The organism is Pedobacter sp. N36a (assembly GCF_014472395.1).
GTDB lineage: Bacteria > Bacteroidota > Bacteroidia > Sphingobacteriales > Sphingobacteriaceae > Pedobacter.
This window is the reverse complement of sequence record NZ_JACSZW010000010.1, coordinates 57,672-115,342: the sequence shown is the minus strand read 5'-3', so window position 1 is coordinate 115,342 and position 57,671 is coordinate 57,672. Positions and strand designations below refer to the sequence as shown.

At 38.8% G+C, this 57,671-nt stretch carries 47 protein-coding genes, 3 tRNA genes and 2 pseudogenes (2 of these 52 cut by a window edge); 27 read left to right on the top strand and 25 right to left on the bottom strand.

Annotated elements, in window-relative coordinates:
- The 9 genes from H9X96_RS18535 to H9X96_RS18495 all read right to left on the bottom strand — a co-directional run.
- Positions 1-282, bottom strand: the start of a protein-coding gene (locus H9X96_RS18535) for a DUF1365 domain-containing protein (RefSeq protein ID WP_187667708.1). It extends 558 nt beyond the left edge of the window; the window shows 282 of its 840 coding nt (coding positions 1-282); it begins with the start codon at positions 280-282; its stop codon lies off the left edge, out of view.
- 9 nt (positions 283-291) lie between these two features.
- Positions 292-1,536, bottom strand: a complete 1,245-nt coding sequence (locus H9X96_RS18530) for an NAD(P)/FAD-dependent oxidoreductase (RefSeq protein WP_187667707.1) — start codon at positions 1,534-1,536, stop codon at positions 292-294.
- Positions 1,536-2,567, bottom strand: coding sequence for a cyclopropane-fatty-acyl-phospholipid synthase family protein (locus H9X96_RS18525; RefSeq protein ID WP_187667706.1), 1,032 nt, complete (start codon positions 2,565-2,567; stop codon positions 1,536-1,538). The genes H9X96_RS18530 and H9X96_RS18525 overlap by 1 nt, the downstream gene beginning before the upstream one ends.
- A 63-nt stretch (positions 2,568-2,630) precedes the next feature.
- On the bottom strand, positions 2,631-3,431 hold the full coding sequence (locus H9X96_RS18520; protein WP_187667705.1) for a DUF1295 domain-containing protein: 801 nt from the start codon (positions 3,429-3,431) through the stop codon (positions 2,631-2,633).
- Positions 3,432-3,442: 11 nt separating this feature from the next.
- Positions 3,443-4,171 carry an acyl-CoA desaturase gene (locus H9X96_RS18515; protein WP_187667704.1) on the bottom strand — a complete coding sequence of 243 codons (729 nt, stop codon included), beginning with the start codon at positions 4,169-4,171 and terminating at the stop codon, positions 3,443-3,445.
- A gap of 117 nt (positions 4,172-4,288) precedes the next feature.
- Entirely contained in the window at positions 4,289-4,786 is a 498-nt protein-coding gene (locus H9X96_RS18510; protein WP_187667703.1) for a phosphoheptose isomerase, read from the bottom strand.
- Between the two features lie 437 nt (positions 4,787-5,223).
- The gene (locus H9X96_RS18505) at positions 5,224-5,586 is read right to left on the bottom strand and encodes a response regulator transcription factor (protein ID WP_187667702.1); all 363 of its coding nucleotides are present in this window, start codon (positions 5,584-5,586) and stop codon (positions 5,224-5,226) included.
- Between the two features lie 106 nt (positions 5,587-5,692).
- The gene (locus H9X96_RS18500; RefSeq protein ID WP_187667701.1) at positions 5,693-6,877 is read right to left on the bottom strand and encodes a PAS domain S-box protein; all 1,185 of its coding nucleotides are present in this window, start codon (positions 6,875-6,877) and stop codon (positions 5,693-5,695) included.
- Positions 6,878-6,892: 15 nt separating this feature from the next.
- Complete coding sequence (locus H9X96_RS18495) at positions 6,893-7,114, bottom strand: helix-turn-helix transcriptional regulator (RefSeq protein ID WP_187667700.1); 222 nt, start codon at positions 7,112-7,114, stop codon at positions 6,893-6,895.
- A 144-nt stretch (positions 7,115-7,258) separates the two neighbouring features.
- Here H9X96_RS18495 and H9X96_RS18490 point away from each other — a divergent pair, with 144 nt between their 5' ends.
- From H9X96_RS18490 to H9X96_RS18480, 3 genes are all read left to right on the top strand, one after another.
- Positions 7,259-7,921, top strand: coding sequence for a hypothetical protein (locus tag H9X96_RS18490; RefSeq protein ID WP_187667699.1), 663 nt, complete (start codon positions 7,259-7,261; stop codon positions 7,919-7,921).
- Between the two features lie 69 nt (positions 7,922-7,990).
- Positions 7,991-8,734 (top strand): hypothetical protein, encoded by a 744-nt coding sequence (locus H9X96_RS18485; RefSeq protein WP_187667698.1) that lies wholly within the window; start codon positions 7,991-7,993, stop codon positions 8,732-8,734.
- A 22-nt stretch (positions 8,735-8,756) separates the two neighbouring features.
- A complete protein-coding gene (locus tag H9X96_RS18480; protein ID WP_187667697.1) occupies positions 8,757-9,113 on the top strand; it encodes a hypothetical protein in 357 nt (118 codons plus the stop codon).
- Between the two features lie 12 nt (positions 9,114-9,125).
- Here the strand turns inward: H9X96_RS18480 and H9X96_RS18475 are convergent, their stop codons facing one another.
- The 8 genes from H9X96_RS18475 to H9X96_RS18440 all read right to left on the bottom strand — a co-directional run bounded on the left by H9X96_RS18475 (position 9,126) and on the right by H9X96_RS18440 (position 25,120).
- Positions 9,126-10,442: an alpha/beta fold hydrolase gene (locus H9X96_RS18475; RefSeq protein WP_187667696.1), complete on the bottom strand. Its 1,317-nt coding sequence runs from the start codon at positions 10,440-10,442 to the stop codon at positions 9,126-9,128.
- Between the two features lie 140 nt (positions 10,443-10,582).
- Positions 10,583-12,289: a RagB/SusD family nutrient uptake outer membrane protein gene (locus H9X96_RS18470; RefSeq protein ID WP_187667695.1), complete on the bottom strand. Its 1,707-nt coding sequence runs from the start codon at positions 12,287-12,289 to the stop codon at positions 10,583-10,585.
- Between the two features lie 17 nt (positions 12,290-12,306).
- Positions 12,307-15,540, bottom strand: coding sequence for a TonB-dependent receptor (locus tag H9X96_RS18465; protein WP_187667694.1), 3,234 nt, complete (start codon positions 15,538-15,540; stop codon positions 12,307-12,309).
- 523 nt (positions 15,541-16,063) lie between these two features.
- Complete coding sequence (locus H9X96_RS18460; RefSeq protein WP_187667693.1) at positions 16,064-16,870, bottom strand: glutaminyl-peptide cyclotransferase; 807 nt, start codon at positions 16,868-16,870, stop codon at positions 16,064-16,066.
- A gap of 284 nt (positions 16,871-17,154) precedes the next feature.
- Positions 17,155-18,969 (bottom strand): aryl-sulfate sulfotransferase, encoded by a 1,815-nt coding sequence (locus tag H9X96_RS18455; RefSeq protein ID WP_187667692.1) that lies wholly within the window; start codon positions 18,967-18,969, stop codon positions 17,155-17,157.
- Between the two features lie 72 nt (positions 18,970-19,041).
- Complete coding sequence (locus tag H9X96_RS18450) at positions 19,042-20,670, bottom strand: RagB/SusD family nutrient uptake outer membrane protein (RefSeq protein ID WP_187667691.1); 1,629 nt, start codon at positions 20,668-20,670, stop codon at positions 19,042-19,044.
- Positions 20,671-20,686: 16 nt separating this feature from the next.
- Complete coding sequence (locus H9X96_RS18445; protein ID WP_187667690.1) at positions 20,687-23,707, bottom strand: TonB-dependent receptor; 3,021 nt, start codon at positions 23,705-23,707, stop codon at positions 20,687-20,689.
- A 537-nt stretch (positions 23,708-24,244) separates the two neighbouring features.
- On the bottom strand, positions 24,245-25,120 hold the full coding sequence (locus tag H9X96_RS18440; protein WP_255431171.1) for a helix-turn-helix domain-containing protein: 876 nt from the start codon (positions 25,118-25,120) through the stop codon (positions 24,245-24,247).
- 227 nt (positions 25,121-25,347) lie between these two features.
- On the opposite strand from H9X96_RS18440, the gene H9X96_RS18435 reads away from it, so the two are divergent.
- From H9X96_RS18435 to H9X96_RS18355, 18 genes and pseudogenes are all read left to right on the top strand, one after another.
- Positions 25,348-25,421 (top strand) — tRNA-Ala (locus tag H9X96_RS18435).
- A 93-nt stretch (positions 25,422-25,514) separates the two neighbouring features.
- Positions 25,515-25,597: transfer RNA gene (locus H9X96_RS18430), tRNA-Tyr, on the top strand.
- A 118-nt stretch (positions 25,598-25,715) separates the two neighbouring features.
- Entirely contained in the window at positions 25,716-26,930 is a 1,215-nt protein-coding gene (locus H9X96_RS18425; RefSeq protein WP_187667689.1) for a site-specific integrase, read from the top strand.
- An 86-nt stretch (positions 26,931-27,016) separates the two neighbouring features.
- Entirely contained in the window at positions 27,017-28,117 is a 1,101-nt protein-coding gene (locus H9X96_RS18420; RefSeq protein WP_187667688.1) for a hypothetical protein, read from the top strand.
- A 140-nt stretch (positions 28,118-28,257) separates the two neighbouring features.
- A complete protein-coding gene (locus tag H9X96_RS18415; RefSeq protein ID WP_187667687.1) occupies positions 28,258-28,653 on the top strand; it encodes a hypothetical protein in 396 nt (131 codons plus the stop codon).
- Between the two features lie 113 nt (positions 28,654-28,766).
- Positions 28,767-29,378 (top strand): hypothetical protein, encoded by a 612-nt coding sequence (locus H9X96_RS18410; RefSeq protein WP_187667686.1) that lies wholly within the window; start codon positions 28,767-28,769, stop codon positions 29,376-29,378.
- Positions 29,379-29,485: 107 nt separating this feature from the next.
- Complete coding sequence (locus H9X96_RS18405; protein WP_187667685.1) at positions 29,486-31,294, top strand: DEAD/DEAH box helicase family protein; 1,809 nt, start codon at positions 29,486-29,488, stop codon at positions 31,292-31,294.
- 57 nt (positions 31,295-31,351) lie between these two features.
- A complete protein-coding gene (locus H9X96_RS18400) occupies positions 31,352-31,684 on the top strand; it encodes a hypothetical protein (protein ID WP_187667684.1) in 333 nt (110 codons plus the stop codon).
- Positions 31,685-32,106: 422 nt separating this feature from the next.
- A complete protein-coding gene (locus H9X96_RS18395; protein WP_187667683.1) occupies positions 32,107-32,643 on the top strand; it encodes a hypothetical protein in 537 nt (178 codons plus the stop codon).
- 1,234 nt (positions 32,644-33,877) lie between these two features.
- Positions 33,878-34,636, top strand: a complete 759-nt coding sequence (locus H9X96_RS18390) for a hypothetical protein (RefSeq protein WP_187667682.1) — start codon at positions 33,878-33,880, stop codon at positions 34,634-34,636.
- A 727-nt stretch (positions 34,637-35,363) separates the two neighbouring features.
- Positions 35,364-36,179: a Dam family site-specific DNA-(adenine-N6)-methyltransferase gene (locus H9X96_RS18385; RefSeq protein ID WP_187667681.1), complete on the top strand. Its 816-nt coding sequence runs from the start codon at positions 35,364-35,366 to the stop codon at positions 36,177-36,179.
- Positions 36,180-36,647: a hypothetical protein gene (locus H9X96_RS18380; RefSeq protein WP_187667680.1), complete on the top strand. Its 468-nt coding sequence runs from the start codon at positions 36,180-36,182 to the stop codon at positions 36,645-36,647.
- 4 nt (positions 36,648-36,651) lie between these two features.
- Positions 36,652-37,812, top strand: a complete 1,161-nt coding sequence (locus tag H9X96_RS18375; protein ID WP_187667679.1) for a DGQHR domain-containing protein — start codon at positions 36,652-36,654, stop codon at positions 37,810-37,812.
- A 47-nt stretch (positions 37,813-37,859) separates the two neighbouring features.
- Complete coding sequence (locus H9X96_RS18370) at positions 37,860-38,867, top strand: hypothetical protein (RefSeq protein WP_187667678.1); 1,008 nt, start codon at positions 37,860-37,862, stop codon at positions 38,865-38,867.
- Between the two features lie 199 nt (positions 38,868-39,066).
- Positions 39,067-39,525: a RadC family protein gene (locus H9X96_RS18365; RefSeq protein WP_187667677.1), complete on the top strand. Its 459-nt coding sequence runs from the start codon at positions 39,067-39,069 to the stop codon at positions 39,523-39,525.
- Positions 39,526-39,779: 254 nt separating this feature from the next.
- Positions 39,780-39,862, top strand: a tRNA-Tyr gene (locus H9X96_RS18360).
- A gap of 169 nt (positions 39,863-40,031) precedes the next feature.
- Positions 40,032-40,190: pseudogene (locus H9X96_RS23135) on the top strand (hypothetical protein); the annotation flags it as partial.
- A gap of 12 nt (positions 40,191-40,202) precedes the next feature.
- Positions 40,203-40,637: a phage integrase SAM-like domain-containing protein gene (locus H9X96_RS18355; RefSeq protein WP_187667676.1), complete on the top strand. Its 435-nt coding sequence runs from the start codon at positions 40,203-40,205 to the stop codon at positions 40,635-40,637.
- Here H9X96_RS18355 and H9X96_RS18350 read toward each other — a convergent pair.
- A complete protein-coding gene (locus H9X96_RS18350; protein WP_187667675.1) occupies positions 40,610-41,209 on the bottom strand; it encodes a DUF6624 domain-containing protein in 600 nt (199 codons plus the stop codon). The genes H9X96_RS18355 and H9X96_RS18350 overlap by 28 nt on opposite strands.
- 410 nt (positions 41,210-41,619) lie before the next feature.
- Between H9X96_RS18350 and H9X96_RS18345 the strand changes: the two are divergent.
- From H9X96_RS18345 to H9X96_RS18325, 5 genes and pseudogenes are all read left to right on the top strand, one after another.
- Positions 41,620-41,727: pseudogene (locus H9X96_RS18345) on the top strand (JAB domain-containing protein); the annotation flags it as partial.
- 76 nt (positions 41,728-41,803) lie between these two features.
- Positions 41,804-42,322, top strand: a complete 519-nt coding sequence (locus H9X96_RS18340) for a GNAT family N-acetyltransferase (RefSeq protein ID WP_187667674.1) — start codon at positions 41,804-41,806, stop codon at positions 42,320-42,322.
- A 73-nt stretch (positions 42,323-42,395) separates the two neighbouring features.
- Entirely contained in the window at positions 42,396-43,238 is an 843-nt protein-coding gene (locus H9X96_RS18335) for a helix-turn-helix domain-containing protein (protein ID WP_187667673.1), read from the top strand.
- Between the two features lie 139 nt (positions 43,239-43,377).
- The gene (locus tag H9X96_RS18330; protein ID WP_255431170.1) at positions 43,378-43,983 is read left to right on the top strand and encodes an ankyrin repeat domain-containing protein; all 606 of its coding nucleotides are present in this window, start codon (positions 43,378-43,380) and stop codon (positions 43,981-43,983) included.
- Positions 43,984-43,985: 2 nt separating this feature from the next.
- Complete coding sequence (locus tag H9X96_RS18325) at positions 43,986-45,413, top strand: amidohydrolase family protein (protein WP_187667672.1); 1,428 nt, start codon at positions 43,986-43,988, stop codon at positions 45,411-45,413.
- Between the two features lie 75 nt (positions 45,414-45,488).
- Here the strand turns inward: H9X96_RS18325 and H9X96_RS18320 are convergent, their stop codons facing one another.
- The 5 genes from H9X96_RS18320 to surE all read right to left on the bottom strand — a co-directional run bounded on the left by H9X96_RS18320 (position 45,489) and on the right by surE (position 52,939).
- Positions 45,489-47,024, bottom strand: coding sequence for a RagB/SusD family nutrient uptake outer membrane protein (locus tag H9X96_RS18320; RefSeq protein ID WP_187667671.1), 1,536 nt, complete (start codon positions 47,022-47,024; stop codon positions 45,489-45,491).
- A gap of 32 nt (positions 47,025-47,056) precedes the next feature.
- Positions 47,057-50,254, bottom strand: a complete 3,198-nt coding sequence (locus H9X96_RS18315; protein ID WP_222943931.1) for a TonB-dependent receptor — start codon at positions 50,252-50,254, stop codon at positions 47,057-47,059.
- A 540-nt stretch (positions 50,255-50,794) separates the two neighbouring features.
- Entirely contained in the window at positions 50,795-51,901 is a 1,107-nt protein-coding gene (gene lpxB / locus H9X96_RS18310) for a lipid-A-disaccharide synthase (protein WP_187667670.1), read from the bottom strand.
- The gene (locus tag H9X96_RS18305) at positions 51,901-52,167 is read right to left on the bottom strand and encodes a stationary phase survival protein SurE (protein ID WP_187667669.1); all 267 of its coding nucleotides are present in this window, start codon (positions 52,165-52,167) and stop codon (positions 51,901-51,903) included. Before H9X96_RS18305 ends, lpxB begins: the two co-directional genes overlap by 1 nt.
- Positions 52,160-52,939 carry a 5'/3'-nucleotidase SurE gene (gene surE / locus H9X96_RS18300; protein WP_187667668.1) on the bottom strand — a complete coding sequence of 260 codons (780 nt, stop codon included), beginning with the start codon at positions 52,937-52,939 and terminating at the stop codon, positions 52,160-52,162. The genes H9X96_RS18305 and surE overlap by 8 nt, the downstream gene beginning before the upstream one ends.
- 82 nt (positions 52,940-53,021) lie before the next feature.
- On the opposite strand from surE, the gene H9X96_RS18295 reads away from it, so the two are divergent.
- Positions 53,022-55,955 carry a pitrilysin family protein gene (locus H9X96_RS18295; RefSeq protein ID WP_187667667.1) on the top strand — a complete coding sequence of 978 codons (2,934 nt, stop codon included), beginning with the start codon at positions 53,022-53,024 and terminating at the stop codon, positions 55,953-55,955.
- Positions 55,956-56,069: 114 nt separating this feature from the next.
- Here H9X96_RS18295 and H9X96_RS18290 read toward each other — a convergent pair whose 3' ends face one another.
- The gene (locus H9X96_RS18290) at positions 56,070-57,155 is read right to left on the bottom strand and encodes an Ldh family oxidoreductase (RefSeq protein ID WP_187667666.1); all 1,086 of its coding nucleotides are present in this window, start codon (positions 57,153-57,155) and stop codon (positions 56,070-56,072) included.
- A gap of 3 nt (positions 57,156-57,158) precedes the next feature.
- A protein-coding gene (gene bshC / locus H9X96_RS18285; protein ID WP_187667665.1) for a bacillithiol biosynthesis cysteine-adding enzyme BshC crosses the window boundary here: on the bottom strand, positions 57,159-57,671 show its end. The gene runs 1,077 nt beyond the window's last position; 513 of the gene's 1,590 nt are visible here — the last part of the coding sequence; its start codon lies beyond the right edge, outside the window — the gene reads right to left on this strand; the stop codon is at positions 57,159-57,161.

Below are 57,671 nucleotides of genomic sequence, written 5' to 3'. Positions count from 1 at the left end.
TTTCCTAAGCTGATCCCGCAGGTTTCTATCTTGACCAGAATGTGTATGCTGGGCGGAGTCCTGGTGCTGATCTGCACTTTCTTCCGGCAAATGTAAATGATCCTTATCCCGGAAATTGAAAAAGTTAAAGCGATTGACACTTAGCCAGCGTAGTTTCTTGGCAAGCATGGGCAGCTCTTCAATATCCAGGTAAAATAGGTATACGCTATAGCCAAAGCTGTGCTTTTTAGGCGCCAGTCGATGGTGCATTACCTTACAGCTATATAAAGAAGAATTCATCATCAATGATCATTACCAATTTTCACAAAGTGCAGCCGCACTGGCATACGCATCTTCATGAAAACCATATTTAAAATAACTTCCACAATAATAAACCGGTCCATGCTGGTTAAGGATTACCAGCTCTTTTTGTGCCTGCATCGCAGGAACATCAAATAAGGGATGTTCATAATCAATTTCACGGATGATCTTTTTTGCATCAATTGCACTGGAAGGATTGATAGAAACAAAATAATCCTGATGATTCGATACCTGCTGCAAACGGTTCATCCAATAAATCGTGCTCGGTACCAAAACTTCGCCTTGCTTTTCTACCCGGTAGTTCCAGCTGCTCCAGGCTAATTCCTTTTTAGGCATTAAATTACTATCGGTATGAAGAACTGCTTTATTGGGCTGATATTTAAACTTAGAGAGCAAGCGTGCTTCATCTGGAGTTTTATCCTTTACGATCTGATGTGCCTGATCGGCATGACAAGCTAGAATCACACGGTCATATATTGCTGAACTGCCATCCGCAGCAAGGACACTGACTTTCCCATCGGCGAGTCTTGATACTTCAACCACTTTCTTCCGCAGCTGAATTCGATCTTTAAAAGGCTTGATCAATAATTCTCGATAAGATTGACTGCCATTATGAAGCGTATACCATTGATGCTGAGTATCTAACCCGAGGAAACCATGATTTTTAAAGAACCTGATCAATGATACTGCAGGGAAGTCCAGAATTTGCTCCATTGGTGTAGACCATACTGCGGAGCTCATCGGAATCAGGTATTTCCAGAGCATATCCTGACTGTATCCAAATTCGCTGATGTACCTGCCTATGGAATAATTTTCGTATTGCGGCTGATCAAGAATAGCCACGCTTTCCTTATTGAAACGATTGATCTGCATCAGCATCTTCAGAAAGGCAGGATTAAATAAGTTCCTCCGCTGTGCGAAAAGATGATTCAGACTTGAGCCACTATACTCCAGGTTATCAGGCAAGTATTGAACGCTGAAAGACATATCTGTTGCTTTTACCGGCGCATGTATTTTATCGAACAACCTGGACAGCTGGGGGTAAGTCTGCTGGTTGAATACCATAAATCCAGTATCAATATAAACCGTTTCTCCTTCTTCTTCTAGCGTAATCGTATTGGTATGTCCGCCAATATAGTCCTGTTCTTCATAAAAAGTAAGGTGGTATTTATATTGGAGCAGGTGACCGCAACCCATTCCGGCAATACCGGTACCTATAATTGCGACTTTTTCCATCAGGCTTTCTTTTTAAACAGGTAATGACATACCATCCATTCATTGCCCTCGTTATAGGCAAATAATTCTGCGCATGACAAATAGAACAACCGCCAGTAGACCCACCATTTTAAGGCTTGGTCTGCACCATAGGTTTCCCTTAAGATAGGCATAATTTCCTTTTTATGGGCATCCATATTTTTAAGCCATGCTTCGGATGTTTTGGCATAATTTGTACCATTTACCAACCAATGATTCGCTATGCTGAGGTGTTGGTTAAAGTAAAGCAGCAGGTGATTAGAGGGCATAATTCCTCCGGTAAAAAAATACTTGCTCATCCAATCGGTTTCATCATTCACTTCAAATTTATAGGCTAATTTATGATGGCTGAAAATATGGACAAATAGTCGGCCATCATCTTTCATAAAAGAAGCAATTTTGCCCATCAGCAATTCATAGTTGCGCATGTGCTCAAACATCTCTACGGAAAGAACACGATCATACTGGATAGGAGTTTTAAAAACATTGATATCCTCGGTGATAACCGTAATGTTATGCAGGTTTCTTTCTTTTGCAGTCTGGTCGATATAAGCTTTTTGAGTTGCAGAATTAGAGACTGCGGTGATGTGACTATTAGGGTATTTTTGAGCCATAAATAAAGTGAGAGATCCCCAGCCACATCCTAGTTCGAGAATATACTGACCATCTTTCAAGTCTGCGCGTTTGGTGGTCAGCGCGAGCATATCCTGCTCGGAAGTATCCAAGGAGGTCACTCCCGGATTCCAATACCCACTGGAATACTTTAAATGTTTACCCAAACAATATTGGTAAAAAGCAGTGGGCACCTCATAATGCTGTTGATTGGCATCTTCCGTATGAACGGCGATAGGTTCGGTTTTCAGTTTTGCAATCAGCTTATTTAAGCGCTGCTGCTGGGCTTCTGCATCTCCTACTATTTCGTCCTGGAGGCGTTTTTTTAGCAATCTGCGAATCCCTGCGCGTAATATAAAATCTGGTAATTTGTTCTGTTCAATTAAAGTATCGTACCACATGAATCTTCGTATTAAAGTATCGCTAATTACTTTAACTATACGTTATTTAAGTCCCTATGGTTTTTATTTAAGGACCGAAACCTTCTTTTTAAACCAAGGAATAAACACGCTGGTACTTTGCTGATATTGGCGGTACAGCTCGCCTTTGGAACGGAGTGCCTGTTCCTCTGTGGCAGGAATGCCGGTTACTGTAAATAGCAGATAGCCTATGATGAGCGGACTGCTCAGCGCAATCCATCCCCATGGGGCATGGAGGGCGAAAAGAAAATAAGCAATCCACATCAGCAGCTGGAAGAAATAATTGGGATGGCGAGAGTAATTCCATAACCCCAGCTGGCAAACCTGACCCTTATTGCAGGCCTCTTTTTTAAACTGGCTCAACTGCATATCTGCGATGGCCTCTCCGAGCACTGCAATCACCCAAAGGGCAATTCCTAAATATTCAAGGGTATGGATATGGGTATCCTGATTGCTGGCAATCAGAAAAAAAGGAATAGCGAGAATCACATTTGAGAAAGCCTGAAACTGAAAAAACCAGAAGAACTTTTTATTTTCATGGGGAGCCCATTCTTTACGGAGCTGTTGATAACGACCTTCTTCGACTTGGAGGTGACCGATCACCCTTTGCCACAGGTGTGCGCCTAGGCGAAGGCCGGCGATGACCACCATGCTGCAGATCAGCTGTTTTCTGAGTTCAAGTCCATCAGCCAGGAAAAACAGCAGCATGGCAATTAGCGGAAAGTTGAGTGCCCAAAAGACATCAACTACCCCGGCATTGTTTATTTTGACGGCCCAGCACCAAACTAGTGCCATGACCAGGCAACACGCTACTAAACAAATTAAGATAAGATAGGGTGTTGCCATATAAAATGTTTTTAGACTTTTCTTATTCGGATGATGTGCAGCCAATGCATCACCTTCATCAATGGATATGTAGGATCAAATTCAAACCAGCGTGAAGCGAAATTTGGATTATTTGGCTTTTTATGGTGATTATTTTGGAACAATTCACCCAGCATCAGAAAATCTAATGGAAGTGAATTCTTGCTGTGGTCATCATTATCATGATTCGAATAACCATATTTATGTCCGCACCAGTTGACGATAGCGCCATGAATCGGCCCCATCAAAAAGTGGATCGGCAATAAAAGGAACATCCACCAAGCTGTAGCAAAAGTTACATAAAACCAGATGTAAAAACCTATAAAGACCATTCTGGTAATCCAGGAATCTCCGATTTTGTCAATGATTGGCCATGAAGGGTATTTATCTCTAAACTGCTCTTCTGGTTCTACATTAAATTTGGAATAATTCAGGTAAATATTTTTTGTCTTGATCATCATTCCCCATACATCTTTAACGAAATGTGGGGAGTGCGGATCTTTTTCTGTATCAGAAAAAGCATGATGCATGCGGTGCAGGATCGCATAAGCTCTCGGATTTAGAAAAGAGGAGCCTTGCGACAAGAAGGTAATGGCATAAAAAAACTTCTCCCAAAAGGCGTTCATTTTAAACATTTTATGCGAGGCATAACGATGTAAAAAGAAAGTCTGTGAAAATAAGGAGAGGAACCAGTGTAAAAGAAAGAAAACTAAAATAATCATATTTGTGTATGTACGTAATACTGACCTATGGCAGATCTTGATGTTTGGCTTGCAAAATAGCAAAAAAAATCCCGTAAAAGTTTTACCAATACGGGATTAAATCATGTCTATTTGGTTTTATCTGCCAAAATCGTCTTGTACTCTTACAATATCACTTTCATCAGATGGATTTGTTGGATCTGTATGCTGCCAGATTTCGGAAACAATTCCCCAATCGTCCAAACCGATTAAACGGTGTCTTTCACCTTGTTTTAATTTGATCGTTTGACCAGGTGTTAGCTCTTTCACCTCACCTTGTTCATCTGTATCACTGGTACAAACTCCTACTGTACCATTTACCACTCTCCATATTTCGGCACGGCGGTGGTGATACTGCCATGATAAACGTGTTTTTGGGGCAACAATTAAAATTTTAGGGCTTAGTTTACCTGATATTTTCAATTCATCAACATTTAGTCCATCGAAATAAACATTGGCAAATTGTTGTGCCTGGTCCTCGTCAATTACGAAAAAACCTCCCCAAGGGCGGCTTTCATCACGATTGACCACATTAAATCCTTCAATTTTTAAGCGCTGAGCTACGCCATCAAATATTTCTTTTTTCTGATCTGACATTTTATTCTCGTATTTGTGCCAAATATAATATATATCAATGTAAAATAAGTGCTGTGTAACAGGATTAACCTAAACAACTGAAGTTCAGTACATCCGAATTAAAAATACCTATTAAAGGTGACCATTAGCTAGATTCGTCTTCAAATTATTCATTCAGGTAGCTTCGAAAGCTTAGGAGGATAACCACCGCCTATTGTCATAGAAATGTTTAATTTCAAATACTTAAAACTATCATATAATTACATCCGTTATAGTCGTAGTTTGTTTGGTTTAGGTTGGTCTGTGGTGGGCCAACTATCAATTAACAGGGATACCTCTCCAAGGTTTATCCCTGTTTCTATTTTAAGGCCTGGCCAATATTTCTTAGCCTTGCCTAAAAAAATGGCCCTGAATATATTAAATACCCAGGGCCATTTTTATATGTAGTATTCCAGGAATTAATCCAGCAATAACTTTTTAATTCTTTTCACAATATAGTCAATATCAAAGGGCTTGCTCACATAATCATCTGCACCAGCAGCAATACTCAACTCTTTATTCTGATCGTTTGCAGACATTACAATAATTGGAATGTGTTTCGTAAACATATCTGATTTTAAATCTTTACAGATTTCTGCTCCATCTCCATCAGGCAACATCACATCCAAAATGAATAAATCAGGTACTGAATCTTTCAGTTTCCCTTTTAGCTCCGAAAAAGTAGACGATAGTTGCAATTCATATCCTTCATCTTTAAGTAAAACGCCAATGATATACCTGATATCTTCATCATCTTCAAGCACATGTATTCTTTTGATCATATTAAATTGTTTTTAAATTGAACTTCGGCGAAGTACTAGCAACAATTTTGCCACATATTAAAAAACTGCAACAAAGAGGGTATAAATCTCCTATAAAATGGAAAAATTACTCTTCCTGGTCAACGATGTTCGTACTGTCATTAATTTTATTGATCATTTCATCCAATTCCAGCGCGGAACGTTCCAGCATGGTTAGTAAGGAGGCATCTGTCCCTTTTTCTTCTATTTTCATCAGGTTCAGAATTCCGATGATATTGCTGACTGGTTTCCGGAATTTATGAGAATTCTCCCAAGCAATGTTTTTAAGTATTTCATTTCTATGCAGCAGGCGCTTTTCATAATTTTTTCGGATGGTAATATCTCTCAGGGCTCCTACCATTTTTTCTGCCTGCCCCAGCGCATCCAGTAGGAGAAAAGCTTGATTAGAGACATATTTATAACTGCCATCCACACATTTCAAACGGTATTCACAACGCCAGGAATTACTCAGTTTCTCCAGACTTTCGGCCATACTTTTTTCCACATGATCCTGATCTTCGGGATGCACCTTGCTCAGTATCCATTCTTTAGTGTTTTCCCTTAAATCTGCGGTATAGCCAAAAATTTCCGAGAAACCATTTTGCCATTTCAGTTCATTTGTACCAGGACAATATTCCCAGATGACATCATTTGTTACACTCGTTACCGTTTCATATACCTTTAATAGCTCTTTGATCCGTTCTTCGGCTTTCACATAGATTTCAATATCGATTGCAATCACTGTGTAGGCCTCCTGTTTTTTGTGTATCGTTTTATGATGAGAAATCAGCGCAGGAAAAGTTTTCCCGTTTTTTCTTTTGTGCAGCCAGACCTGTGTAGCACGCCCTTCCTGATGTGTGGATTTGAGGTAATGCGCCAGCTTACTCTGCTCCGCTGCTGGCCGCAGGTCCATCACTGTCATGTTTAACAATTCTAGTCTGGTATACCCATATTGTTCTACCATCCGCTCATTGACTTCCAATAAGCGGAAATTTTCACGGTCAAATACATAAATTATAGCTATAGATCCTTCAAAAAGCTGTTTATAGTTACTCTGCATTCTAGAGATACTCCTGCGATACATTTCGATCAGCACAAACAAAATAAGTCCGGAAACAAATAGAAAGATGAGATTCTTATAACTATATAAAAAGCGCATATCCCTTTCCGGGATACGCTGATCAAGGTAACGAATCCACTGACTGCCCAAAATTAGCCATAGAGCTCCTAGGGCAAGATATACGAGTGTAATGATAGCCGGGATTCTTCGCATAAATTTAAAGATAATCTAGCTTTCTGAGACTAATGTAACTCCTTCACAGATCTTATTGAGCATTTCACAAGGACTCACATTGATGGCCAATGCGATCAGGTAAAGTTCTTCCGCTCTTAACTTGGCTGTATCTGTTAAAGTGAGCTCATTCATCCTCGCTTTTGTTAAACCTGTTCTTTTGGCTACCTGCGATTTATTTACAGATCTCTTTGCTAGATACTCTCCTAATTTCGTCATGATAAATATGGTTTTTCTAAAAATAAGTATAGATAAATATATAAATGAGAAAGATAAACTATATATGATTTGGCTAAATAGATATATTATACATACGTTTGTATTTACAATCTATACATATGATGTAATTTATAAGATTATAGTATGAAAAAGAAGCACAATTATTCGTTACCATTAATTAGTAAGGCGATGCTTTCCCCGGTAAATGTGGGGATGTTATACAGCTTTATGATTAAAAGAATAGCGAAGGGCTACAGCACTTCCGAAGTTTCTTTTTTAATGGGCTATGCCAATGATTATATGAAAAAAAAAGAAGAACTCAGCAGTATAGGTTTCAGCTATGAGGACATGCATTGTTTCCAGCATGCGGTGGAAGAGCCATCGTTAAGGGGTTTAATTTCAAGCTTTGAAAACGGAGGCAGTAAGAGCGAGTATCAGCTGATAAAAATCAGTAATCCGGTAAAAATAGAGTTTATGATGATGAGACTGGAAACGGATGGCCAGGAAACGCCCATTTTTCACCTTATAGAGAACAATATGAATAGCATTGCCCATAAAATCACAGAGCTGTCAATGGAAGCTCAGGCAATGGCCATCCTGAATGTCCTTTTTGAAGGCAAGCTATTTTACAGCCCTCAGTCTCCACTTCAGATTTACCAGAAATGCCGTAACAAGCTATCGGAGTCTTTTTCTCCAAGACACTTACAGGCGGCCTTACTCAACCTGACAAAAAAGAATGATTTCCCAAAATTAAAAAGAGTCAAATCCAAAGACAATGGCTGTGTCTATGAAAAAGTATTTGAATAATGTGGGCAACCTGTACAGCAACAGGCATGACCGGAATAAAAAATTTGATGACTTAGAACAATTCAAACCATGAAAACCAAGACGCCAACCTTACCCAGTATTCCGCTGGATTTTAAGATTGCCTGTGCAACTTATCAATTACCTATTCCAGAGGTATTACAGCTTTTCATAGACCATGTTTCTTTCTATGACTCCCTGAGCCAGAAATCTGACGACATTTACCGATGTGCCACCAATACGCTTTTAAATTATTCTCTTTCGATCCGTAGAGAAAGTGGTTCTGCTTTTATAAAACGTAGGGAGCCGATCTTGAGGTACATTCGGAATATTATCAAAATTTCGGTGACACCGGACTTAGCTCCGACGAGAAAAAGGAAAATGTCTGCGCCTTTAGTGAAAAAAATCTATGGGATTATGGAACCTTCCAGGACTCAGAACACCACTTTGGTGATGGAAGATGGCAAGGAATTACAGCTTAAAATGGATTTCTGTCTGCTTTGTGAGCTTCACAACTGTTCTCCGGAAGAATACCTGCAGCATTTCATGTCGCAGATATCCCTGCCCATTGTCCACGCCAATGTAGGACTTAAAAGGATTGGAGAAAATCAAGCGATGGGCTTTTTTTATAAAGTTTTAAACATCAGTAAGGAACTGCCCAGCAACAATGCCATTAGAACACTGCAAGTACAGTTTATTGACCAGATTCAGGAGCTGCACCTCTGGTTATTCATCATCAGAGACCATAAAAAACGGGTCAAAAAATATCAGGAAATATACTGCAAATACTATCAGCAGCTCCTGGCCATCAGTTAAAACTAACCAAATATATAAGCTTATGAAAATAAACGTCACCCTTGATTCGCCGGAAGATTTTAGTGTGCTGTGCGACCTGTTTAAAGTAGAACCACAGGCATTTCTTCAAAAATTTGTGGATCGGGTTTCCTTCCCATTTTATTATAGTCAGCCAGACGGCGATGAGCGCTGGGCCACCCTTTTCTTTCTCTACTACCTTACTGAGGATGAACGTCTTGAGCAGGAGATGAACCAGCATGAGCCTTTTATGAATGAGTTGGCAGATATCGTTTTTAAGCAGCTGGATTTCAGCCACAAAAATGCAGCAAAAGCAGAGTTTGCAGGGCGGAAGGTGATGAAACAATGGCACAAACAAGTCATGGCAAAAAGGGGGAAATAATCCCCCCTTTTTTTATTTAGCTTTTATCCAGTTGGCTAAGTCCTCAACTAAGGTTCCTGAAACACTGCCTGGTATTCCATACTGAGCACTATCTCCCTTTTCTGTTTGAGGAATAAACAAATGGTTTAAATCGGGATATAACTTCAAGGTAACATTGTTTTTCTTGCCTAATGCGGCTTTCCAAAGGTCAAAATCCTGCTGAGCAACCTGGAAATCAAATGCTCCCTGGGCTACAAAAATCTTTTGTTTAATCAGTTTTTTCGCAGCTGCAACCTGATCATATTGATTGATATCTGCCCAGTACGCAGCAGGTAAACCTAGAATTAACGAATCCGGTTTCATCTTCCCTATGCTGGTAAACCTAGTTTGTGCAGTTTGCTTTAACACTTCATCCAATTGTTTCTGTAAGTTACCGGTAGTATCCTTCGCTTGTGCGACAGCATATCTATTCTGCTCTTCAATCACGTCGGTCAGCTTCCTTGCCGGTGCAGCTGCCAGCACAATACCTTTAATGTCCGGTACCTGCAGGGCCAATCTTGGCGCCAGCATTCCACCCATACTGTGCCCGAATAAAAAGATTTTACTTCTATCTACACCAGGAATCGTTTTCGCTAATGCGATGGCCGCAAGTGCATCATCCAGCACTTCTTCTTTTACAGTAAATGCTTTGCTAAAGTCACCGGAATAAGCCAATGTTCTCTTTACATAACGGATACTGGCAATTCCCTGACTGGCTAAACCGCCTGCAAGATCTTTAAAAGGTTTGTTTGGACCTACAGTTTCATCCATATCGGCAGGGCCGGAGCCATGTAAGAATACCACCAATGGGAAATTACTTCCTTTAGCTGGTGTGGTTAACAACCCAACTAAACTATGTCCAGGAGTAGTGACATAAATTTCTTTTTCTTTATAGGCAGCGGTGTCCACATATGCAGGTTTCACATAGGATGAAGCCTTTTGTAATTGTCTTGGGAATAGACCTACTAAATTTTCATTTTTATTGAAGACCAATAGAAAACCCTGGGTATCTTTTTCAAACTCTGCATCCACAGCTACTGTAAAGTATTCGCCTTCGCTTTTACTTTGCACGACATCCATGCCTACGTATTTTCCATAATTTGTGGTCAGGGTGCTCCAAATGGTCTGTAGATTTTCTGCAGAGATCTTAGTTTGCACGCTTACATCAAAGAAGCCTTGTGCATCCTGAAACTTTTCCTGCTCCATCGTTTTCATGAATTCCTGAGAACGTGTAAACAGCGACAATATGCCTTGTGAATATCCGGATACCGTGATCAGCAGGGCAAAAAACAATAAAATAACTTTCTTCATGTAATTGTAATGGTTGTATTTAGTTAAGGTGGTAATCAACCAAAGTTAGCATTATTTGATTCCCTTTATGGAATTTCTAATTCATAAAAAACCGGGTATCCATTCTAGATGGATACCCGGTTTTTATGCAAAAAAAAGGGTTAATAGCCTGGGTTCTGTTTCAGTACTCCCCCACTACGATCGATCTGAGTCTGAGGAATCGGGAAATATTCATCCTTATCCTCCATCACTGCTGTAGTTAGAAACTTAAGATAAGTCCCTTCAAATGCAAAATAATCAGTCATTGTTTTTTTCGCAATCCCCCAGCGCACCAAATCATAAAAACGATGGCCTTCCATGGCCAGCTCCATACGGCGTTCAAAGCGTACAGCGGTACGTGCATAGGCCCGATCTGGAAAACTAAGGTAAGGATTTACCCTATATACTGCGGCATTACCACCAACAGCCTGCTTTTTGGGTAATAAAGCAGCCCTAGCTCTAATTCTATTGACCAAAGTCATCGCCGCTGGCAGACTACCTGCTTCCGCTTCACATTCTGCCGCCATCAGATAGACATCTGCCAACCGGATGATGTTCACATTCAGACCCGTCACATTTGGACTTCCTGGACCGGTATTACCGCTGATTTCTGAAGCCTTAATTACGTTTTTCATGGCAACGAAAGGCCCACCTACGCCAAGTCCTCTGATCCAGTTATCCCCTGGCATGATGCCCCAATCCAGGAATTCCACACCTCTCCTACCCGCGGTATAATCTAATCTTGGATCAAATTCAATGGTCCTATCCAACACATAATTATTCTTTTCGGCCTCGGTCATCCCATAATCAGAGAAATAAGGGTTAAGCCTGTATTTATCATCCAGAAAGGGCAAGCCATCTGCCGTTACTTTGAAAGCATTGACCAGATCAAATGAAGGCTGAAAGAAGCCACAGCAATTGATCGCTGCGGATCCAACAGGAAAATTAAGCATGTCACCTACATTTCCATTGTCACCTCCAGATCCATCAGTCCCCACAGAATGCTGCACAGCAAATATGGATTCTGGCCCATTTTCTTTGGTCACGTCAAAGTTATTGGCAAAAGGAAGGCTTTCAATCCCTGGTCTGCCAGCAATCACATCATTAAATAAAGGCAAGGCATCCAGATATTTCTTTTGATATAAATAGACCTTTCCCAAATAAGCTTTTGCAGCGATCTGGTTCACACGTCCTATCTCTCCTTTAGGGCTGGTAGGTTTCAGGTTGGCTACTGCAAACTTCAGATCCTCCACAATAGCTGGATAAATATCCTTCATATTATCTACGGCTGATTCGGTGGTATTTTCTGTAATCAAGGGTATATTTTTAAACACCCGCACCAGGTAAAAGTTATAATGGGCGCGTAACATTCTAGCCTCTGCTGCGATTTCTCCAGCTCTATCGGCTGGGAAACTTTTATCCGAAGCCTGTACCAGCGTCAAATACTTTAAGGTATTGTTACAGCGAACTATCCCTTCAAAGCAACGTACCCAAAGGTTTTCCAAATTGTCGTTGGTACTGTTTGGCTCATGTATTTCCAATGCAGCCATATTGGGCTGATCACCGTTTTCACTTCCCTTGTGGGCATTATCAGAAATCGCCTCTCCCAATAACCACTGACTTGGTGCAGCTCCGTAATTACCCCAGGTACCGTTCAAATTCCCATTTAAAAGCCCGTAGGCACCTGTCAACAATGCTTCCACCCCTTTTTGTGAGGTCAATTGTTCAGGAATCAGTTCTGCCTGCGCATTCTTCTCTAAAAACGACTTACTACAACCTGCTGCAGTAATCATACATATTGCGAATATGATATAGTTAATCTTTTTCATACGTTTCATGTTTATCATTAAAATCCTACACTTAAACCGATCAGGAACTGACGCGGACTTGGATAAATCCCTCTATCTACACCTAATGCAGAATAGGTTTCCGTTTCCTGACTTACTTCCGGATCCAGTCCTTTGTATTTGGTAATGGTAAACAGATTCGTTGCACTGGCATAAACCCTTACTTTGTTTACCCCCCATTTAGGTCCGAATACTTTGTCGACAGGCAGGGAATATCCAATCTGAAGATTTTTCATACGTAGAAAGCTTCCATCCTGTACATAATAACTAGTGGATTCTAATTCGAAATCACCGGCATTAGCATTTGGTGAAGGAATCAGGCTACCCGGATTGGATGGACTCCAGGCATCCAGCATTCTGATACTTTTAGCTCCGGGAAAGGTCTGGAAGTCTGTAAAATATCTGGTCGCTTCATACAGGTCAATCCCCTGCACACCATTAAAGAACATCGAAATATCGAAGTTTTTATAGGAAGCATTGAAGCTCAAAGCGTACAAGAAATCCGGGTTTGGATTGCCAATAATGGTACGATCGTCTGCCGTAATCATATTGTCGCCATTCACATCTCTATATTTCAAGCCACCCACTCTGGCCTTTGGATAGGAAGGACTTTGACTGACGTCACTTGCATTCTGATAAACACCGACTACATCATAGCCATAAAAAGAGCCGAATGGCATACCTTCTTTAAGAATACTGGTTCTTAAGGTTCTGAATGTACCATAAACTTGCTCTGTCACGCCTGGCGCTAATTTTACAATTTCATTCTTATTTTTAGAGAAATTTACGCCAATATCAAATTTGAAAGGCTTGTTGTCTACTTTCCCATAATGATAGGCCAGGTTGAATTCAATTCCTTTATTACTCATATCTCCCACATTCACGAATGGAGAATTCCCCATACCGACATTCGTAGCGGGTAATGGTACCGGATAAAGCATATCGCTTGTTTTCTTGTTGTACCAATCAACAGATCCATCCAGCACTGAATTAAACAGGGTGAAGTCTAAACCGATATTCAGCGAGCTTAAAGACTCCCATTTCACCGCAGTGTTTTGATAATTATTTTGCCAAACTCCAGAAGTCAATTTATTATCGCCACCAAAACTATAGCCAGAATTGACTAGCGAAGATTGGTACCTGTTCAAATATTGAAATCCAGGAATTCTTTGATTTCCCGTTTGTCCATATCCTACCCGAAGTTTTAAATCTTCAATCCATTTGACTTTACCTTTAATGAATTCCTCTTCAGAAAGTCTCCATGCGACACTTCCTGCCGGGAAATATCCATATTTGTTATCTGGTCCAAAGTTAGATGATCCATCGCGACGGAGGGTTACGCTGGCTAGGTAACGGTCATTAAAGGAGTAATCCGCCCGTCCAAATATAGAGAACAAGCTGCCCACTGTACCTGTACTACCATTGCTGATATTAGAAGCACCTACGCCCAGATAATAGTAATCCAGATCGCCCAGAACGAAGAAGTCATTACGTCCCGCATCCACACGACGAGTTCTGGAACTGATGGCTTCTGTACCCAACAAGAGATTCAAACGGTGTTTTTCGGCAAATACTTTATTATAGGTCAGGGTATTTGTCCAGGTCCACTCGTTATTATAACCAAAATATTCATTCAGGTTATTGGAGTTATTTCCTTCGGAAAATTCCAGATTGGGATACCGCAGGGTAAGGCCATTATAATTTTCATAGCGAAGACCAAAGCTTGTTTTAGCGGTCAGGCCATCAATCAGATCGAGTTCCCCGAAAACATTTCCGAAAAAGAAGTTGCTCTTATTCACATTGTCCTTACCACGGTATAACGTAGCCAGTGGATTTTCCGAGTTACCTAGCTGACTGCCCCGGCTACCTGCAAAATTCCCCTTAATGTCATAGACAGGAATAATGTTATTCATCCGGTAGGCCCAGCTAATCGGACTGCCTTCATCCTGGTATTCTCCGGACACATTCGGGTTTACCCCAACACCATAGCCTTCAGAATAGGAATATTGAATATTTTCTCCGAAACGCAGTCTTTTATTCAATGCGGCAAAGCTCGTATTTGCGCGGACATTGTAGCGTTTAAAGCCGGTATATTTGATAGTTCCCTGTTGATTGAGGCTTCCCGCAGAAAAGCTATAAGTCGCATTCTCACCTCCCCCGGCTGCACTCAGCTGATAGTTTTGAATCGGTGCAGATTGAGTAATCTCGTCAAACCAATTGGTCCCTTGCTGATTGGCTTTTGTGATCTGATAAAAAGTGGTGGGATCCGTACTGTAATTGTATTTAGAAGGATCAGCATCAGCAGGCGTAATCTTTTGCCCTGTTGCGGGTCCTGCCAGCAGGTATTCTGGAAGTGTTGGCGTTAGCCCACTCCCGTAATTATCCCCGGCATTAGGTTTAAGCCCTGCATTTGTATACGACGCAAACATATACTCCGCGTACTGCATCGGGTTCAACATTTTTGGGAACGTTCCCTTTCTTGGTACCTGCCTGCCATAATAGCTATCGAAAGTAACACGCGGCGGACCTACTACCCCTTTTTTAGTGGTAATGATCACGACCCCATTATTCGCCCTTGCCCCATAAATTGAAGCGGAAGAAGCGTCTTTTAAGATCTGCATACTTTCTATGTCATTCTGGTTTAACCAGCTTAGTTTTCCTTCATAAGGTACCCCATCAATAACATACAGCGGATCGTTGTTGTTGATGGTAGTTATCCCACGGATGCGAATCTGTGGTGTAGAACCTGGTGCACCATCATTTACAATCTGAACACCGGGTGCTTTACCTTGTAAAGCTTCCACCGCACTTGCTGCAGGCTGTTCTTTTAACTGTGCAATATTAACTACGGCTACTGAACCGGTCAGGTCTTTTTTACGCTGACTGGTATAGCCCGTTACCACGATTTCGTTCAAATTACTGGCATCTGGATTTAATACAATATTTATACTGGTTTGCTTACCTACAAGGATTTCTTTGGTAACATAACCTACAAAAGAGACGGAAAGTATATCTGTAGGTTTGACATTGATTGCAAAAGCACCGTTGGGATCTGTCAACGTCCCCATGGTTGTGTTCTTGACTTTTACGGTAGCACCGATGATTGGTAACTTGTCGTCACTGCTGGTAACCTTACCGGTGACTTTGACTTGCGCACTTACTCCAAAGGATAGGAACAGGCAAGCCAGCAAAAGGAGATATCCCCTTTTGAGAGTTGGTGTGATTTTAAGCATAAAATATTTGGTTAGGATAGTTAATAATAGGGTTAGTCAATATTACACTACATAGGCGTTAAGATTTAATTAGCAGTTTGGTTTGTTGGGTAAATATTTTGGCGCTTTAATAAGAATACCGTTAAACCAATATAATCATAGTGTAATTAATACACAAGTACTTTCGTGTATTTATTTTACAAAACTTTTACTTTAAAATAAAAATGTGCTTCCACTAGGGCATACTACGACTATTACACTAAAAAGCTTTAAATTACCTCAAATATTCTCTTTATAGGTCAATGTAGATTTCCTTAAGATGTAATCAATAAAAACACTATACAGAATACCGCCAAATTTTAAAGCTATGAGGTAATTTTTCTATATTTTCAAAATATTCAACTCATGGAGAATCTCGAAAGTGATTTCTGTCCTGGCGGATTCAAAATACTCAGCGCTGTGCGCTGCCTGGATCCTATTGGCAAACTAGTAGACCAAACAGCTCATAAAGAACAACCGGGTATAAATTTTTATGTAATCTGGTTTATTTATTGAAGTCAATTTCGTAGATATGCGCCCATAATTTACCCGTGATGTACACCTTATCGGCGATCGGATCATAAGCGATCCCATTCATTTCCGCAGCACTGGAATTCATATTTTTCTCGGTGATGGACACCTTAGTCAGGTCAAGCTTACCTACGACATCACCATTTGAAGGGTCAATTTTAACGATAAAATTAGTACCGTATACATTTGCATAGATATAGCCTTTAATAAACTCCAGCTCATTCAACTTTGTGACTGGCTGTCCATTTTCCCTTACTGAAATCGTTTTTAATGGCGACATAGTATTCGGGCTGATATAAGTTAAATTATCAGTTCCATCACTCATGATCAGACTTCTGTCATCTGTTGTCAGACCCCAGCCTTCTAAATTCGCGTACTTAAACTCCGAGATCTTTTTAAATGTAGTGGCATCATAAATAAACCCCAACTGATTTTTATAAGTCAGCTGATACAATTTACCTTTTAATATCGCAATTCCTTCTCCGAAATACTTTGCTTTATCCAGTACCACCTTAATATCTAGCGTTCCGGTTTTCAGGTCCTGTATGCCAATTAGAGAACGGGTATTGGTAAGTTCCAGCGGAGCACCGGTACTTTCTACCAGCCTGCCAGCATGAAACAGGAACCCTTCTGTAAATAAGCTCGTATCATGGGGGAAATTGTTGGTGACATAATGACTGATGACAGGTACTGTCTCTTGATGAAGCGGAGTAACTGGCTGGCTATTCCGACAACCCATCATGCCGATCATTAAGAAACTACAGATCATCGCTCTTTTCATGGCAGGAAGATATAGATAATTTATAACCTAAATTCTTTTTGTGTATTTTCAAATCAAATATAACGCCACAATGATATTAAAACGGTCGACAGAGACCCTCTTATTCAAACCGAATAACTTTAAAGACATCTACGATGACCTTCATGAGTTACATCGGCTCTATTGTACTGGAATATGCAGGCCGTAAAATTAGTTTCGACTATCAGATGGGCGAGCAGCCCGGATTTAAACACCCATGGCTTCCATAATGGAAGCCATGGGTGATTTCAATAGCTAGAAAACAATTACTTATTATCCGGATACATCTGCATACGCGTTACCCGGTGGAATGCGGAAACACTAGGTGCTGTAATTGCCAGTTCGTAAATTACTTCATTTGTCTTCAGATCAATTTCGACCACTCTTCCTCCTAATCCTTTATTCGTTTTCACCCCCATTCCCGGACAAAACAAAACATGGCCTGTTTTCGGCAGATACTGCACCCCGGAAAGTGCTGCAGAAAAACCTTGTACTCCCCTGCTTTCTCCATAAGCCCATACTTGCTGCACCGTTTTCTTTATTTCATCTACCTTATACTCCACAACCCGGCTGTAACCATCTGGACTGCCCAACGTTTTAGCCTGAAAATGACGGTTATATCCATTGTCAAAAACCAGAATATTGCCATTAGGCATCAATACAGGTGTATGCATTCCCCAAGACCAGTCAAAATCAGGATGTGCAGCCTCACCAGCAATCACCTTTGGATCAGTAATTACTTGTCCTTTTGCATCCACGGGAGACAATAAATATTGCTGATAAGCGCTGCTCCAATTTTTATGCGGTGAAATCAGCCATTTCAATGCGCCTCCTCTTGAAAAAGAAATGATGCCCTGAAAACGTACTGTGGCTAGAAAATCAGCTCCCATTGCTGCAATGGAGTTGTTGTGCGCCCAATTGACTGGTGTCTGACTGTAATCCACTCCCGACAAATCACCTTGATGGTCGTAACGGGCAGTATCCAGCATATTGGCTAAATCCCATTCTTTCACAACCATGCCTGATAATGGATTTATTTCGATGATATGGTCGTTGATTCGTGGTTTTCCATTGAGCAGACGTGCTGCAGATTTAGAAACAGTAACCAGAAAATTGCCATCGGCAGCTTCTGTTACTTCATGATGAAACGTATAACCTAATTTTTTCAAATCCCATTCTTTAACCAGATTACCGAACAGATCGATCTCTACAATACGACTTTCCTGTCCGTCGCCGCTTAAGAAATTTCCATTTTTCATTCGTTTTAAACCAATTGAGGCTGCTAATCTTTGCAGTTTGGGCGACTGTTTCAACAGCAATATCCAACGGATCTCCCCATCTGAGTCGACCATGTAAGGACAGGAGGTGTCGATTTCACTTTCGCCGGGATAGCTTACTAAGCTTAATCCGGGTTCCATACGGCTCTTTTGTGCTACAACTGTTTCAAATGTTGGGAAAGCCTTCAGGTCCAATGCCGCCGTTTGTATTTGAACATACGTTCGGCCGCGTTCCTTACCTTCCATATCTGTAAAAACAAGGGCTACACGATTGTTGTAATTGGCATAAAGTCCGAATACAGGAATCGTTTGTCTGGGGTTTGAGGCGAGAAACAAATGCTGTATACTCCCATTTGTGCCGGGCTTCCCTTCCACAATTACTTGTACCCTTCCCCGTCCAGGCAGCAATACCTCTACCGTTGCGGCCAAAGGATTAACCCCGGAAGGATTTAAGGCTTTATCTTTGACTATAAAATCCAGAGAGCTCCCTTTTGAAGGTATGGCAAGGCTGATTTTATCTTTAAACTGAATCACTGTTTTCCAAAGATCCGGTTGGTCCTGAATATCCTGTACCAGCGCTCCTGGGACTTCGATATCACCGGACTCAAAATGAAAAACATAATTTTCTTTTTCTTTACTGTAGCTGTTGAGCAGAATGCCATTATTGACCATCCCTTCCAATGAATTCTGGAATTCAATACCTCCAGTGGGCACATCCACCCTGTCTTTCTTACAGGCCATAAAACATAGCAGTAAAAAGCACAATAGTCCTGTTTTTAATCCGTAACCTCTATTTCCAATCATCTCATGATCTATTAAAAAAGGCGGGAAAGAATAATTCTCCGGCCCACCTTTTTATTTGTTCAATTCATTTTATTATCTCCATAAAGGATGCTGCTGAATGGCCGTATTTGTATTCAGCTCATTCTGTGGAATTGGCAGGTAAAAATGTTTGGCCTGGAAGTTATCAGCGCCTTGTTTTTTATTATTTACCAAAATTTGTTTCATCTCCGGATAAGTATAGAATCGTTTCAGGTCGAAGAACCGGTGACCTTCAAAGAAGAATTCCAATTCATTCTGATGAATCACTTCTTTCCATAAATCATCTGTCCCGCTCCATGTTTTATTAGCCAGGCCTGCACGGTCGCGGATACGCTTCAAATCGTTTGCTGCATCTCCTGTTTTACCCGTTTTTATCGCTGCTTCTGCATGCAATAAAAGCACTTCTGAAAAACGCATTAAACGCAGGTTATTGTTCTGATTTTTTTGATTGTACATACTATTTGCATCGGCTTCATTCTTGTAAAAATTGGTAAACTTCTTGATTAGGAAGCGGCCTTTTTTACCGTTGATCGTTGGATAATCCGGTTCACCTCTCAAACGTTTCGTAGCTGAAGCATCCCAGATCTGGTCAAAAGACAGGTTACCAAACCAGGCCCCATCAGGTATCGTCGTTTCAAAATCAGAATGCTTCCAGAAGAAACTAGTATACATTCTTTTGTCGAACCTGGTGTCTGACCCTGCTGGTCTTTCTTCCGCCACAAAGTCGGCTACAATAGCTGCTGTTGGCATCCATTTAAACCAGCCGCCAGTACCCTGAGGCCCCACAAAATTGGGAATTACAAAACCCTGTGTACTGGTGGCTTCTTCAGCCCCCCAGGAACCACTTCCAAAACTTCCGTCATAAATTAACTCAAAAACTGACTCTTTGTTTAACTCTGTATTCTCATTGAAATTATCCTCGAATTTAGTAGTCAGGTCATAAGTATAAGGGGCTTTCATGATGATGCTCAATTCTGCTTCCGCTGCTGTATACATCTTTCTATAATTGTACGATTTCCCTAAATACGCAATTGCAGCACCTTTGGTCACCCTTCCTGCTTCTGCTGCCGGACGTACAATAGGCAAATATTCTTTTGCGGTTTTAAAATCAGCTTCTATTTGTTTCCATACCATTTCTTCTGGAGAGGAGGGCTTCATAATTTCATCCGTACTTTCGGTGGCAGGAATCAAGCGTAAGGGTACATCTCCAAAGTTGGTCACCAAAAGAAAATAGGCGAAACCTCTCAGGAAACTTGCTTCAGCAGAAAGTTCATTGATTTTGGCCTCGCTCATTGGTACTCTTTTAATGTTGTTCAGCACTACATTCGCGCGGTTGATGGTATTGTATAACCTGCCGAAATCACTTTCTGCAGTATTCGCCGTATTTGTATAAGTAGCTGGTTCCCAATTCAACATCTCTTCCCCTAAAATGAACCACACATCATCTGCTCGGTTCATGGTATGCCATCCGGTATATCCTCCATAATAGCCATACATTTGTCCGCGGATAGGAGAATAAACAGTAGCTATTGCCGATTGTGCATTCGCTTCAGAAACCCAGAAAGTTTTCTCTACAGCTTGATTTGGGTTCACTTTGTCCAGAAAATCAGCTTCTTTACAACCTCCTAAAGAGATTGCCAGTATTGCAACAAAAAACAGTTGCTTTAATATATTCGTTTTCATGCTTAGTTTTTTTTGATTAGAAACTTAATTGGAGACCAAAAATCAGGGTCCTTGAAGAAGGAAAACGGCCATGGTCTGTTCCTCTGGACATGGTGCTTGATCCGCCGCCATTCTGATCGTCATTCTGACCAAGGTCTGGCGTATACCCTTTGTATTTGGTTGCGATGAACACATTTTCCATGGAAGTAAAGACTCTTAGGTCTCTAACATGGATTTTGCTGACCAGGTTATTAGAGAAAGTGTAACCAAGTTCTACGGTTTTCAAACGGAAAAATGAACCATCTTCTAACCAGCGGTCACTCACACGGCGGCTGTTTTTATTTTCATCTTGCTGTGTAAAACGGGGAACATCAGTATCTCTATTCTCAGGGGTCCAGGCGTTCAATACGTTGGCACCGAAATTGGTAAACTCATTCATGGATTCCATGCGCGCACGGGTGTAGTTATAGATCTTATTTCCTTTCATGCCATCAAAGAAAATACCCAGGTCGAAACCTTTGTAAGCTACACTACCACGGATACCGTAACTGAAATCCGGGAATGGACTGCCTGCATATTGACGATCATCATCCGTAATTTGTCCATCACCGTTGTAATCTATAAATCTGATATCGCCAGCTTTAGCGTTCGGCTGGATTACTTTTCCAGCTGGAGTTTTATAGGCTTGTGCTTCTGCATCTGACTGGAATAATCCAGCGGTTTTAATCAAGTAAAATGCACCGATCGGATCACCTACTTTTGCCCAGGTAATGGTTCCTTCTCCTTGTGGATTATAACCCCCAAATTCTTGTTTTGAGCTGCCTACAGTAATTGCTTCTACTCTGTTTCTTACTACAGATCCATTTACACCAATATTGTAACTTACTTCACCAATCGTGTTTTTATGGTTTAACAGCATTTCAAAACCTTTATTCTTGATGATACCGGCGTTCATTGTCGGACTGCCGTTGATTCCTGTAGAACCTGGCATAGCGATACTCAATAATACATCGTCTGTTTGCTGTATATAATAATCCGCGGTTAGCGACAGTTTGCCTCCAAAGAAGCTACCATCCAAACCTATATTTTTGGTTTTTGTCTCTTCCCAGGTTAGGTTTTTCGGAGAAGGCCATACAATACCGGTATTACTGCCCATCCACCAGGTTCCACCCTGAATATAATTGATTCCGCTGCTGCTAATACTTTGAGTTGCATAGTTGCCAATTTCCTGATTTCCGAGCACCCCATAACTCATGCGTACTTTTAACTCATTAATCGTGTTTTTCAAGCTGCCAAAGAATTGCTCATTCATGATATTCCAACCGACAGAAACGGAAGGGAACACACCATAACGGTGGCCATCTGCAAAGCGCGAAGATCCATCTCTACGAACGGAGGCGGAGAACAGGTACCTCGAATCATAACTATACATCGCTCTCGAGAACAAAGAAACTAGTGAATATTCTTGTAAAGAGCCCGAAGTTCCCTGCTGAAGTGTAGAACCAGCGCCGATGGTACTTGTTCCAAAAGGAATGTCAGTACGACTGGCACCAAAAGCAGGATTTTTATTGTCCTGAGAAGAATAACCTAATAAGGCCGAGATGGTATGTTTGCCGAAGGTACGGTCAAAATGTAAGGTATTTTCAATCAGCCATTGGGTGTTAAAATTAGCAGATTGACTTAGTCTGGATTGTATGGCACCAGATCCAAAATTGTAGGGAGCATTGGCATTATAATAGTTCCCTATGTTTCTATTATACCCAAAATTCAGTTTATATTTCAATCCTTCAATGCCCAGATCTACCTCTCCATAAGCATTTAATAAGATATCAGTTTTATTTAGTTTGTTATCAAACAACCTCGAAGCTCCTACAGGATTGTCCATATTTTTCATCCAGGGTAAGATACCTGCGTAGCCCCCCAGCTGATTTGAATCGTATACCGCTAACAGCGGATTCTGACGCAAGGCATCTGTGATGGTTAGTCTGTTGTCTTGTTTCTCTGAGGTGTTCAACATCAAGGTATTTCCAACACGCAGATGGTTATTAAAGAAAGAGAAGGTGTTTTTCGTGCGTAAATTAAAAGATTCATATCCTGAATTGATCAAGATCCCTTTTTGGTTGATGTAACCTGCAGAAACACTATAGGTGCTCGTTTCCGAACCTCCGGTGATGCCTACATTTGCTTTGGAAATCGGGGCAGTACGATAAACCTCATCTTGCCAGTTGGTTCCTGTACCTTGAAAATCGATTGCTTCCTTTGGCAGATACCCACTTTGGTTCATGATATTTTTCCATTCCTGTGCATCGAGTACATCCAGTTTTTTTGCAATCTTCTGAACTCCGGTATATAAACTGGCAGTAATGGTCGCAGCAGTATTTCTCTTCCCACCTTTGGTCGTGATCAAGACCACTCCATTAGCGGCACGTGACCCGTAAATCGCTGCTGCCGCAGCATCTTTAAGGACATCCAGTGAAGCAATATCCGAAGGATCTACCATATTGATATCGCCATATACACCATCAATCACATATAAAGGTGTATTTGAGCCTAATGAGCTTAAACCACGAATATCAATACTCATTCCCGCACCCGGCTGACCACTCACACTAGAAACTGAAACTCCTGCAATACGTCCCTGCAATGCACCACTCGTGCTTTTTGCAACATCCGCCTGCATTTCTTTACCCGTTAAAGAAGCGACAGCACCAGTCAGGTCCTTTCTTTTGACCGTACCATAACCCACTACTACCACTTCATTCAACTGATCATCATCTTCCATGACGATTTGAATGTTGCTGGAATTTCCTACTGTAACTTCTGTTTTCTGCAGACCTACATAAGAAAACACAAGCACCTTTCCTTTGGCAGCAGTAGTGCTGAAATTTCCATTGACATCTGTCATTGTCCCTCCAGGAGATCCTTTTATCACAACAGAAACACCAGACAATGGATTATTGCCGGTGTCTTTGACTGTGCCTTTCACAGTCATCACTTGCTGGGCCCATGAACACAGGCTTAGTACAGCAAGGAATAGCATTAGTACAATTCTTTTCATATTTGGTTTTATTTGGTTTATTAAAGAACAGGGCATTTGAGCTTCCCCGGTCACCTTTCGGTAACCGAGCGATATGCACTGCAGTCTCATACATTAATATTGATTTGGTTTACAGGTTAAAGTTAGCCGAAAACGAAATTGAGAAATTGCATAATTTGCTCATTTGGATTGGACTTTTGGTTCTTTATTTACCACGAAATCGAGTAAAATAGGGGCAAAAAGGACTGATATCAGGTACATATCGGCGATGTAACACATAATATCCAGTGATCATCTTAATTTAACTCAAAGCCAAAATATAAATCAAACTACTTAAAATCAGGTGATTACACTAAAAGTAATTTGGCTTTGATTGCACAATTCGCTCAACAGACTTGAACTATTCGCTCTTTTCTTTAAGCTATTTCCTGCTGATTAACCTTAAAATTGCAGATTTATAAATATTAACCTATTTAACCTTCAATGTTATGGACTTTAACATTGCAATCGAAGAGATATTTATGGAAGGGGATTTATCGTAAATAATCAACTATTACCTCAAATAATCAGCTGCTGCTGTTGTTTATGATGATCACGGAATTCGGCAGGGGTGATTCCTTTTGCTTTCTTAAATACTCGGTAAAAGTAGGAGATACTGTTAAATCCGCAATGCGAAACAACTTCCGCAATAGGAGTAGATTTTTTCAACTTCTGCATGGCCATTTTGATTCTGAAATCTAACAGGTAATCACTGAAGTTCATTTGCGTATTAGATTTTATGAAGCGCGCAAAAGTGGAACGGCTCATATTTAAAGCCGCGGCTGCATCGGTTACACAGATCATCCTGGAGACGTTACCCGAAATATAGCCATGTAATTTATTAACCATGATTTCATTAGTTGTCATTTCTGGAGATGAAGCACTGGATAGCTCTCTGACATCATCGCCTTTCGACAGTTCATACAGTAAAATAAATAACTTCATGACAGCATAAAAACCATCCTTTTCCATGGTAATTATTCTCAAAAGCGGAAGCACCCTTTCTGTAGTTTCCTTGCCAAAAATCACGCCTTTAGCCGCTTTTCTAAACAACTCCTGAATACTTTGAAATTGCTTTTTATCTAAGCATTGCTCAATTAAAGAAGGATGAAACTGTAAGGTGATTTCATGAATATCAGTAGCCATCCCCTCTCCGTCTTTCCAGGCATGTTTTAATTCCGGGTTGGCGATAAATACTAAATCTTTATTTCCTATTGTCTCCATGGAATCGCCAACAATGCGCTGTGCACCGGCTGCGCCTTCAACAAAATTCAATTCATACTCAGGATGTACGTGTACGGGAAAGGTAAATGATGATTTGGTACGGTCGAAAACTACAAAACAATCTTTCTCTGACAGAGGGGATTTCTCTCTGTATATATCTGATATCATCATTCTTTAATGCTCAATTTGGTTAGCTGATTCTAAGCTAGGTATTTTCAGGCATTCTGAGGGGAAATTTGGTGAAAAGCAGGTTTTAAATAAAAGACTTTAGCGCTTTTAACACACATTCCTTGTATCAAACAGTACTCTTTAAAAATAATAGACTGTATTTTAGCCCATTATATGTTTTTGTTTGCTTTACAGGAACTAATTGCTATTTTTGCCAGCATAAGCCACAAGGGGGATTAGCTCAGCTGGCTAGAGCGCTTGCCTGGCAGGCAAGAGGTCAGCGGTTCGACTCCGCTATTCTCCACCCTTAAAAAAGCTTCAGGGATCTGAAGCTTTTAGTTTTTAACAGTCGGTTCCATTGATAAGCAATCTTGTTTATTCTATGGAAAGACAAAATGGGGGGATACCAGAGTGGCCAAATGGGACAGACTGTAACTCTGTTGTCGCAAGACTTCGAAGGTTCGAATCCTTCTCCCCCCACTCCAATAAGATTAAAACCTTTCAGTGAAAACTGGAAGGTTTTTTGTTTTAAAGCAGGTTTTCTGTGCACATATTGTGCACAAATCAAGCACAATATCTAACCATAATCAATGAAATTATGGTGACTATAACGGTTGTCTTAGATAAAAGAAGAAAAAAAAGAGATGGTACTTATCCTGTAAACTTCAGAATATACTATCAAAGTAAAACCAGTACTAGATCTACAAAGATTAACGTTCTTGAAAATCAATGGGACGGTATTAAAAACATCATTAAGAGTAACCATCCTAATTCAAAGGTTTTAAACAAAAGGCTTCTTAAAGATTTTGCTGATCTACAGTCAAAACTATTATTGGCAGATGAGAAACAACTTACCGAATACCTCGATCCAAAAGCCTTTATCAAAATTGAAGAAAAGCCGAAACCAGATGTATTTTCCTTCGTAAGGTCGTTAGTCCTTGAATTAAAGAAGGATAACAAAGTCGGGAATGCCTGGGTCTATGAATCTGCTATCAATGCTTTAAGGAGATTTCATCCTGATGAATCCTTATACTTCGAACAGATAGACTTCGAATTCCTCGATAACTATAACAAATTCCTGCTGAGAAGGGACGTAAAACATAACACAGCATTCTTTTATATTAGAACGCTACGAGCCTTTTATAACAAAGCTATCAAATTCAAAGTTGTCGACAGGAATCTGTATCCTTTCCATGATATTAAACTGAAAGCCGAACGAACTAAGAAGCGTGCAATTGATAAATCCTTGATAACAGCCATCCTACAATTGGATTTACCCGAAGGTTCTACAATCTGGCATGTTCGTAACTGGTTTATGATGTCATTTTACCTAATGGGAATATCATTTGTTGACTTAGCCCTACTACAGATAATCAACATTCAGAATGGGAGAATACACTATAAACGACAAAAGACTGGGAAGGTTTACGATATTAAAATACTTCCACAAGCTCAGAAGATCATAGATGTCTATAGTAATACCCGTTCTCAGAACTATCTGCTACCTATTATAAACCGTAAGGTTGATTCAGAGGAAGTAAGATTGAGGCTTATAAAAGATAGAACCAGACTGGCTAATAAATACTTAAAGCGGATGGCTGAATTGATAGAAACCAATGAAAACATCACTACCTACACCTCTAGACATTCATGGGCTACCATTTGTAAGAAGCTAGGTTTCAGTATAGAAATCATCGCGGAATGCTTAGGTCACGAATATGGTAATAAAACAACAGCGGTGTACTTGGATACATTTGATCAGGATGTAATTGACAATACAAATGAAACCGTTGCGGCTAGTGTGAATAAATAGGCGTAAAATGAAGCGGAGTAACTAAAGCTCCGCTTTACTTTTCAACTTAATGCTATTTTTGTAATAGAATATCAACAGACAAAAGTATGCCTAACAACCTCCATTCAATACTAGATCATCCCTTTCGCAGAGGGCAAAATACCAACAAATTTGAATTAACTGTTGACTTGAGATTGCTCCGGAAATTTCACAAAATTGCAGAGTTTGAGGCACAATTCAGAGAACAGATTATTCTTGACAATGGAGAGATTCTGTATCTAGACCTAGACGATAATAACTCGTTAATGACAAGTGAGTTTAAAATGGATTTCAATATCCCCTGTATAAGTGGGCTTATAAATTTTGGTAAACAAATCGACCATATTAAACGAAAATTACGGAGACCGGAGCAATTTGATAATTTGCTGTTTCTGGCCTTACAGTTAATAATAATTGACAAACGCCTTTTTAAAACACAATATAATAGATACCAAGGCTTAAAACGTGAAATAGATAATATTAGCTTAATCGGCAGTTATGCTCAATTAAATAATCTTTCTGGATTGGAGTTAACATTTCTCGATAAAAACCCGACTAAGCGTCCAAAAATAATTGCAACTGAAAGGCTGCCAAGGTTTATTGTATTGGCTATTTTAAAACCATATGTATCATACCTTTTTTCAGATTACCTAGAAGATTTGAGCGGAATTTTAAATAGGGAATTAACAGAAGATACCATCACCTATGGTGATTTGTTAGAGGTTAAGAATAAGATGAGAAAAATTAAGGTGGAAGATTATGAGAAAGCGTTTCATCAATATTTTCTTTTAAAACTTTTGAATTATATAAGGGTAAACAATGTGATTTCGGAGAAGAAACCTAAACATACACATCCAGATTCTGACGAGGCTAGGTTAGTATATTTTATATCCTGCATAACCAAGCAACATTCAATTTTACCAAAATCCAAGCCTAACTTCCCTAGATACTTTGAAAATATGATTATAAGGAGTTTTAACGGCGCTGGCTCTTCAAAAAGCACTAATGCAGAGAAAATTATAAATTATAATGATTCAATTATCAATGGCGTCAAAAAAAAATATCAGGACTTAGAAAAGAGTGAAAACAAGAAGATAATGTTGTACTATATCACGGACATCGATCAAGAAATATTCGAACTTTCTAATCCTAACTTTCCTTTTGTTTAGTTCGAACATGATTGAGTTTCTTTGTGTCAATGCAAGGGAATAATACTAGTCAATACCCGGAGCAGATGTTAATTTTTCAATTTAAATTATATCCAATGCGGTATCATAATGATGATGAATGTTCTTTAATAGACTTCATAATGGCGGGACAACATGAGTCCGCTACCAATTTAAAAGATCAAAACTTACCTGTAATTAATAGTAAAAATGTTTTGATAGAAAATGATGAAAAAGGTCTATGGGGTAAAGAGGTTATTCGAACTGTTTTCCAAAATTATAACAGAGATGAATTATCATCTTTTGAAGCATTGCTTGATGCAATTTGCCTCGGACAGAAAATTACTACTTCACCATTCCCGAAATCGGATGAAAATGGAGAGAAGTATTTCTTGATCCAGCAACATGCAAAGAATGGAGTTCTCGAATATAAGGTGCGTTATTTTGACGGACTTGAAAAGTTAATTTCCATGTATATCAACGCTGAATTTGTTTCAGAAATATACTTTGAGGTGTTGTATCACGAGAGTACCATTTAAATCTTAAAATGTGGGAGAGTGCACCTCCCACTTAAATTAACCAATTTTTATTATCTAATTCTAAACCGTCTTAATGGGGGAATAGGATCCCTATGTTTCAAAAATAGCTATAAATGGAAAGAAATAAGAAACGATCAATTAACGAAATACAAAGCAATAACTTTTCAAAAGTTAAGGCAGGAGTTGGAGGAACCATTATTGTACTGGAGGAAGAATTACAAAGCTCTGTAATAACGCCCGCTTCGCGCCATTATTCAAAGAACCAGACAAATATGAACGATATCCAAAAAAATAACGACATAATAAATACAATTTTAGCTCAAAGAGAGAGTACAAAATTAGAATTGCAAGCTCAAAATAATATCAATAAAACCTTAATCGATAATCAAACTTGGTTTACGGAAAATGTGCCTCAAGGCATAATGTCTATAGATCAGTTTAATTTTGAAATTGAAACTTCTTCAAAAACTCAGCTACAGTCATTATCGAGCCTACTAAGAATCATGAGCGAAAGCAGAAAGATCAATACTACTGATTTTGCACATACTGATAAAAATGGGAAATCTTATTACTGGATTAAGGCATTCGGGAAGAACGGTGGGACTGAGTTCAAAATCTTTGACTTTCCAGGCTTGGCAAAGTTAATTGAAGGATACATCTGGCAATTATACCTAGTGAATGTTTCTTTAGAAGGCTTGTATAGCGAAGCAAATAAGGAAAGATAATATTTTCTAAATGGGAGAGTAATCTCTCTCCCATATTTTATTTAAAAATTAAGAACCTATATCTAAAATAGCGAGAGGCTTATGGGCGCTTCATTGCCAAAAATTAAATGATGAAAACATCAAAAAAGATAATCGAAAAAGGTCAATATTTAAGTGACATCATAGATACACTTCCTTCCGATACAATTATATTTAAAACAGCTACAGGCATAGGTGCTACACATTTGGAGCTATCTTGTCAACGAAACTCAATTATCATTGAGCCAAATGTTCCTGTAATAAAAGGTAAAAAGAAGCGAGGAGTATTTGGAGTTTACGAAGGCATTGATGTATCTAACGTAATGGACTATTTTTTAAACACGAACGTCCAATACAAGAAAATACTGGTAACTCCAGAGTCTTTTGGCAAAGTAAAAGAGGCCGCTGAAAATTTAAATATTGATTTGTATAACACCTACTTCCTCTTGTTTGATGAATGTGATAGGACAATGAAAGACGTGGCCTTTAGAAAAAATATCATTCTACCAATGGATGATTTCTTCAAATTTGAACAAAAAGCATTTATTTCTGCAACTGCTGTTGCACCTACAGATCCACGATTTGAGGAGCAAAGCTTTGAGATTGTTCTTATAGAACCAACATTTGATTACAGCAAAGATATTGAAGTAATTATTACCAATAATGTATCCTTAGCCCTTAAGTCTGTAATTGAAGAACATAGAGATAAGATAATTTGTGTATTCCTGAACTCGATTAAGGCAATAACAGCAGTTGTAGCCGATTTAGATATCAAAACGGAAGCTCACATATTTTGCAGTCGGGAGAAAATGTATCCTTTAAAAGGTTATGGCTATAATGCTTACGACCATATTGATGAGAAAAAATACGGAGCTATAAACTTCTACACTAGCAGATTCAACTCAGCAGTGGATATTAATATGAAGGAGAAGCCAGTAGTGATACTTGCCACCAATTTACACTATGCTAATCATACCATGATCGACCCTCGCTCAGAAGCGGTACAAATCATTGGAAGATTTAGAAAGGGCGTTGGTAAATTATATGCGATTAGTAATACAAATGAAGAGCTTTCGGCTAAGACTAAAGAAGAAGCCATAAGCTTTCTTGAAGGCTGCGAACAATGTTATAATCATATCAAGACATTAAGGAACTCAACTTCAAATGCAGGTGCAAAAAGTATATTGCAAGAGGCATTGAAGCTTGTTACATTCTTCAACTTTGTAAAAGAAGATGGTTCGAAAAACCACTATATGTTTGATAACTTCCTGCATGAGGAAAGTGTTAAGCTGATCTTTAAATCCCAGGAGACGATTTTAAAGGCTTATCAGAACAAACACTTTAATCCAACCGTGAAAGAAAGAACTTACGAAATCTCTGATGCAGATTATAAGATTGCTAAGAATGGTATTTCTATGACCAGTTTAGTAAACGCTGTTGTCAATTCCATCAAGAAACTACAGTCAAATCCGGATGGTATAAAATATATGATCGACAATAGGGATGCTGTATTAAATGAATTGCAGAAGTGCTTTCCTGACATTTACAATGCCTTCTTTATTCTGGGAGAATTTGAATTGCTGAAGAATGCTTATTCAAGTAAACAGATTAAAAGTGCTGTTAAGGCTAAACAGATTTCTGAGCAAAAATCAAACTTTTCCTTTATAGAAGATTTGCATGAAGCCTTTCCAGATGGTTATGAGGGTTCATCACAAACATTTAAGTCGACACTAAAAGATATAATCTTAAAACATGGACTTGATTTAAAGGCTGAGATTAAGCTTTTAGCAGAAGATTATTTCAATCTAAGCCCGCGCAGAAGCCTAAAAGGTAAGCCTCATGAAAAAGGGTTTAAAGTAATTAGCTCAAAGTTTAATAGAATAAAGGACAGTAAATAAAAGTATATAACCCCTAATAAATCACTGTCCTAAATAGACAGAAATAAATATAAAAACATGAATAAATTAAATAAAAGCCAGAAAATGGCATCATTAACCAAAAGCCAAGAACTTAACCTTACTAAAGATATATTGTGCCACTTTGGAGTGGGCGTAAGCTATTATGACGAGTTTGCAAAGGATTTATTACAGTCTCTCCTAGATGAACATAATATCTTAGATGAAGAAGGTAATGTCTTGGTTGCTAGCTTAGACAATTTTGAAGACTTCGGTATTGTTGGCTTTAGGTCGAATTACATTGACCTTGAGAATGAGGAAATACCAATATTTGTTATCGGTCATGTCCACTACTTATTAAAATCACATGACTGGTTTCCAGTTATAAAATAGTCGTGAGAATAACTCAAGCACCGTATTAATGCGGTGCTTTTTTATTTTATTTTTTATTTTAAAATTAAAGCTTCTATATCAACGTGTTGATTGTCAGCCGCGCGGATCGTATACCATAAAAGACCCCGCCATCATCTTAGTGGGAGATGAAATAATATACAGAAACTCCATCTGGAGAAATTACCTCTGACAATAGAACGCAACAGGAACCTAGATCAACGAGATTCTTCTTTTCTAATAGAAAGCATCACAGCGCTGAAAGTCAATCCTAATCTATAGGCATCCACGACCTCCTTTTCTATTAGAAATGAATTGCTCTAGTCTGCCTAATCCCTCCAAGTACAATACCCATCAACTAAACCTTAAAAGCCCACTAAACAGCTCTAAAATCAACCTCCGACAAAGCGGAGAATGGAATAACTATGTCTAAAAAATCACAATTAACAACCCGTAAAACCTCAAAAGAAACCATGACAGTAATTGCACCTAGCGAAGAAATACTTCTCGCACAAAACCTTGAATTAAGAAACGAGTGTGTGGAACGAGCCTACCACAACATGATTAAAGGCAGTAAAGAACTACTAACAGCGTTTGAATCGCTACGTTATCGCACATCGGTAACTGTTGACCATACAAAATCCGGTAAAGAAACGAATCTAATAAGTGAATGGTTAAGTCCATTCTGGAACTACACACTGACAAAGAACCGTTTTAATTACTACATGATTTACGTAAGCTACGATGAAGAAGCATTAACAAGATTCGGAGAGAAGCTGTTCAACAGAATGATACGAGTGGTATTTAAATGCACCAACAACGAAGCGTTTGATGTTAATATTGAGAATTGCATCAGAATTGACCATGAAGGCAGTGATATTCAGCCATTCTTCATAAGTCGTGTATTAAACGGTGAGAAGGACTACGTATTCGTTACCTCAGAAGAATTGGTGCCATCTTAAAATTAAAGCGCCCAATTGCGCTTTAATTCACCTTACGTTATTATCTTTACGTGAAATACTAAAACGGAGGAACAGCCAACGAATTAAATCAACCATTAAGAATTACTTTATTTAAGATATAAGCGTTAAGCTTTTTGTTCTTGTCTAGGAAAATCGGCAAAATTAAACTAAGACAACAAGAACAGATGAGTTCAACACCTGCGCGATAAGCGTTAGGTGCTGACTTGTTTGTTGTTGTCAGGTTCTTGCCGAGCCTCCTAGACGCAAACAAAGCTCAGTCCTAGCGCTTATTGTGTTTAAAATGCCATGATAGGACAATGGCTACAAGCAGACTAAAATGGAATTATTATTAAGTGACAAAGTGATATTTCTGAGATTTCTGATCTATATTCCTCGTGCAAGCAGAAAATATTCATCTCAGGATAACTACATAATCTTCAAATTATTGGATGCAGATGAAGACATTAGCTTGCAATTAAGATATTACCCTAGACTCAGGGCAATAGAACTCGGAAAGATGTTAGCTACCGAAAAGAAGATTGAACTAAGCAGGTTATTATACGAATTCCTAATTCGAGACCGCGAGGTTCTACATTCGGAACTCGAGGCAGTGAAAGTAATCTTGGATGAAATTGAACTGCATTCATCCGAATGGGATTCTGGGCTTTTTGCGCTTATAGTGGCTAACAGGTTTAACCAATCAATGTTAGGACGATGATAAATGCATTTGATGAACTCTATACGAAATATAAGAACAAGTTTATTTACAACCATGGACAAGCTAAATATGACACCATAGTTGCTAAAATTCATGGATCAAATAAGATTGCTGAATTAAATCGAGCTACTATCCAACAAAGAATAGCACCCAGTCACGTTGACTTTGGTAAAACAATACAATCAATAGGCTACTTTATGTTTTCCAACTCGGATACGTCCGCCATGGCGGAGTTGATTGCTGCCAAGTATTGGAACGAATCCGTCAACTCTAAATGTGGTCTTTGTTCTGAACATTCACTATACCTTATGGCTGAAGGAACTTTAAGGAAATGGAGTAAGTTTTATACATTATAGAATTCCATAATAAAGACCTAGAGTATCCACTTATCATCTTTCTGATTTACGGCTTCCCGTAAGACATTCAGTTACCACTTGAATACTTTTGGAAGTCCCACTTTATTGTATTAAATACCTGTCGATTAGGGGCTGTCGATATAAGAAACAAAACAACTAGATGAATAAAGTTCTATTAACGCTCTTAGCGCTCTCGCTGATCGTAGCTGCATGTAAGAAAGAAAAACCTAAAGAAAAGGAGGAAGAAAGTAATGTACCATGTCAAATGATAAAAGGCAGCAGTGAGAATCAAGGCGGTTCTATAGTCTACTGCACCTATATCTACGATGAAAGAGGGAGGATAACGAAGTTGAGGTATTCTGACAATAGAGAAGTAAGTTATAGTTACTCAAGCAACCAAATAATAGAGGAAAGATGGTCATTTAATAGCCCAACCTCTAAGCATACTTACCAATTAGATGCAAGCGGCAAGATTGTAAGTTCGAACAAAATCATTAATGGGACTGAGACTCCCCATAAATATATATATAATGCAGACGGCTATATATCAGAGGAAAGTACAGACGATGGAAGTTCTTCTGCTGTCTTTAAATATAGTTACATAAATGGAAATTTGACATCTGTAAGAAGCAACTACCTCAACGATCCCGGAAAGGTAAGTGTCACTACTATATCTTACACTAATGAGCTAACACCAAGCCGTTTCCTTGCAGATTATTACACAGCACATATACCAACTACATATATTTTAAAAGCTTACTTTGGTAAAGCTTCAAAGAACCTCATATCAGAGGTAAGAAATTCTTCTTCTTATTCTTTCACATATCAAACGGATTCAGAGGGTAATGTCATTAAAATGACGGAAAGGTCAACCGAGTTTACAAATATTCATGAATACGATTTTAATAGGTGTAAATAACGAGCATACAATAGCATCCTAAATACCTTCCCATGCTCCATCGGTGGCTTACACGGAGAATGGGAAGGTTTAGTCTTTATGTTCTGCATTAACCAACTGTTGTGCTTTCTATTAGAAATACTGCTCTTAGTTCGTTCTATCACTTCTGCGGTGGTTTAACAAAGCTAGTGCTTGGAAATAAGGTACTACGCAAAGCTCTGCTCTCTAAAAACACACGCCACAGCTTCGCATTGTCATGGTTTTTATATTGAGCATCGGTTGCTCCGTGAAAGCTACCCTTATCTTTATCTAGGATTTGCTGAAGCTTCATCCTGGATAAAGCTAATCGCATTCCTAGTGCAGCTCACCTACGCAATCGCTAAGACTTCACAACTGTTACAATGTTTGGTCAAACATAGTCCAGTTGTTCGTGTCGAGACATACCCATCTGCCGTACTTCGTACGATCTGCATCTGGGATCTTAGCGATGTTCGCAGGCGGTGAGCCTATAGCACGGATTTATAGAAACTCCAATCTTTTATTACTTGCCTTTTGCAGTCACCCTTCGGATTGCCTCTGCTTAGATTTTTATCTCTGATTCACGTTTTTGTGAGCTAATTTTGAAAGTTATTCTAGCTGCGTTTCTAAGAAATAAATACGAGTGATCTTCAATAATTTGCATATATCAAACATTAAATTATATTTGTTTAAATTATATTAAAAATAATTAACGCAACTTATCATCATTATGAGTATTGTAAAGCCATTTCTTAGATGGGCTGGGGGGAAAAATTGGCTTGTAAATCGAATTGAAGAATATCTACCGGTAAATTTCAATAATTATTATGAACCTTTTCTCGGTGGCGGATCCATTTATTTTTACTTAAAATCCAGAGGACATATCCAGAACCATGCTTTTTTATCAGATTTAAATACTGATCTAATTGAAACATTTAACTTGATAAAGACTCATCCCAACGAAGTAATTGAAAGGCTGTTATTGACAAAAAATGAAAAGGAGTTCTATTATAACATTAGAAGTGAAGAATTTGAAGATCCAATTGATAAAGCTGTAAAATTTCTATACTTAAATAGGACATCATTTAACGGAATATATAGGGTTAATATGAAGGGTGAATATAATGTTCCTTTTGGGAATAGAAATCTAGCTAAAATTTTTGATATAGATAATTTGCACCTCGGAAGTGGCCTGCTTTCTGGTGCTACTCTACATGGTATGGACTTTATGGAAACTCTACCTACTATTAAAAAAGGCGACTTAATTTTCCTAGACCCACCATATACTGTAGCTCATGAGAATAATGGGTTTGTCAAATACAATCAACAAATTTTCGCTTGGGAAGACCAGGTTAGATTACAAGAATATATCCAACAACTAATTAAATTAAAGGCTTACTTCATAATGACTAACGCGGCACATGAAAGTATAGAAAACCTGTACTCAAATATTGGGAAATATGCGAAACTAAAAAGACCTAGCTTGATTGGCGGAAAAGGTGCAAAAAGAACAGAATATAATGAATTCATTTTTACTAATATATAAATGCAAACTAATTATAAGAAGGCAATTTGGCCTGCACTCGTAGATACGTTAATTATATTGGTCTTCACTCTTCAGCCAACAATTTACCTCACTTTTAATTTTTGGCGTAGGTGGAAGGTTGCTAATCTTGGAGAGACTTTATTATCTGGTGATATTCTTTTATATAGCATCTCTTTTTTTAGCGCATCTTTTCTTGTTTATAACCAATTTAGAGTTAAAGAGAGTGATTGGAAAGATAATTTAAATAAGATTATTATCGTTATGTTAATACTTATCTCAATGCTGTATGTTATGATGAAAAGTGATAACGAAACAGATATAAGTTTTGCCAAGTGGGTATCGATTTTATGTCTGACACTATCAGTATCAGTGTTTTATTATTCGCAAATCATGGCAAGAAAACCAACTCCAGATGTTGCTGAGGAAAGAAGAGAAGAGCAGCAAACCATTGAAGATAACTTAGTTTAGAAAGATGCAAAATATACCTGTTACACAAAAGCAATATGTCGAAGTTCAATGTCTAGAGGCTACTCAGCCTATTGGATCAATGTATATAGCAGTCATAAATTGTGGTGATCTGGAAAAAATATCTTTTACTGATGTCCGCAGAATGGAAATCGGTGGAGAAAATAGAGAGGTGGAGGATTACATAGGAATTCAACGTGAATTAAATCCAGCTCGTGAAAGAGAAATAGGAAGATATGTTAATCTTATTGATGCAACCTTCCCGAATAGCATCATCTTAGCAATGTCTTCAGAAGATGCTACGTATTTCCCAGAGTCCAATACCATGAAGATTCTCTATAATGAAGATGTTGCGAAAGTTTTAGATGGACAACATAGGATTGCCGGTTTAAGACATTTTGAACAAGACATGAGTAAATTTCAGGTGATTGTAACAATTTACATTGATATGGAATTGGAAGATCAGGCAATTGTATTCGCTACAATTAATAAAGAGCAGAAAAACGTTAGTAACTCTTTAGTTGCTGATTTATTTGCCTTTGCAAAAACAAGGAGCCCGCAAAAAACAGCTCATAATATTGCAAGAGCTCTTAATAAGAAGGAAGGAAGTCCGTTTTATAAAAAAATCAAAATTTTAGGAAATGCAGTTAATAAAGAGACGGAGACTATTACGCAAGACACCTTTGTTAAATCAATTTTAAAATACATAACAAATAATGCACAAGAAGATCGTAATTTTTACAAAATACATAAAGATAAAAACGAGAAACTTGATTTAATATATGGAAAGGAGCTAACAAAATTATTTCTGCGGAATATGTTCATTCTTGATGAAAAGGACATAGAAATTGCACAGTTGATATATAATTATTTTTATGCAGTTAGTTCAAGGTGGCCAAATGCATGGAATTCTGGAGCTGATAGTAATATCCTTAATAAATCAACTGGGTTTGTTGCATTAATGAGATTTTTTAAAGATGCTTACCTTAGTTTTGATAGAATTGGGGAGGTAATCTCAAAAGAAGAATTTATCAATATTTTCCGGAATATAGAGATCCCAGATGAAAATTTCACTAAAGAAATTTATATTCCTGGCTCATCTGGTCAGGCTCAGTTATATAAAGATTTATTAAGCCAAAGCGGACTAATTAATGATGAAGTAATCTAATTCAACTAAAAAATAGGGGTTAACTAATTGACTCTTGGTGAAAGATAATGGGAATATATAATATCACAACTGAAGGAATTACTAGAGTAAAAAAAACAAGTTTTCAGGTAAATGGCATTCTAGAGCGTAATCATTTGCAGAATCACTTAAGAGATAAAATTGAAATCATTTCTAAAGACACTTTGATAATTGCAGAAGAATTTTCAGAGTGGGATGAAAGTAAGAGAAGAATTGACCTGCTTGGCATCGACAAAGATGCTAACTTAGTTGTGATTGAATTAAAAAGGAATGACACTGGCGATCATATGGAATTGCAGTCATTAAGATACGCTTCTATGATTTCTACGATGAGTTTTGAAAGATGTGTATCTATTTTCCAAACCTATTTAGAAAATAGAGGGATACCTAAAAATGCAAAAGATGAGCTCATGACCTTTTTAGACTGGGAAACTCCACTGGAAGGTGAATTTGCATCGAATGTCAAGATTGTTCTTGCCTCTGCTGATTTTTCAAAAGAACTAACGACATCTGTAATGTGGCTAATTAGTAAAGGTATTGATATAACCTGCGTAAAGTTATCTCCTTACAGTTTTAAAAATGAATTACTTCTTGATGTTAATCAGATTATACCATTACCAGAAGCAGAAAGTTATTTAATAAAAATCAAGGAAAAGACCATAGAAAGGCAAATTGCAATTCAATCCTCAAAAGATAAAACTAAATATTATTTTAATAACCTTTTACTTGGCAAAGGCAGACTAGTTTTTGAAATTGTGAAATTTTATCTTAAATTAAATCCAACAGCTACATTTCAGGAATTATCTAATAAATTCCCTGCAAAATTACAGGGTTCGACAGGAGTAATAAATACGATAAATTATATCACTAGTAAATATGTAAATAGCTCTAAGAAAAGGCACTTTGTGGAAAAATCAGATGTTTTAACAAGTTCCGATAATATAGATTTCGCAGTTTCGACAGAATGGGGTATTGGAAACATACATCATATTTTGGAATTAGCTAAAAATGAAAACTTCACTATAGAAACAAGATAAATCTAGGAAGTCCAGAATAATTTGTGATTAGCTATAGATTATTAATTACTCCACAAAGGTAAGGCTTGTCTCCTCAACACGTTTAAATAAATTCTGGCATAAACGCTCCTGTGGCAACCGCACCACCTATTTATACAGAATTTCTTGACTTAGTTGAGTTGAAAGCTTGGTTGGGTTACCATAATTAATTAAAAATCTTATGGTACAATCAAAGTTATTCAAAGTGGCAGAAGTGGAGATCACATACAAGCCTAAATTCAAGGTTTCAGAGAGACCGCAAATAAGCAGTTCTAATGACTCTTATCAGATATTGATACAGCAGTGGGATTTGGGAAAGATGGGATTGTTGGAAGAGTTTAAGATCCTTCTATTAAACAGAAGAAACCGCGTTCTAGGCTTAGTCAATATTTCGCAAGGTGGATTTAGTGGGACGATAGCAGATCCGAAGGTAATCTTTATCTCAGCACTTAAAGCCTGTGCTTCTGGACTGATATTATGCCACAATCATCCGAGTGGAGAGTTTGATCCTAGCAGGGAGGATATCGCATTAACTAAGAAGTTGAAAAGTGGTGGAGCATTGCTAGATATTACAGTACTAGATCATCTGATCATTGGAGCTGATGGATTCTACAGCTTTGCTGATGAAGGGATCATATAGACTTGCATTAATTAACAAATATTATAAACAAGGTTAGAAACTGTGCGAGATTTGTGCACATAACATGGAGATAGGTAAAACAAGGGGTTAACATGCCGTCAGGGACGAAAGACTCGTTTCTGGCAGGCAAGAGGTCAGCGGTTCGACTCCGCTATTCTCCACCCTTAAAAAAGCTTCAGGGATCTGAAGCTTTTAGTTTTTAACAGTCGGTTCCATTGATAAACGATCTTGTTTATTTTATGGAAAGACAAAATGGGGGGATACCAGAGTGGCCAAATGGGACAGACTGTAACTCTGTTGTCGCAAGACTTCGAAGGTTCGAATCCTTCTCCCCCCACTCCAATAAAAAACCTTTCAGTGAAAACTGGAAGGTTTTTTTCGTTTAAAGCAGATTTTCTGTGCACAAATCGAGCACAATATCTAACCATAATCAACGAAGATTATGGTGACTATAACGGTTTTCTTAGATAAGAGAAGAAAAAAAAGCGATGGTACTTATCCTGTAAATTTTAGAATATACCACCAAAATTAAAGCCAGTACTAGATCTACAAAAATAAATGTTCTCGAAAACCAATGGGACTGCATTAAAAACATCATTAAAAGTAACCATCCTAATTCAAAGGTATTAAACAAAAGACTTCTTAAGGATTTCGCTGATCTACAATCAAAACTATTATTGGCAGATGAGAAACAACTTACCGAATTCCTCGATCCTAAAGCCATTATCAAAATTGAAGAAAAGCCGAAGCCAACTGTGCTTTCTGTCGTTAGGTCATTAGTTCATGAATTAAAAATTGATAACAAGATTAGAAATGCTTGGCTCTATGAATCAGCGATCAATGCTTTAAAGAGATTTCATCCAGATGAATCTTTGACCTTTGAACAGAATGACTTCGAATTCCTCGACAATTACAAAAAATTCCTGCTGAGAAGAGACGTTAAACACAATACCGCTTTCTTTTATATTAGAACGCTACGAGCCTTCTATAATAAGGACATCAAACTCAAAGTTGTTGATAGAAATCAATATCCTTTCCATGGTATTAAACTGAAAGCTGAACGAACTAAGAAGCATGCATCGTTTTACCGGTCAGAGTTCATCTGCCTATGAGCCTCTGTTGCAAATTGCAAGTAATCTTCTACAGGTTCAAGCCCAATGGCTTTTCTTCTTTTATTGACTTTCCTTGGGTCTTTTAAGTTTACAGGAAAAGCTTTCTTGTGTTCATCATAACTAAGTTGCGTTCCATATATCTGAGGCTTACCAAGATTTATATTTACCCGGTCAGTAAGATAAGCAAAATCTGATGGGTCAGCCTTTTTGCTCTTGACTTCATTTTCCATTACCTTTAATACGTCTTGTTGGAATTTTAAGTCATGGTTACTATGTTGTACGCAAAGCCAAAAATTCTTTGAGCTTCCCTTTCCCACTTTGTCATAATTTGGGAAACCATATTCTGAAAAGATTTTTTTTAGCAATTCTGTATTTCGTATGAACGTTCCTTTGACAATTTTTCTTAAGGAGTCTCTATCTTCGATTTTCCCATATCTTACGTCTTGTCCTACTTTTTTGTCAATAAATCCTAAACTATCTATTTGTTTTTTCAATAAAGGGAATTGAATTACGTCTTGTCCTTTGACACTAAAAACCGACATAAGTAATAATGGCAAAAGAAAATTTTTCATATTCAAAGTTTAATCTAAAGATCTCTCTAAGATAATGAATAATTCACTCATTTATGTTTTATTATGGCACATAAGTATAATAAACTTAATCATTTCAAAAGGCTGAGCGTTCAGTCGGATCAGGTCGCTTTTATGCCAAAGGTATTAGATATCAATGTGCAAAATGATTAATTGTTCGCAAGACAGTACAATTTCGGATTTAAATAAACCACCCCAGTTAAATAGTAGTTGAGTATATCTCCGTCACCACTATCGAACCGTTTTCAACTTCCTAGGTCAGTGAAATAAAATCCCTGACTCCCTGATCTATACTGCAATAATATTCAAAAAATTTATGTAAAGTAAATTTTGATAAAAACACTACTGGTCAACTTCTTAGGCAACCAACTTTCCATAAATACCACAATCATCCGAGTGGTGAGCTTGATCCAAGCAGAGAAGATACTGCATTAATCAATAAGTTGAAAAGTGGCGGTGCATTACTGGATATTAAAGTTCTGGATCATCTGATTATTTGAACTGATGGATTCTATAGTTTTGCTGATGAAGGGACCAAATTGATTACTAACTTGCACTAAACCAAAATCCTAAATCATGCTCAAACCTTATGAATCTTCAGATTTTGACCTCCTTACTTCCTGGGTAACTGACGAGGAAATCTTACTTCAATTTGCCGGAACAGATTTTTCCTATCCATTGAGCAGAGCACAAATTAAAGCTTATCAGGCTGCACATCCGGAAAGGCGTTTCTATATTGGCTATACTAACGATGAGGTTGCATTCGCTTTTGGAGAGATTATTCCTCAAGAAAATGGTAAACCCAGACTCGCAAGAATATTAGTTGGACAACCAGCACTTCGAGGCAAGGGATTAGGACAATATTTCATAAGATTACTACTAGAAGAAATCAGGGAACATTACCCTACTCCTGCTGTTGAGCTGTTTGCATGGGAAAAGAATGATGAGGCAATAAAATGCTACACATCAGTTGGGTTCAAATTCTGCCCTGATCGCGCAATGACCATGGTTCATAAAAACATCAATTACCACATCCATAAGATGACTTATACATTTTCAGAAGAAAATTGTGAAGCTGTAGTTCAAAAAAGATAGTTTCACAAAAATCTAGACCATATTACAATTATTTATACCTTTAATTGCCTGATCCCATTCATTGGCCCTCAAGATGCTATTACCAACTGTAGGCATTGAACAAATCTTCAACCTTCCCTATACCAAGGAAGATTTTAAACTTGTCCACCACCAACCCATCAACATGACGGTTATTCCTCATGCGCATAAGCATGATTTCTATATGATCTTGTTGATTGAAAAAGGAAGCGGGACCCATACCATAGATTTTAAAGAACATGAGGTAAAGGATCAAATGGTATTTTTTCTTGCTCCGGGACAAGCACATCAATGGAATCTTTCAGCAGATACTTCAGGCTATCAAATCCTGTTTTCCATGAAATTTTTACTTTCAGGAAGTCAGCGCTTTCCCTACTTCAATTTATCGGCAGCGCCATACTTACCCCTCAAAGCAGCACAATACCAGACTTTAATTCTAGAACTGAAACAAATTGAACAGGAAGAAGCACTGGCGGATGACCTTTATATCGACCTGATCCAAACGCGCTTACAAATCGTACTATTACTCTTAAAAAGATGGTATTCTGAGAATTTCGATGTACATGAATATGCGCCGGACCATCGGATTATTAATAACTTTCTCGCCTTACTCGAAAAACATTATACGGAACATAGTGAAGTTGGATTTTATGCCAACGAAATGAGTGTGACTCCTAATTACCTGAATCAGGTATGTAGAAAAAAAGCAGGAATTACTGCTGGTGATTTGATCAGAGATCGAATTTTACTGGAAGCAAAAAGATTATTGAGTTTAACACAGCTCGATATTAAAGAGATTGCCTATACCCTCGGCTTTAACGATTCTTCCTATTTTTCGAGGTTTTTCAAGAAATATACAGACATCTCCCCCCAAGAATTCCGCAAGATGAATAATTAGTACCCTTGATGTGCTAACCTGTCCTACTGCATTTCTTTTTAGAAGGATAAATTTGTGTATGAAATATCGCATGACTTTATTACTGTGTTCGCTATTTTTCAGCTTAAACACCTTAACCGCCTGTTCCCAGGAAAAAACAATGACGAACAACACAAATGAGATCTTCCAGATTATTGCCCAGCAAAATCTATCAGGAATGAAGGAATGGCTCAGTCAAAAGCCAAACCTGGAACTGAAAAATGAAAAAGGGGAAACACCGCTGATGGCTGTTACCTACCTGAACCAAGTGCCCATGGCCAACCTGCTAATTGATGCCGGAGCCAACGTAAATGCGCAGGATCAGCTTAAAAACAGCCCTTTTTTATATGCTGGCGCCGCCGGACAACTTGAAATTCTAAAACTCTGCCTAAAATCCGGAGCCGATTATAAGGTTTTCAATAGATACAATGGAACGGCTTTAATTCCTGCCTGTGAAAAGGGCCATATAGCCGTTGTAGAGGAATTATTGAAAGATAAATCCTACCCTATTGACCACATCAACAGATTAGGCTGGACTGCATTATTAGAAGCTGTGATCTTAAGTGACGGTGGACCAAAACATATAAAAATTGTACAGTTGTTAGTAGATGCTGGAGCCAGCACCAGTATTAAAGACAAAGATGGTATAACTGCATTAGATCACGCTAAAAAGAAAAATTTTAAAGAGATCATAAACATCCTGGAAAACGCATCTGTTAAAAAATAAACATGAAAAAACTATCACTGATTTTAATAGGGTTCTTTTTTGCCCAGATCACCCTTGCACAAAAAATAACAGCAGATTTATTAATTAAATCTGCTACGATTATTGATATAAAAACGGGAAAATTAATCCCTAAACAAGGTATTGCCATAAAAGACGGCCTGATAACAGCCGTATTCCCGGAAAGCCAGCTTTCTAAATATACCGCAGCACAAACTGTAGATGCTAAAGGAAAATATGTGATGCCTGGTTTATGGGACAACCACATGCATTTTGGCGGAGGAACTGAATTGATTGAAGAAAATAAAAACCTGCTCCCTTTATACCTTGCTTATGGCATCACCACCATTCGCGATGCCGCTGCCGATATTAGTCCGAGTGTATTGCAATGGAGGGATGAAATTGCAGCTGGAAATCTCCAGGGACCAACTATCTTTACCTCAGGTCCAAAATTGGAAGGCTATAACTCCAGCTGGATTGGCGACATAGAGGTTGGAAATACCAAAGAAATCAAAGCCGCTTTAGATTCTTTGAAAAAGATAAAAGTAGATTTTGTAAAAATCACAGACAATACTTTAAGTGCGGAATTATTTTTAGAAAGTATTCGTTTGGCACGTGCCGCAGGATTTCGGGTATCGGCACATATTCCAAATTCCATCACGATGGAACAAATCGCCGCAGCAGGATTAAGCTCAGTAGAACACCTGGGCTATGCGCTAAAAGCCGGTTCCAAAGTAGAAAAAGAAATCTCTAAAGAAGTAGCCGAAGGAAAGTTAAAAGGAAAGGCTTTCAATCAGAAAGTGATGGATACTTTTGATGAAACCGCAGCCCTGGCCACCTACAAGAATATGGCGAAACATGGAATGTACCTCACACCGACCCTATCTTTGAGTTATATCCTTGCCTATTTTGATAAAGACAATCATAAAAATGATGATTACCTGAAATACATTGGTAAAGGACTGCAGCAAACCTATGTTGGGCGCGTAAAAAGAGTAGAACAAGACAATGCGGAAGCCATTAAATTCAGACAGCAATTGTTTGAAAAAACAGTACAAACGCTTCCACTTTTGCAAAAAGCAGGAGTAAAAATTATGGCTGGAACGGATGCTGGTTACTTAAACTCTTATACTTATCCGGGTATCGGCCTCCATAAAGAACTTGAATTGATGGTAAAGTATGGCCTAACCCCATTACAAGCACTTCAGGCTTCCCTGATCAATTCTCCAGCTTTCTTAAATAAGACTGCTTATGGTAGTCTACAAAAAGGAAAAAAAGCAGACCTTCTTTTATTAGATGAGAACCCATTGCAAAACATCAGTGCTACACAGAAAATCTATGCTGTGGTTGCAAAAGGAAGGGTATTAGACCGTAACACCCTGGACAACATGCTGGAAGCGGTTAAAAAGAAAAACAGCTTGATGATGGATTAAATCAATTATTCCTTGTCAAATCAGGTTTAAAATAAAAAAACGGATGCCTTTTGAGCATCCGTTTTTTTTCAATACTTAATATCCTGGATTCTGAGGTCTCAGGTTAGGGTTATTTTTGTAATCCACTGTTGGTATTGGAAACAGTAAGTGTTTCTCTCTCAAAATCACGTTAGGTGTTGCTGCAAAAGCATGTCCTACGAAATTGTCAAAACCATTGGTCGTTTCATTATACACTTTTCTTAAGCGTACCATATCGAACCAGGTAATTCCTTCGTAGCATAGCTCATGCCAGCGTTCGCGCCATACCGCTTCTTCAAACTGCGCCTGACCTAAACCGGATAACGGGGTTAATAATGCACGCTTTCTGATCGCGTTTACAGCATCATAAGCCGCTTGATTTGGTGTTCCATCAGCACGATTTTGTGCTTCTGCATAAGTCAACAGCACTTCCGCATAGCGGATTTGAGGCCAGTTTAAGCTGCTTTGAGCAGTACCTGCTGTTCCTAAAGTTCCATTGGCAACTACATCAAAATGTTTAAAGATGTAAGGAGCATTCAACTGTTTCAGCGCACCATTTCCACCTGTATAATAAGAAGTGTAAAAGAATCCTTCTCTATCTTTTGCTCTTAAATCTCCAGCCTCATAAGAATTGTAGAAATTAGAAGTTGGCACTGTACTCCCTACTTCATCACTATAGGCAGAAACATCTTTGAAGTTTGGCAATAGTAACTGCTGCATTGGATTAGTCGCTACAGCAGCCAAATACTGAATCTGGAACATGTGTTCTTTTTTGTTCTCAGTAGCTAGGCTATGAAGTTCTCCATAAGTGTCAAATAATCCGAAACCGCCATCTTTAATGACTTCCAACGACTTATCAGCAGCCAGTTTATAATATGCCGTACCTTTATTTAAAGGAAAACCAGCCATTGATAAATAGACTTTAGCCAATAGTGCTTTCGCTGCTCCTTTACTTGCAGTTCCGCTCGACTGCTGCCAAGGCAAACCTGCAGTTTCTGCTATGGTCAAATCTTCAACAATTTGCGCATACACGGCTTCTGTACCTGTTCTTGTAGGATAAAAATCAGCAGAACTTGTGCTCTGTGGTAATAGAATCAATGGTACATCTCCATATAACCTCACCAGATAAAAGTAAGCCCATGCACGTAAAAATCTGGCTTCACCCAGAACCTGTGCTTTTCTTGTGGCATCCATTGGGTTAATGCCCGGTACTTTTTGCAAAGTCAGGTTCGTCTGAGCAATTACATTATACAAGCCAGCCCACCAGTTTCTAACCAATAGGTTTTCTCCTGTAAAGGATAAACCAGCAAGATTGTTCAAGTCTGAGTTTTGTCCGGTCTCGGTCTTTGCAGTACCAGTTACCAATTCCAGCATAGAGAAATTGGCAGCAAAGATACCTGCACCATTGCCGATAAAACGGGTCTGTGCGTATCCAGCAGCTATAGAAGCTTCCGCATGTTCAGGAATAGTATAATAAGTTTCCGGAGTTAAATTTGAAGGATCTTGTTCGTCCAGGAATTTTTTACATCCGGTTCCAAGCACCACCATTGCAATCAGTAGGATTTTGCTTGAAGATTTTATATTTAATTTCATGATCTTTTATTTAGTATTGACAATATTTACAACTATAAACTCACATTTAAGCCCAGCATAAAAGTAGTTGGCTTAGGATAATCGAAGAACGTTTGTCCCTGTGCAAAAGCATTGGAATAAGTAGTTACTTCAGGATCATTACCAGAGAATTTAGTGGCTAGGAAGAAGTTCTGCACACTACCATAAACTCTCAATCGGTTTATTTTCAGTTTCTTGGTGATATTTTCCGCGAATGTATAACCTAGTAAAAGATTTCTACCACGAATAAACGAACCATCTTCTACCCAGTGGCTATCCACATTGGTCACATAACCAGCTCTCGTATCACGAATTGCGGCGATTGGCGTGTTTTGGTTTTGCGGAGTCCATGCATTTAATACGGAAGCATAACTATTTGCAATTCCTACACGGTCTTCAGCAGAGTGTTTCGTCATATCTAATACATCATTACCTGCAGAATACTGAATCTCTACTGTTAGATCAAACTTTTTATACTTGAAAGTATTAGAGAAAGCACCCCAGGCTTTAGGGCTACCATTACCGATGATTCCACGGTCATCATCATTAATCTGGTAATCACCATTTTTATCCAGGTACTTAATATCACCTGGAAGAACTGGTTTACCTGCTCTATAATTGTACTTAGCCGCTTCTGCACGCTCGCTCTCACTCCAGGTTCCAAGACGAGTTAATCCCCAGAAAGAACCTACTGGCTCACCTACACGGATAATTCCGGTTTCATTGGTAAATCCTGGATTTCCTACACCAAAAATATCTGCTGGTGTTGCCAATGAAAGTACTTTATTTCTATTCATTGAAATATTAAAACTGGTATTCCAGCTAAAATCATCAGTACTGATATTTACGGTATTGATCGCAAGTTCCAATCCCTTGTTTTCCATGCTGCCAATGTTTTTGGTAATCGAGGAATAACCACTGGTTAAAGGCACCGGCGCATCAAGGAGCATATCAGAGGTTTTACGGTAATACAAATCTGCTTCCAGGTTCACTCTGTTATTGAATAAGCCCAATTCCACACCGATGTCTGACTGTGCGGTTTTTTCCCATTTCAAATCTGGATTAGCCAAACGGTTTGTACCTACACCAGCTACTCTTGTATCATTAAGAATGGCGGCATAACCTGACCCCAAAACACCTTTCGATAAATAACTAGGAATCTCAGAGTTACCTGTCACCCCATAACTGGCACGTAATTTTAAGTTAGAAATGACCTTACTTTCTTTGATAAAATCTTCTTCTGAAACTTTCCAGGCTACAGCCGCAGATGGGAAGAAAGCATATTTATTATTCTCTCCGAACTTAGAAGAACCATCCGCACGACCAGTAGCGGTGAAAAGGTATCTATCTTTGTAGCTATAGTTTAAACGACCGAAGTAAGAATTAAATCCAAATCGTTCTGCTCTGGATGTTCCCGGAGTAGGTTTACTTCCCCCGATCAGGTTGTTGTATTGTGGAAAATCACTGGAGAAATTTTCTGCGCCTGTCGCGAAGCCAAAAATGTTGGTTTCCTGCCATGATATACCTAACAACCCAGTAACCGCGTGATCTTTGGCAAAACGTTTATTATAAGTCAGGTAATTTTCAAATGACCAATAGGTTTCTCTGTTATTGTCTAGCGTAGCAGTTCCTTTCTGATCAAAAGCTATTCCGTATAGACTACGTCCATTGTATTCAGAACGGCCACGAGTCACCACATTTGCTCCTAAAACTGAACGAAACTCCAATCCTTCTGCAAGGTTTAGGTTCGCATAAGCATTCCCTAATACATTCTGTGTTTGCAAAAGATATTTACGATCTGTCAGGATATGCACTGGGTTGGATCCACCTTCTGCACCCGGATAATTTTGATTATCTGCCCAGGTACCGTCAGGATATTTGACAGGTAGAAAAGGAAAACTTTCTGTGATCATCCTTACAGAGTTCAGTCCACCAGTACCAATATCTACCAGATTTTCTGTTTGATTGGTATAGTTTAAGCTCCCACCTACTTTCAACCATTTCTTCATTTGACTATCCATTACAAACCTTCCAGAATAACGCTTCAGGTAGGAGTTTTTCAGTAATCCATTGTCATCTCTATAATTCAGGAATAAACCATAAGAATTTTCTGCATTACCGCCGGTAAATCCGAGCTGATGATTTTGAGACAACTTATTCTGAGTGGATTCTTTAAACCAGTCAGTATCATATATAGGACTTCCATCTGCATTAAAAAGCAGTGGTAAGTTCTTTCTTTTTATTCTTGGATCTACATATTGATTATTCGCCCATCCTGTAGGATCATAGATTTTAGCATTATCGTAGGCTAAGTTTTCTACATCAATAAACTCCTGGGCATTCAGCATTTTTACACGCTTTGGTCCAATAGTTGGCACACTAAAATCTACATCATAAGAGATCTTATTACCTGTATTAGAACCTTTTTTGGTAGTGATCATGATCACCCCATTGGCACCTCTGGCACCATAAATTGCTACCGAAGAAGCATCTTTTAACACCTCTACAGAGGCAATATCTCCAGGATTCAGGAAGTCGATCGCATTACTGCTTTGCGTTTGTGAACCTACTGGAAGAATAACCCCATCCACAACATATAAAGGATTATTAGTGGTTTTGATGGAACTGAAACCACGGATACGGATATTGGTTTGTCCACCAGGGCGACCAGAGTTAGAGTTCACCTGTACCCCAGGAATACGTCCTGCCAATGCCTGATTCAAGGATGCTGCCGGACGTTCTTTCAATTGCTCTTCTTTTACGGAACCTACTGCTCCCGTTAAGTCAGATTTTTTTCTGGTTCCATAACCTACTACCACTACATCATCCAGATCTACCCCAGAGGCTGGTTTCAGTTTAATTTGCAGTGGAGCAGCGCCTGATCCTGCCTGACGAGTTTGAGTTTCATAGCCGATATAGCTGAATGTCAGTTGGTCTGTCGCATTTTCTACCTCAATACTGAATCTACCCGCAGCATCTGTCACTGTAGCTTTATTGTTTTTCGATGATTTAACGCCTACACCAGGTACAGGTTGAGCATTTTCATCTACTACTGTTCCGGTGATTAATATTTTCTGAGTGGCGTTAGGAAACAAAAAAGTAGAATGGGATTTGGCGGCCTTTAGCAACAGCTCCGCTGGTGTAGCATGCGCCTGCATTCCCGTTAAACAGAGCAAAGGAAGCCCTGCAAAAACTAAGTTTTTAATTTTCATTAGTATTTATATTTAGGTTATTTAATAGGTTGTTTTGCATCCCCTAGGTGCAATCTCCGTTGCTGAAGCTTTTTTGAGTAGGGTAACTAAACCGTTTTAATGATTTAGCATAGGAATGGTTAGTTAGCTTATTTATTCATAGTGCTCAGTTAAAGTGAATGTTAGGTTGTCTATTTGGTTAATTTAATTTGTGTATTCAGCTATAGTAAACCCTTTTACTAATTATTTAGCATTCCTAAAAATAAGACATCAAGTTCCCTCCCAATGTCAAGATCAGGCGCCCATAAAATGGGAATCGTTTAAAATCAAATCAGGAAAGGGGCTATTGCTAAAAACTTAAGCTAATACGTTTTAAAAAATGGCCAAAGGGGAGTGTAATAAAAGTAGAATCATTCATATTTGGTTATATTTTGGTTGATGATCGTTTTATTAAAAAGCACTAGTAAAGAACTAATACGTTTTACTAAATCAATGATAAAGAATAAATCCTAAATATCAAATATTATATGAAACTAAATGAAAATCTGCTTATTTACTCCGCTAATGGCCTTTTAGACCGAAAATTATGAGTTTTGCAGTTCTTTCTGAGGCACCAGCGGTTCCCATTTTACCAGATAATTCTGCGTAATCTGCCAACATCTTGGTTCTAACCTCTGTATAAAGTAAGTCTTTTAGATGATTAGTGATCTGTTCAGTATTACAGTCTTCCTGAATGAGTTCGGTCACTACTTTTCGGTCCATAATCAGGTTTACCAGGGAGATAAAGCGGATATTTACGAGCATACGGGCAATTGCAACGGAGATTTTACCCCCGCGGTAAACTACTACCTGAGGCACATGGAATAAAGCCGTTTCAAGAGTTGCGGTTCCAGAAGCTACAATCGCCGCTTTGGCCACGTGAAGCAACTGATAGGTTTGTCCGAAAACAAGGGTAACATTTGCCGTATTTATAAATTGTTGGTAATAAGCGGCGTCAAAACTAGGTGCAGCAGCCACAACAAACTGCTGATCGGGAAAAGCAGCAGTCACACTTAACATATCCGGCAGCAATCGCTCGATTTCCTGTTTTCTACTGCCAGGCAGCAAGGCCACAATTTCTTTATTCAGCTGATATGTAGTCCTGAATTTAGGATCTGGGACAAATAATGCAATTTCATCCAGCAAGGGATTCCCTACATAATTGACCTCCATCCCCCATTTCTTATAGAAATCAACCTCAAATGGTAAAATACAAAAAAGCTGATCTACAATTTTCTTGATCTTTAATACCCTTTTCTGGTTCCAAGCCCATACTTTAGGAGAGATATAATAGGCTACTTTGATTCCATTCGCCTTGGCAAATTCCGCAATTTTAAGATTAAAACCAGGAAAATCAATTAAAATCAATACGTCAGGTTGGTAAGCCAACACATCAGCTTTGCAGGCTTTCATATTCCTGAAGATCGTTCTCAAGTTCATTACGACCTCCGTAAAGCCCATGAAAGCCATTTCTGAGTAATGCTTTTTCAACTCCCCTCCTTCTGCTTTCATTTTATCACCCCCATAATAGCGAAACTCCGCAGCCGCATCTTCCACTTTTAGTGCTTTCATTAAGTTGGCACCGTGCAAATCTCCGGAGGCTTCTCCAGCTACTAAATAGTATCTCATTATTGGTTGATTTTATAAAAAAAGAAAAGGAAAGCCCAAAGGAATGTGGCACTGATAATGCCTCTACCGGTATTTTCCTTGTTAAGTTTAAAAAAGTACTGGAGTAATAAAGCGTTAACGGCGATAGAAGCGATCAGTAATAAATCAGCCTTGGCCAAAAAAGCATAACGGTGCATCAGGTACCAGGAAATGCTGCCAAGGATACCGGGAGCCAGTATGCCGACTCCCAGTCCTATAAATACCGAATCTTTAACTCTTCTAAACATCAAATGTCCAGGTGTTCAATACAGGGATGGCATGGTGTGCCGTTAAATCAAATTGTACTGGGACTACAGATACGAAACCATGTTCCAATGCCCATACATCTGTATCTTCTCCTTTATCGTTATTTTGGAAAACTCCAGTCAGCCAATAATAAGGACGCTGGTAAGGATCTTTACGCTCGTCGAAATCTTCCGCCCATTTGGCGTTGGCCTGACGACATATTTTTATACCTTTTAATTCTGCTCCTTTTGGGAAGTTTACATTGAGTAAGGTAGCTTGCGGCAAACCATTTTTCAATACTTCTTCAGAGATTACTTTGATAAATTTCTTACAGTGACTAAAGTCGGCACCTTCCGAGAAATCATCGAGTGAAAACCCAATCGATGGAATGCCTTCAATTGCTCCTTCTACCGCAGCAGACATCGTTCCTGAATAGATGACATTGATGGAGTTGTTCAGTCCATGGTTAATTCCAGACACACATAAATCCGGTTTCTGACCTTTAAAGATCTTATTTACCGCCAGCTTTACACAGTCTACAGGAGTTCCTGAGCATTTGTACATTTCTACGCCTTCGTAAAGATCAACGCGATCAAAACGCAGTGGTTTTCCGATAGTGATGGCATGACCCATTCCAGATTGCGGACCGTCTGGTGCAACCACCACTACATTGCCCAGCTCACTCATCACTTCAATCAGGTTTTTAATTCCTGGAGCGGTGATTCCATCATCATTTACCACTAAAATATTAGGTTTAGAATTTTGCTTCTTCATACACACAAAAATACGAGAATTACATAGAATGTTAAGGACATAATCTACTTTCCCAGTATATTTGAGTTATAACTTATTAAACATGAAGAAAAAATTACTGCTACTCGCCTGTTTTCTAATTGCAGGGTCGAGTATAATGGCTCAATCCGGTTTTCAATGGAAAACGGCGAGCTCGGGTGGATATACCTATAAATATGTCACCAATGACCCGACAAAATCACGTTTTTATACCTTGAAGAACGGCTTAACAGTAATTTTATCACAAAATACAAAAGAGCCAACCATTGAATTCCGCATGGGGGTAAGAGCGGGAAGTAATACAGACCCGCGTACTGCCACTGGATTAGCGCATTACCTGGAGCACTTGCTGTTCAAAGGAACAGATAAATTCGGAACCCTAGACTTTGCAAAAGAAAAGCCATTATTGGATAAAATCGATGGGCTGTATGAGCTATACAATAAAACCACCGATCCAGCAAAACGAAAAGAAATCTACGCACAAATTGATAAAACTTCTGGTGAAGCTTCTAATTATTCTATTGCCAACGAGTACGATAAAATGATGAAAGCAATCGGTGGACAGTCGACCAATGCACACACCTGGTACGAGGAAACGGTTTACAATGAAGATTTCCCTGCAAATGCGACGGATAAGTTCCTTGCTTTGCAAGCAGAGCGCTTCCGCAATCCAATTTTCCGTATTTTCCATACGGAGTTAGAAGCAGTTTATGAGGAGAAGAACAGAGGCTTGGATGATGATTCCTGGAAAATTAATGAGAAGACTGCAGCGTTGTTATTCCCTACTCATAATTACGGTCAGCAGACGACCATTGGTACCGTAGAGCACTTAAAAAACCCTTCTTTGGTAGAAATCAGAAAGTATTACAACAAATACTATGTACCTAACAACATGGCGATTGCTATGGCCGGAGATTTCAATCCGGATGAAATGATCAAAAAGGTAGATCAGTCTTTCTCTTTTATGCAAGCCAAACCGGTTGAACTATATCAGCCCGCTCCAGAAAAACCATTGACGAAAATCCAGAAACTGGACATTTATGGCCCTAGCGCAGAAAGTGTGAGACTGTCTTACAGAGGTTTTGCAGAAAACACACAGCAAAGCTTATTGTTAGACCTGATTTCTAGTATCCTTTCTAATGGCAAAGCTGGTTTACTGGACATTAACCTGAATAAACAGCAAAAAGTACTGCGTGCATCTGCAGGTTATCAGCAGATGAAGGATTACGGAATCTTCTTCCTTACCGCACAGCCTAAACAAGGACAGACTTTAGAGCAGGCACAGCAATTGTTATTGGACCAGCTGAATATTCTTAAAAAAGGAGATTTCGATGAAAGCCTGATTAAGGCGACGGTTGCCAATCAGAAACTGAGTTTACTACAGTCTTTTGATGAGAATGCTTTCCGCGTGGAAGCCGTAACCAATGAGTTTATCTTGAACCGAGCCACCAAATGGGACAAGTCTTTAAATGGACAGGATGCCATGGCAAAAATTACTAAAAAACAAGTGATTGAATTTGCCAACCAGTTTTTCAAAGACAATTATGTGGTGACTTACAAACATAAAGGAGAAGATAAAAGCATCGCCAAAGTAGAGAAACCAACCATCACTCCGGTACAAACCAATGCGACGGAAACCTCTCCATTTGCTAAGAACTTATTATCACGACCATCTGCTCCAATTGCACCTAAATTTCTGGACTTCCAGAAAGACCTAAATTTCGGTAAAGCAGGAATTGCTGAAGTCATCACTGTAGAGAATAAAGAAAACAGCATTTTCCGACTGTCGTATCGCTTTGATATGGGTGCTTACAATAATAAACTCATGCCTTATGCGGCTCAATATCTTGCTTTCTTAGCTACAGATAAATACAGCGCAGAAGAAATCAGTAAAGAATTCTATAACATCGCTTGTAATTACACTTTTAATGTGAGCAATGAAGTCGCTACGATTAACATCAGTGGCCTACAGGAAAACTTTGATAAGGCCGTAACTTTGGTAGAGCATATCCTAACCAATTGTAAAGCTAATGAACAAGCTTTAACGGAACTGAAAAGCAGGATTCTTAAATCAAGAGAAAACAATAAATTAAATAAAGCAGCAATTCTAAGCGGTTTGATGAGCTATGCACAATTCGGTTCAACTAATCCTACTAATTTTACTTTAACCAATCAAGAGGTCAATAATATCACCTCTGCTGAGCTATTGGCCATCTTGCAGAACCTGAGAAACTATCAGCATACGATCACTTATTATGGTCCGGAAAATGAGTCTACTTTCAGTGCAAAAATCGGCAAGCTTCATAAATTACCTGCAGCATTCGTTGCTACACCTGCTGCAAAGAAATTCGTTTACACGGATAACGCAAAAAGTCAGGTATATTTTGCAGACTATGATATGGTACAGTCTGAGCTGCGCTGGGTAAGAAATGCGGGTAAATACGAAGCAGGTCTTGCGGGAAAAGTAACACTTTTCAATAGCTATTTTGGTGGCGGTATGGGTTCTATTGTATTCCAGACCATCAGAGAATCTAAAGCATTGGCCTATTCAACTTTTGCTGTTTTCGCGGCTCCTGATCGTGACGACAAACAATATGCGATGGTTGCTTATGTGGGCAGTCAGGCGGATAAAATGAATGATGCAGTAAAAGGAATGAATGAGTTATTAAATGATCTTCCAGAATCGGAAAAATCATTTGAGGCTTCAAAATACAATGCTATGAATTCCATTGAAACCAGCAGAATAACTAAGGATGCCATTATAGCGGCCTATTTTGCCAATAAAAAACTAGGGATCAACCATGATGGAAGAATTGATGAGTACAATGAATTGAAACCGCTCACCTTTACAGACATCAAAGCTTTCCATGCAGCGCGCGTGGCTGGTAAACCATACAATTACTGTATTGTGGCTTCCGATAAGAAAGTAAAATTGGAAGATATGGAGAAATTCGGAACCTTCAACAAACTGAGCTTAGCGCAAATATTTGGTTATTAACCACAATAAACTGCTTAAGGTACAGTTAACTGAAAAAAAAACCTGATCACAATCGTGATCAGGTTTTTTTAGGAACTGAGGTTGCACCTCAAATAATGGAATGAGCGATTAAATTTAAGCCAGGCCTTCAATCCCTAGTTTTTCTGCCAGTTCATTCAGGTCATTTACGACCACATCGATAATTGGTATTCCCTGAACCCTACGTTCCTGTTCAAAAGCGTATTCCGGTTCTCCGGGAATCACTACCTTTTGACCTTCTTTTATCGTCTTTGCAGATTGAAAACGTTCAATCCAATTGTCTAAATGGTCTTTGAAATCTGCTGCCGGACGGAATCCATCAATGCGCATTGCACCAAAGAAATGTCCGATCCCTTGTCCAACTGGATTGGCCGATGGTTCTAGGAAGGCTACAAAAGGAGGCACCCAGGGACCATAATTCGCCCCTGACAGCACAGCTGATAAAATATCTACTGTTGCACTGAGTCCATATCCTTTATGACTGCCATGGTCTTTATCGCTGCCTAAAGGTAAAAGAGAACCACCATCTTTTAATTGATGTGGATTTGTAGAGGTATTTCCATCTTTATCCTGTACCCAGCCTTCAGGAATAGGCAAATTTGCTCTTTGAGCGATTTCCAATTTCCCATTCGCTGCCGCAGCAGTAGCCATATCCACCACTACAGGAGGATATTTTCCAGCAGGAAAAGCATAACACATCGGGTTAGTACCCAATAACCTTTCATTGGCATAAGTGGGTGCCACGAGCGGACTCGCGTTCGTCATACTTACCCCGATCATATCTTGTTCTACCGCCATTAAGGCATGGTATCCGGCAATCCCAAAATGATTAGAATTTTTAACCGAAACCCATCCACTACCATAAACTTTTGCTTTCTCTATCGCTACTTTCATGGCAAAAGGAGCAACTACCAGCCCTAGTCCTGCATCTCCATCTACTGTGGCAGTGGTTGGTGTTTCATGAACCACACGTACATTAGGTGTAGCATTGATGCGTTCTTTTTCCCATAACCTGACATAGCCGCTTAACCTGGCTACCCCATGAGAATCTATTCCACGCAAATCCGATTTTAGCAATACATCTGCTGCCAGTTGTGCATCTGCTGCCGGACATCCCATTTTCAGGAATACCCTTTCCGTAAATTGACGTAAATTTTGTTCTGTAAAAGTGTGAAAAATCATTATTTATGAAGCAAATAGAACCGTAAACTGATGGTCCAATGGTTTGAAATTCAAAATCAGGGAAGCGATAAAGTCCTCGCCATAGGCTACATACAAAGGTGCGATATTCAGCACCCGCTCCTGCAGCACCCCTGTTGGGAAAAGTTTCCCTTTTAAATTGTCAATTTGTGATAAGGAAGTATCATGCTTTCGCTTTTCAGCCCTGAGCATTTTCTTCTCCAAATTGACAATCAATTTTAAAGCTTTCGTTTTAGCAGCATCTGCCGATTGAGAAAGCGTTTTATCTATTTTATAAGCATTGAGCTTGATCTGATCAAAAATAGCACTCAATGTACGTTGTTCATCCCCTAATGTCAGCTGTAAATTAACATGGGCTTTGATCCAATCGTTTTTAAGTGCTTCGTTAGTTTTGAATAAATCTTTATGACTGATACCAAGAATCTGCATTTTTAATTCAGAACGTTTATCGATCACTAATGCAGAGTTTCTAAGCAACAACACTGGAAAATCCACCTG

Coding starts and splice junctions, on each gene's coding strand:
- H9X96_RS18530 (WP_187667707.1), bottom strand. CDS start 1,536: ATGGAAAAAGTCGCAATTATAGGTACCGGTATTGCCGGAATGGGTTGC.
- H9X96_RS18525 (WP_187667706.1), bottom strand. CDS start 2,567: ATGTGGTACGATACTTTAATTGAACAGAACAAATTACCAGATTTTATA.
- H9X96_RS18520 (WP_187667705.1), bottom strand. CDS start 3,431: ATGGCAACACCCTATCTTATCTTAATTTGTTTAGTAGCGTGTTGCCTG.
- H9X96_RS18515 (WP_187667704.1), bottom strand. CDS start 4,171: ATGATTATTTTAGTTTTCTTTCTTTTACACTGGTTCCTCTCCTTATTT.
- H9X96_RS18510 (WP_187667703.1), bottom strand. CDS start 4,786: ATGTCAGATCAGAAAAAAGAAATATTTGATGGCGTAGCTCAGCGCTTA.
- H9X96_RS18505 (WP_187667702.1), bottom strand. CDS start 5,586: ATGATCAAAAGAATACATGTGCTTGAAGATGATGAAGATATCAGGTAT.
- H9X96_RS18500 (WP_187667701.1), bottom strand. CDS start 6,877: ATGCGAAGAATCCCGGCTATCATTACACTCGTATATCTTGCCCTAGGA.
- H9X96_RS18495 (WP_187667700.1), bottom strand. CDS start 7,114: ATGACGAAATTAGGAGAGTATCTAGCAAAGAGATCTGTAAATAAATCG.
- H9X96_RS18490 (WP_187667699.1), top strand. CDS start 7,259: ATGAAAAAGAAGCACAATTATTCGTTACCATTAATTAGTAAGGCGATG.
- H9X96_RS18485 (WP_187667698.1), top strand. CDS start 7,991: ATGAAAACCAAGACGCCAACCTTACCCAGTATTCCGCTGGATTTTAAG.
- H9X96_RS18480 (WP_187667697.1), top strand. CDS start 8,757: ATGAAAATAAACGTCACCCTTGATTCGCCGGAAGATTTTAGTGTGCTG.
- H9X96_RS18475 (WP_187667696.1), bottom strand. CDS start 10,442: ATGAAGAAAGTTATTTTATTGTTTTTTGCCCTGCTGATCACGGTATCC.
- H9X96_RS18470 (WP_187667695.1), bottom strand. CDS start 12,289: ATGAAAAAGATTAACTATATCATATTCGCAATATGTATGATTACTGCA.
- H9X96_RS18465 (WP_187667694.1), bottom strand. CDS start 15,540: ATGCTTAAAATCACACCAACTCTCAAAAGGGGATATCTCCTTTTGCTG.
- H9X96_RS18460 (WP_187667693.1), bottom strand. CDS start 16,870: ATGAAAAGAGCGATGATCTGTAGTTTCTTAATGATCGGCATGATGGGT.
- H9X96_RS18455 (WP_187667692.1), bottom strand. CDS start 18,969: ATGATTGGAAATAGAGGTTACGGATTAAAAACAGGACTATTGTGCTTT.
- H9X96_RS18450 (WP_187667691.1), bottom strand. CDS start 20,670: ATGAAAACGAATATATTAAAGCAACTGTTTTTTGTTGCAATACTGGCA.
- H9X96_RS18445 (WP_187667690.1), bottom strand. CDS start 23,707: ATGAAAAGAATTGTACTAATGCTATTCCTTGCTGTACTAAGCCTGTGT.
- H9X96_RS18440 (WP_255431171.1), bottom strand. CDS start 25,120: ATGATGATATCAGATATATACAGAGAGAAATCCCCTCTGTCAGAGAAA.
- H9X96_RS18425 (WP_187667689.1), top strand. CDS start 25,716: ATGGTGACTATAACGGTTGTCTTAGATAAAAGAAGAAAAAAAAGAGAT.
- H9X96_RS18420 (WP_187667688.1), top strand. CDS start 27,017: ATGCCTAACAACCTCCATTCAATACTAGATCATCCCTTTCGCAGAGGG.
- H9X96_RS18415 (WP_187667687.1), top strand. CDS start 28,258: ATGGCGGGACAACATGAGTCCGCTACCAATTTAAAAGATCAAAACTTA.
- H9X96_RS18410 (WP_187667686.1), top strand. CDS start 28,767: ATGGAAAGAAATAAGAAACGATCAATTAACGAAATACAAAGCAATAAC.
- H9X96_RS18405 (WP_187667685.1), top strand. CDS start 29,486: ATGATGAAAACATCAAAAAAGATAATCGAAAAAGGTCAATATTTAAGT.
- H9X96_RS18400 (WP_187667684.1), top strand. CDS start 31,352: ATGAATAAATTAAATAAAAGCCAGAAAATGGCATCATTAACCAAAAGC.
- H9X96_RS18395 (WP_187667683.1), top strand. CDS start 32,107: ATGTCTAAAAAATCACAATTAACAACCCGTAAAACCTCAAAAGAAACC.
- H9X96_RS18390 (WP_187667682.1), top strand. CDS start 33,878: ATGAATAAAGTTCTATTAACGCTCTTAGCGCTCTCGCTGATCGTAGCT.
- H9X96_RS18385 (WP_187667681.1), top strand. CDS start 35,364: ATGAGTATTGTAAAGCCATTTCTTAGATGGGCTGGGGGGAAAAATTGG.
- H9X96_RS18380 (WP_187667680.1), top strand. CDS start 36,180: ATGCAAACTAATTATAAGAAGGCAATTTGGCCTGCACTCGTAGATACG.
- H9X96_RS18375 (WP_187667679.1), top strand. CDS start 36,652: ATGCAAAATATACCTGTTACACAAAAGCAATATGTCGAAGTTCAATGT.
- H9X96_RS18370 (WP_187667678.1), top strand. CDS start 37,860: ATGGGAATATATAATATCACAACTGAAGGAATTACTAGAGTAAAAAAA.
- H9X96_RS18365 (WP_187667677.1), top strand. CDS start 39,067: ATGGTACAATCAAAGTTATTCAAAGTGGCAGAAGTGGAGATCACATAC.
- H9X96_RS18350 (WP_187667675.1), bottom strand. CDS start 41,209: ATGAAAAATTTTCTTTTGCCATTATTACTTATGTCGGTTTTTAGTGTC.
- H9X96_RS18340 (WP_187667674.1), top strand. CDS start 41,804: ATGCTCAAACCTTATGAATCTTCAGATTTTGACCTCCTTACTTCCTGG.
- H9X96_RS18335 (WP_187667673.1), top strand. CDS start 42,396: ATGCTATTACCAACTGTAGGCATTGAACAAATCTTCAACCTTCCCTAT.
- H9X96_RS18330 (WP_255431170.1), top strand. CDS start 43,378: ATGACGAACAACACAAATGAGATCTTCCAGATTATTGCCCAGCAAAAT.
- H9X96_RS18325 (WP_187667672.1), top strand. CDS start 43,986: ATGAAAAAACTATCACTGATTTTAATAGGGTTCTTTTTTGCCCAGATC.
- H9X96_RS18320 (WP_187667671.1), bottom strand. CDS start 47,024: ATGAAATTAAATATAAAATCTTCAAGCAAAATCCTACTGATTGCAATG.
- H9X96_RS18315 (WP_222943931.1), bottom strand. CDS start 50,254: ATGAAAATTAAAAACTTAGTTTTTGCAGGGCTTCCTTTGCTCTGTTTA.
- lpxB (WP_187667670.1), bottom strand. CDS start 51,901: ATGAGATACTATTTAGTAGCTGGAGAAGCCTCCGGAGATTTGCACGGT.
- H9X96_RS18305 (WP_187667669.1), bottom strand. CDS start 52,167: ATGTTTAGAAGAGTTAAAGATTCGGTATTTATAGGACTGGGAGTCGGC.
- surE (WP_187667668.1), bottom strand. CDS start 52,939: ATGAAGAAGCAAAATTCTAAACCTAATATTTTAGTGGTAAATGATGAT.
- H9X96_RS18295 (WP_187667667.1), top strand. CDS start 53,022: ATGAAGAAAAAATTACTGCTACTCGCCTGTTTTCTAATTGCAGGGTCG.
- H9X96_RS18290 (WP_187667666.1), bottom strand. CDS start 57,155: ATGATTTTTCACACTTTTACAGAACAAAATTTACGTCAATTTACGGAA.